Genomic DNA, 57,418 nt, shown 5'->3' with positions numbered 1-57,418 from the left:
TAAAATCGTTAACACCCAGGGGATAAAAGGAGAAGTGCGTGTTATTTCTGTAACGGATTTTGCTGACCAGCGTTATAAACCAGGCAACGTTCTGCATTTATTTCAAGATAAAAAGGCACCGATTAGCTTAACTATTCGGTCACACCGTAAGCATAAAAACTTCGACATTCTGGCATTTGAAGACCATCCGAATATCAATGACGTGGAAAAATATCGTGATGGCATCTTAAAAGTTACCGCAGATGTCTTAACCGAATTACCAGAAAATGAGTATTATTATCATCAGATTGTTGGCTTGAAAGTCATTGATGAAAATGGCCGTGAAATGGGGAAGATTAAAGAAATCTTGTCTCCAGGTGCCAATGATGTCTGGGTAGTTCAACGTCAAGGAAAAAAAGATGCCTTGATTCCTTATATTGAATCGGTTGTAAAGGTCATCGATTTAGAAAAAGGTCAAGTGAGTGTCGAAATACCTGAGGGGTTATTAGACGATGAGAATTGATGTTTTAACCTTGTTTCCGCGGATGTTTGAAGGGCCTTTAAGGGAATCGATTTTAGGCAAAGCGATCGAAAAAGAATTGTTGGCCGTTTATGTTCATAATTTTCGCGATTTTTCAGATAATAAGCATCAGCAAGTCGATGACTATCCATATGGTGGCGGTGCCGGGATGCTGCTTAAGGCTCAACCGATTCATGCGTCTTTAGAAGCGATTAGGGAATCAAGTCCTGCTACTAGTAAACGCGTGGTGTTGCTTGATCCAGCCGGCAAAAAATTTGATCAGTCTTTAGCGGAAGAATTTTCAGAAGAAGAGCACTTAATCTTTATTTGTGGTCATTATGAAGGGTATGATGAGCGAATTCGCAGTTTCGTAACAGACGAAGTTTCCCTAGGTGATTATGTCTTAACTGGCGGGGAATTAGGGGCCATGGTGATGATTGATGCCACGGTTCGCTTGTTGCCAGAGGTTTTGGGCAATGATGAATCAGCTAAAACTGATTCTCATTCGACAGGACTCTTAGAGCATCCACAATACACGCGACCTGCGGAATACTTAGGGATGGAAGTGCCAGAAGTGTTGCGCAATGGGAACCACAAATTGATTGCCGAGTGGCAACTAAAAGAGTCGCTACGTCGGACGTATTTAAGACGGCCAGAGATGCTGGAGCAGTTGGAATTAACAGATGAAATGGAAAAAATGTTACAGGAAATTAGTCAAGAAGAAGCTCGGGCAGTTGACAAAGAAAAACTTTAATTATATACTGTGAAAAACGGATCGTTACTGTTTAATCAGGCGTGACCAGTGGCCAGACTTAGGTGTGGTCACTTTGGTTGCGTTTTTTTGTTCGTCAAGCATATGAGTCGGGAGAAGTGGCAGATGAAAATTGTGAAGGTATTTAATAACAATGTATCATTAGTGTTAAACGATGATCACGTTGAAGAAATTATTATGGGAAAAGGAGTCGGTTTTAATAAATACGAAGGTGATTTAATTGATCAAGGATTAATTGAAAAACGTTTTATTTTAGAGAGCGACAAATCGCTGACCCAACTTCAAAGTTTGTTGGACCGCATTGAAATGGATGATATTGAACTGGCCAGTGATATTATTCAACGTGCTGAGCAAGCACTTGGTTTTCAGCCAAATGACAGCATTTTGCTGACATTAACGGATCATATTAGCTTTATGCTGCAACGCACTCGTCGTAATGAAACTTTTCGGACGCCTCTCGAATGGGATATTAAACAGTTGTATACGAAAGAGTATAGTTTTGCCTTGGAGGCAGTTCAACTTATTCAAGAGCGAACGGGCTATGAAATTCCCAAGCAGGAAGCAGCCTTTATTGCCTTACATTTTATCAATACTTATACCTTTAATCATGATATGGAAGAAACCATGCTTTACACTAAAATTATTCAAAATGTGGTGGATATTACCAAGTATCATTATGGGCGGGAATTTGATGAAACGTCTCTTGATTTTAACCGTTTTGTCACACATATTCGCTATTTTATCAAACGGCAATTGCAACAGGCTCAGATCAGTTCAGATTCGAGCATTGTCAAGGTGGTTGCGGCCAAATACCCGCAAGATTATCAATGTGCCTTAAAAATAACCAATTTTTTAGAACAAACTTACGATTGGCAGATTGGCAAAGATGAGTTACTCTATTTATCGATTCATCTCAATCGCTTATCGACAACTAAATAATGGATCGTTACTGGTAATGCAGGCGTGACCTAAGTATTAAACACAGTTTATTTGTGTTTATTCTTAGGTCTTTTTTGATGAAAGGAAGAGAAAAAATGAAACATTTAGAAGAAGCACAAACGATCGTAAAGAGCGTCGGTGGTGAAAAAAATATTAACGGATTGGTTCACTGTGCCACCCGTTTGCGATTTAGTTTAGCAGACGATAGTCAAGTCGACAAAAGCACCATTGAATCTTTACCAGATGTCTTGTCGGTGGTCAATAGCGGGGGGCAATTCCAAGTCGTTATTGGTAGCAAGGTGCCGGACTATTTTGCGGCGATTAAATCAATTACCAAGATAAATGGCGAGAGTACTAGCCCAAAGAAAGGCCGCTTTAGTTTTAACATGGTTTTTGAAATTATTTCAGGCGCCTTTTCGCCGTTGATCCCAGCGATGGCTGGGTCAGGAATGATCAAAGCCATCTTAACAATTCTCGTACAAGTGGGCTGGTTATCGGATGCTAGTTCTAGCTATGCCGTCATGTCAGCAGCTAGCAATGCCATCTTTTATTTCTTGCCGGTTTTCTTAGGCATTACCTTAACTAGTAAGATCGGTGGCAATATGTATGTAGGAGGGGTTATTGGCGCAGCCCTTCTGGAACCTAGTTTTACTGGGCTGATCGGTCAAGAAAATCTCGACTTCTTAGGCATCTCGCTGAAAGCCGTTGACTATGCCACCACTATTTTTCCGATTTTTGTGGCGATCTTCATCTATTATTTTGTTGATCGCTTTTTGAAAAAACTTATTTTTAAAGACATTCAACTATTCGCAGTGCCGATGTTTAGTTTGATGCTCATGGTTCCTTTAACCATTTTGATTTTTGGGCCTTTTGGTACAGTTGTGGGAGATGGTTTATCCCAAGGGGTGACCTGGCTAATTGAAAAAAGCAGTTTATTGTCAGGGATTGTCTTAGGTGGGGGCATGCCATTTATGGTAATGTTTGGTCTTCACTGGGGTTTTTCACCGATTACCATTGATAATTTGGCCAATTTAGGGGGGGACCCAATTGAAGGAATGGCTGTTGCTGCCGTCTTTGCGCAAATCGGCATAGCGATCGGCTTTTACTTGCGTTCAAAGAAACATTCAAAAATGAGAGCTTTAACGGGTCCTCTAGCTTTAACGGGTCTTTTTGCTGGCGTGACTGAACCGATTGTCTACGGTTTAATCTTGCGGTATAAACGCTTGTTGCCAATCGTGGCGATTTCAGGGGCAATTGGTGGGGCAATCTGTGGTGTGACGGGGGTTACCATGAATGCCTATGTTTTCCATAATATCTTTTCGATTCCTGTTTATACTCCTAAATTAGGTTATTTTTTAGGAGTGGGCAGTTCTCTAATCGTCGGCGCGGTTTTAAGTTATTTCTTTGGTGTCAAAAAGGAAGAAGAAAGTGAATTTTTACCAGAGACAGGCCTAGAAAGTGACTCATTTGCGAATGTGTCCCCTCTTCAAGTCAGTGATGAAACCTTGATTTTAGCTCCTGTCTCAGGACAAGTCCTCCCTTTAGCAGAGGTGGATGACCAAGTTTTTGCTAGTGGGGCAGCCGGTCAAGGGGTGGCAATTATGCCAACGGATAATCAAGTTGTAGCGCCATTTGATGGCGAAATCGTCGCCGTTTTTCCTTCAAAACACGCCATTGGCATCAAAGCGACAAATGGTTGCGAAATATTGATTCATATCGGCCTTAATACAGTGATGCTGGAAGGGGATGGCTTTGATGTTCACGTTACCCAAGGACAATTCGTGGGAGCAGGGGAGCTGTTGATTACCTTTAATAAGGCGCTAATTGAAGCAGAGGGGTATTCGCTAGTGACGCCAATTATCACGACCAATCTACCGGAAAATACGACGGTAGTGCCACTAACCATGGACAGCATCAAAAGCGGTGAGGCACTTTTCACCATTACAGCAAATTAGAAAAGAGGATAAAAGAGATGAAAGCAGATTTTTTATGGGGCGGCGCTGTTGCCGCCCATCAAGTTGAAGGTGGCTGGAATCAGGATGGAAAAGGGTTGAGCATTGCCGATGTCATGACAGCAGGTACAAAAGACCGTCCACGCCAGATAACTGACGGTGTAGTCCAAGATGCATTTTACCCTAATCATGAAGGGATTGACTTATACCACCATTATCAAGAGGATATTCAGTTGTTCGCTGAAATGGGATTTAAGTGCTTTAGAACAAGCATTGCTTGGACGCGGATTTTTCCACAAGGGAATGAGGCGGAGCCTAACGAAGCTGGCTTGCTCTTTTATGACAAGCTTTTCGATGAGTTACTGCGTTACAACATCGAACCAGTGATCACCTTGTCTCACTTTGAAATGCCTTATTACTTGGTGAAACACTATGGCGGCTGGCGCAGCCGTGAACTGATTGACTTTTTTGTGAAGTTTTCTTTAACTGTCATGGAACGTTATCGTCATAAAGTTAAGTATTGGATGACTTTTAATGAAATAAATAACCAACGGATTTTAAATAATCCGATTTATTCCTTTACTAATTCAGGGATTGTTTATGAAGAAGGAGAAAATAAAGAGGAAGTTATGTATCAAGCCGCCCATTATCAATTAGTTGCAAGTGCAAAAGTTGTAGCAGAAGGTCATAAAATAAATCCAGATTTTCAAATAGGTTGCATGTTGGCGGCCACACCTAATTATCCCTACAGCAGTCGCCCGACGGATCAGTTGTTGGCCCAGTCGGAAGATGAAAAGCAACTGTTTTTTACCGATGTTCATGTCAGAGGCCGTTATCCCCAACGTGTTTTAAATGAATGGCAAATCAAAGGCTATCAGATTGATCAGACAGAGGAAGACTTAGCGTGGCTGGCTCAAGGCAAGGTTGATTATATAGGGTTGAGTTATTATTTAAGTAATACGGTATCTTCTTCAACAGAGGGCGAACGCTTGGGAGATGAGCTCTTGGGGGATGATGTGTTAGTGGAGAATCCTCATGTTCCTTCAACTGAGTGGGGCTGGTCGATTGATCCTGTGGGTTTAAGATATTATCTTAATCTACTGGCCAATCGTTACGAACTGCCGTTATTTATCGTTGAAAATGGTTTTGGTGCAGTAGATGTTGTGACTAATGGTCAAATTAAGGATGACTATCGTATCAGTTATTTACGTGAACACATCATCGAAATGAAAAAAGCCATTGAGTTGGATGGCGTTGAGGTACTAGGCTATACTGTCTGGGGCTGTATCGATCCGATTTCATTTACGACCGGTGAGATGAAAAAACGTTATGGCTTTATCTATATCGATCGTGAAAATGATGGCAGTGGTTCTCTGGCACGTTCTAAAAAGCAATCGTTCTGGTGGTATCAAGGCGTGATTGCTTCAAATGGTGAGAACTTAGGCTAGTCAGGAATCATGTAAAGAATTTTAACTTTACATGAGTAGTCGGCTGTGTTAAACTGTTTTAGTGAGTGCAAAAGCGCTCAACTATTACGACATTCCGCTGGGCTGAAATCTTATGAATGTTTGGAATAAGGAGAAAGATAAAATGAATCCATTAATCGAAGCTATTACAAAGGAACAATTACGTAGTGACATTCCTGCTTTTCGTCCTGGGGACACTGTACGTGTTCACGCGAAAGTAGTCGAAGGTACTCGCGAACGTATCCAGTTATTTGAAGGTGTTGTTATTAAACGCCAAGGTGCTGGAATTAGCGAAACTTACACTGTACGTAAAATTTCTGGTGGTGTTGGCGTGGAGCGTACGTTCCCAGTTCACACACCGCGTGTTGCTCAAATCGAAGTTATCCGCTTTGGTAAAGTTCGTCGTGCGAAACTTTATTACATCCGCGAATTACACGGTAAAGCAGCTCGTATTAAAGAAATCCGTCGTTAATAAATCGTTATCTAACGGTACTAAACCCTTGATAAATCAGGGGTTTTTTGTTTTGGAGTTGTTTAAGAAAACTGGTGGAAATCATAGGGAAAGTTGACGACCAGAAGGACTTCTAAAATACTAAAACGAAGTCCCAATTTAAAGAAGATACCATTACCTTTCTTAAATTATAGAGAATCATCAGATTGTAAATGTGATATGACCAATAAATATAGCTTAAAATCTTCACCCAAAGAAAAAGTGAGCTTACAACAAATGGAGGAAGAATAATGAAATAATGCAGTTGTGACAATTGGCTTGTTGGTGGTGGTCCGTTTTACAGATGGGATTGGCTATAAGAGGTGCGGCAAAACTGTAAAAAAAGACCATTAAAAGATAGCAGGAAAGACGATCAGATTTAAAATGCATTTTTGCTAAATTATTAAGAGAGCTTAAGTTGAGCGTTCGTTTCTATTTAAAAAATTTGGGACTAACAACAATAAGATTATCTTCGTTTACATGTTATAATGTTATTAGAAAATTTTATCTTTTTTGCAAATTGAGTAGTTGGCAGCGCTTATTTAGTCATGTGATTTAGAGAAACTAGAGCTTTGAGAAGGAGGGGGAAAATGAAAACTAAGATGTCTGAAATTCTTTCTTTTATTTCAGAAGAGGCTGTGAGTAGAAAGATGACAAGTGAGGAAATTGCCGCTCACTTTGGTTATGATAAGCATCACTTTAGTCGGAAATTTAAAGAAATAAATGGATTTAGTGTTGTTGAATTCCTCTCGAGTTTAAAAGTTGAAAAGGCGATTATGGAACTTGATGAAGAAACAAGAGTAATCGACTTACAAGAACATTCAGGTTTTGAAAGCAGTGGCAGTTTCACGAATACATTTAAAAAATATACAGGTAGTTCTCCTAGAGAGTACAAAACGGAAATGAGTGACATTTTTTACGATATTCAACGCTTTGAAAATGAGGATAAGGGAAAATCGATAGCGTATTTTGAAGAAAAGCATCATTCTTTTTGTACAGTAAATATTGAAGTGCCTGACGTATTTGAAAAGGGCATCATATTTATTGGACTTTTTCGTACACTGATACCGAACCATATGCCAATATCTGGATTAGCGACTAAAAAATTAATAGGAAACGAATTGAAAAATATTCCGAATGGGGACTATTATTTATTATCTTGTGCTATAAGCCGTTCCAATAATATTCTCTCTTACTTTAACTTAGGCAATAGTTTAAGAGGAAAAGAAGATGAACGATTATCTTTTCCAAAATGTTCTGGCAATAGTTACACGATTAAGTTAAGAGAACCAATACCAGAAGATCCACCAATTTTAGTGAATGTGGGGAAACTGTTAATCTCCTCTTTAAAGAACACAATCTAGAATAATATTATTTGATCGTGACATGATAAAATAGTCATAAGCTGATGAAATGGAGATGGAAATAATGATTAAAACAGGAACCCCATATTTATACTTTTATGATGAGTGCAATGATGCATTAAATTATTACGTTGATATCTTTGGAGCTGAAATTGTCGAAAAAGCTACATTTGAAGATGTGGAGTATATGGAAGATGAAAGTCGTAAAAATTGTATTGCTTATGCTAGTTTTAAACTCGGTGAAAGTGTTGTTCTTGCAAATGATTTTCTCGAAAAGAAAAGCAAAGAGCATGAGGCGGCAAGCTCACAGACTAGCATTTGGCTTGAGTTGGAAAAGGGGGCTGATATAAAGCTTCTGGAAGACAAAATGTTAGCAACTGGTTCTAAGAGCCTTACAAAACTTGAAGAAACTTTTTGGGATTCTTTTTATGCTAAAGTCGAAGATAAATTTGGGATTATTTGGGAATTGAATGCTCAAAAGTAGTGAGTCCGAACATGCTGACGTGGAGTAGAATTTTGGTAAAATGAATGATCTTAAGCAACTTCATCGTTGGTGGTGAAGTTGCTTTTTTGTGTGATATTAGGAACAAGGAGGAAGCTAAGTATAAAGTGCAAAAATATAAGTGAGTATCACGCTAGCTATGATACCCGAAATTTCTATTGATAATGCTTACTATATGATTCAGTTGAGAATGAATCATAATAAATCGGCTCTTTGAGTAGGGATACTTTCCATAATTCCTCTTTAGTTCTGTCATAGGCCGCACTCAAAAATAAAGGGAAGGGAGTGCCTGCGAATGCCCAAGAAGAACTAGCTTAAACCACTAAAATTACCCAACTAATGAGTGTATTGCCATAAAAATCATATAGAGGCTAAGGGCAATTAAGAATAGGGCAAAATAACGTTTGATGTTATTGTCAGAGAGTCTAAGCATTAGTTTTACGCCGACTTTTGACATTGGGACAGATGCTATTGAGATGATTGCCACAGTAGGAAGATGAATGAACCCTAGTGAATAAGGTGGTAAGTTAGGGTAAGATAAACCACTAATAATAAAACCAACTGCTGCAAAAATAGTTAGGAATACGCCACAAAAAGCAGCTGTTCCAATGGCCTTTTTGATGTTCATTCCGGTTTTATTAAAAAAGGGGACAATTAAACCAGCGCCAGAAACACCGCCTAAAGTTGCAATTAGCCCAATGGCAATGGCAACAAGGTAAGTTTTAGTTTTGGAAAAAGTTGATCCGTCAGTGGTCTGGCTGACGTCTTGTTTACTTTGGAGGAACATTTTTGAACCAAAATAAACGAGAAATAAGGAGAAAAAAAGTTTTAGAAAGTTTTGATTGATTGAGGTGATCAGCTGGCTAGTAATGAGAACCGTTAATAAGAGAGCGGGTAAAAATGATGTCACTTGTTTAAAATCAATGTTTTGATTTCGATGTTGATTATACGCAGTTGCGGCAGTGCTGATGATCATTGTGGCAAAAGATGTCCCCATAGCCATAAACATTAGCTCTGATTGAGGGACACCGATTAATGGAAGTAGGGGAAGTAATGCTGGGACAATAATTCCGCCGCCACCAAGACCGAACATCCCAGAAATTAGCCCAACAAATAGACCCAAAATAAATACGCCAAACATATATGTTGCCATTATCGTAACCTCGTTTCTATTATTAAGTTAAGCATGATTATCAATTAAGTCAGTGGCGTGAGTTAGAAATCCTCCGATAATTTCTAATTGATCAGGCGATAGCTGATCAATGTAGTCAACTAATTGCTGGTCATACTGTTGATGGTATTCTTCATGGAGGTGATAAGCATGTTGACCAGAGTCAGTGAGAAAAAGGCGAACTCTTTTCTTGTTGTCTGCATCTGGTTCTTTTAGAATGAAGTCTCTTTTTTGCAAAATCCCAATGGTCCGATGAACAACTGCGCGAGTGATTCCCAATTTGCGAGCCAGTTCTGAACAATATATTCCAGGGAAATCCCCAATCAGTTTGATCGTGTGGATTTCTCCACGGTAAAACGTCAGCTCTGGGCTGCCAAAATCAAGAACATTCGTTTTACTATTGGCTATTTTTTCAGTCAAAGTGACAAAGGAAGTGACGATCGTTTGTTGCGGTGTTGCCATAGTGTTAACCTCCATATGGATAATAGTAGTTATGATGTCATCCTAGCATACAACTTGATTGTATGTCAAGCTGACAAAGATGGAGGTCTTACCATATTCCGTTGGAAAGCTGTGTAAAATAAGCGTCCTAGAGAGGTAATGGTTTGATCAACCCACTGTATTGATGAACATACGACAGAAGATTGGCTGTTTATTTTAGGTAAATATGATATTTGACGGATGATGTCTTTTCTTCTTATCAGTGGTTTATTTGCAAAGATGAAATTACGCTCTGAGAATGTCGCTATTTTTGATAGAAAGACTGTCTTGAAATGAAATTAACCTAAACGTTACCTTTGTCACTATCAGTTACGGTAGTTATGTCAATTAATTCGAATAAGGATTTGGAAAAAAATTCTCAAACGATTTCCCTTGATTTGGGCGTTAAGTTAAGGAGAGAAAGAGTTATTTTATATTTTACGAAGAGTGGTTAGTTGTCTTTTAAAACGGTTTAGGATTGTATGATTGAATGGTCAGATCGGTAATAAGATAATGATCATTTTTTTCTGTTTTATAATGATTGTTTAAGAAAAGTAAATTAAACCGCCTTCATTATTTTTTTTAGTTCATTACTGTTGACATCGCTATTCATCTAGGTTAATATCAAACAGTACTAGTTACTAATAGTGTTAGCAATTAATGGTATTAGGAACTAATTTTGAATAAAGGAGGAATCATATGGCTTTTGCAGAAGAGGCTGAACGTGAACTTATTCGCTTGATGGTTGAGAATCGCCACGGGGCTTTTAGCAAAATTGAAAAGAGTCATCAAGGTGAAACGATGGTCATGAAGTTTCTCGATATTCTTGAAAAACCGACCAGTCCGAAACACATCGCTGAATCACTCAATCTTTCTAGCGCCCGAATTGCTGTTTTATTAGGAAGTTTAGAGAAAAAAGGGCAGATTGTCCGAAATATGGACCCAAATGATCGCAGACGAATCAATGTTACCTTGACCGAATGTGGCAAAAAACAGGCAAATACAGAAAAGAAAAAAATGAGTGACAAAGTGATTGCAGTTTTCAATCAAATGGGTGAAGAAGATACAAAGAAGTTCGTCGAGCTGATAACAAAGTTCATAGACTACTCCCATAAATTACCCGTGAAAGAGGAAGGTGACCAATAGTGAAGATTTTTAAACATCTTGGCAAATACTGGTACGCCGTCATCGTAGTTCTTGCGCTTTTGTTCGTACAGGCACGTAGTGAGTTAAGCTTGCCAGGTTTAACATCAGATATCGTTGACGTCGGTATCCAGCAAGGAGGGCTAGAAAACGCCACTCCAGAAAAAATTAGAAAAACAACCCTTCAAGGAATTGAGATGTTCATGACCGCTGCGGAGAAAGAAATCATTGAAAATAATTATAAACTAACCACTCAAACCATTGATGGTGAAAAAGTTGAGGTTTATCAATTAGCTCTTCAAGATGGTATGACCAAAGAGAAACTGGCAGACATTTTTAATCTACCGATGATGATGCTAGCATCTTCTCAATCAAAAGAGTCTTCAAATGGCAGTCAAGCTCAAGAAATCTTAGAAAGTTATTCTGCGTTGGCTACCGATGGTGCTAAAGCCAAAGCCCTTGGGGAAGAAGCCAAGGCTTTAGGCGAACAAGCCCAAGCAGCTGGCGAAGCGGCGGCAGCTGCTACCGATCCTGCAACAGCAGGTGCTAAAGCGGCTGAAGCTCAATCATTAGCAGCTGAAGCCCAAGCTAAAGGCGAAGAAGCTCAAAAGTTAGCGGACTCTATTCAAGCAACAGTCGATGGGATGCCTGAAAAAGTGAAAGCGGCTCGTCAGGCAACGACTGAAGAATTAGGCGATTTAGGCGCTGATTCGATGAAAACAGTCGGGATTCAATTAACATTGGCTGAATACAAAGCCCTTGATATGGACACTCAAAAAATCCAAACGGATTACATGATTAAAACAGGTACTCAAATGATTTTACTGACATTGGTTGCGGCAGTCGCGGCGATTATTGTCGGGTTAATTGCTTCATTAGTGGCCGCAGCAGTTGGCCGGAATTTACGTGTTGGTCAATACGAACAAACCCTTAAATTTTCGAATACGGAGATGGAAAAATTCTCTCCAGCTTCCTTAATCACTCGTAATACTAATGACATTCAACAAATGCAAATGGCAATTGTGATGATTATGCGTATTGTGTTGTATGCCCCAATCCTTGGTATTGGTGGGATTTATGAAGTATATAAAACAGGAACCGGCATGGGCTGGATTCTTGGGGTAGCAGTTGGAGCGGTTCTATTATTAGTGGGAACGCTACTGATTGTGACGATGCCGAAATTTAAAGCTTTACAAAATTTAGTCGATAGAGTCAACTTAGTCTCACGTGAAATTATCACAGGGTTGCCAGTCATCCGCGCGTTCTCGCGAGAAAAGTTTGAAGAGAAACGCTTTGACAAAGCTAACACGGATTTAATGAAAACTCAGCTATTTGTCAACCGTTCAATGTCAATTATGATGCCAGTTATGATGTTAATGATGAATGGTATCTCCGTCCTAATCGTTTGGGTCGGTGGTCATAATATGGACATGGGACAGCTTCAAGTTGGTGATATGATGGCCTTTATTACTTACACCATGCAAATTGTTATGTCATTTATGATGTTGTCAATGGTCTCAATTATTTTACCCCGTGCGAATGTTGCGGCTGGTCGTGTGGAAGAAGTGTTGGAAACAGAACCAACCATTGAAGACCCTGCTCAGCCAAAAGATGATCATGATTTCAAGGGTGAAGTGAAATTTGAAGCCGTGAAATTCCGTTATGGAGATGCTGATGAGGACGTGCTTCATCACATTAACTTTACAGCGAAACCTGGCCAAACAACTGCCTTAATTGGTTCGACAGGATCAGGGAAGTCGACAATTGCCAACTTGATTCCACGTCTCTTTGATGTGACTGGTGGTAGGATAACGATTGACGGTGTAGATGTTCGTGAAATGAGTTTGCATAAATTACATGAAATCATTGGGTTTGTGCCGCAAAAGGGTGTGCTATTTACCGGCGATATTGCCTCAAACATTAAATTTGGTGATGCTGATATTTCTGATGAGCAAATGAAAAAGGCGGCTAAAATTGCCCAAGCAGAGGAATTTATCAATTCCAATGACAAAGGCTATAGTCGTGAAATTTCTCAAGGCGGTACCAATGTATCTGGGGGACAGAAGCAACGTCTATCAATTGCCAGAGCTTTGGCCAAGAATCCGAAGATTTTGATTTTTGATGATTCGTTTTCAGCCTTGGATAATAAAACCGATGTGGCGTTAAGGCAAGCTTTATCTGAAAACATTAAAGAAGCCACTCAAATCATTGTTGCCCAAAAAATCTCAACCATTCTCAATGCCGACAATATTATCGTCTTGGATAAGGGACGGGTTGTGGATCAGGGAACTCATGAAGAATTAATGCAATCATCGACTGTCTATCAAGAAATTGCTCAGTCGCAACTAAGCAATGCTGAATTAGGCATCGAAGAAGCCGAATAAAGGAGGAGCGAATATAATGCCAGAAAAAAAACAAAATCGCCCTCGTGGCGGCGGACCTGGACAGATTGCGCCAGTAGAAAAAGCGAAAGATTTTAAAGGAACCATCAAAAAATTAGTTTCCTACTTGGGAGCTTATAAAATTCCTTTGTTCTTCGTTATCATCTTTGCTATTGCGTCAACGATCTTTAATATTTGGGGTCCTAAAATACTGTCAAAAGCTATTACAGAGTTATTTAACGGGTTAATCAAAAAATATCAAGGAACCGGTGGTATTGATTTTGATAAAATCGGAGGCATCCTCCTATTTATGTTAGGGTTATACCTAGTTGCGTCACTCTTTGGGGTTATCCAAGGATGGATTATGTCGACGATTTCTCAAAAAATTACCTATCGCATGCGGAAAGAAATTTCTGAAAAAATTAACCGCATGCCGATGAACTATTTTGAAAGCCGGACAACCGGTGAAGTATTGTCACGGATTACCAATGATGTGGATACACTAGGACAATCGCTGAATCAGTCGATTACCCAACTGATTACATCAGTCTTTACCATCATAGGGGTCATTGTGATGATGCTGTCGATCTCCGTTAAGATGACCGGTATCGCAGTTTTGATCGTACCAATATCCTTTATTTTGATCATGATTGTGGTAAAAAATTCTCAAAAATACTTTAAGACACAACAAGAGTATTTGGGTGTGATCAATGGGAAAGTCGAAGAAACTATCGGAGGCTATAATATTGTCCGCCTGTTCAATGAAGAAGAAAATTCGTTAAAAGATTTTAAAGAACAAAACGATATTCTGTTTAAATCAGCCTGGAAATCACAATTTCTTTCTGGTTTAATGCAACCTATCATGAACTTTGTTGGAAATCTAGGCTATGTTGCGGTGGCGATTGTCGGTGGGATTATGGCTTACAATGGCTCGATCACAGTGGGAGACATTCAAGCTTTCATCCAATATGTTCGAAACTTAACCCAACCGATTGCTCAGTTGGCTCAAGTTTCAAATATGTTGCAGTCCATGGCTGCAGCGGCTGAACGTGTCTTTGAATTCCTCGGTGAGGATGAAGAAGATCAGCTAGCTGAAAACCCCGTTATGATCGACAAAGCAAAAGGCATGGTGGATTTCGAACACGTGCACTTTGGTTACACACCAGATAAAATTATCATCAATGACTTTAGTTCACATGTGGAACCAGGCCAAATGGTGGCGATTGTGGGACCAACTGGTGCTGGTAAAACAACCATGGTAAAACTGTTAATGCGGTTTTACGATGTGAATACTGGGGCAATTAAAATCGACGGTTACGATATCAAAGACTTTAACCGTGCAGATTTGCGTAAAAATATCGGGATGGTTCTTCAGGATACTTGGCTCTTCAAAGGAACGATTATGGACAATCTTCGTTATGGTCGCTTAGATGCGAGTGATGAAGAAGTCTATGAAGCTGCGAAGGCAGCCCATGTCCATCACTTTATTCAAACCTTACCTGGCGGTTATAACATGGAGTTAAACGAAGAGTCTTCTAATATTTCTCAAGGGCAAAAACAATTGCTGACGATTGCTCGCGCGATTTTAGCAGAAAAACCTATTTTGATTTTGGATGAAGCTACATCTTCTGTTGATACTCGGACTGAGAGTTTGATTCAAGAAGCGATGAACAATTTAATGGCTGGTCGAACCTCTTTCGTGATTGCCCATCGTCTTTCAACCATCAAAGATGCGGATAAGATTCTTTATATGCAAGATGGTGACATCAAAGAACAAGGGACACACGAAGAATTGCTAGCGGAAGGTGGCTACTACGCCTCTCTATACAATTCACAATTCGAAGAAGTTGAAGAATAAAAAATAGTACTAATGTAACTGATACGCGACTTTGTAAAAAGTTGTGTATCAGTTTTTTTTGAGAAAGCTAAATTTGAAATTGCCAAAATGGGTCTGAAAAGACTCGGTATTTGAGCGCAAACGAGGAATAATTGCGGTATAAGTTTAAGTTTGTAGAATATTTATTAAGGATGGCCTAAAAAAAGTTGACACGAACGTGGAATTTATTGTAAGTTAAGGACAGAAAGAAATGTGGGGGAAGTAAATGAAACTACTCATTGTTTGTCAGGGGAATATTTGCCCTTCGCCAGCGGCTCATTATTTATTAAAGAAGATGCTTGCAGAAGAGGGCAATGACACGATTCAGATAGAATCTGCTGGTCTTTTAAAAGAAAGCAGTGGTAGAAATATTCATCCTAAAATTGCGAGAGGGTTAAAATGGTTTGGGTGTGAGGCTAGCGGTCATCAGTCTGTGTTTATTGGTGATAAAAAATTAGAAGAGTACAGTTATTTATTTACCAGCGTTTCCAATACTGAAACAGCACTTAGTGTAGCCGACTCTATTTACACGAAGAAATATTGGCAAAGTGTTCACAGAATTCATCGTCTGTCTAAAGCGTGGGTGGCTTTTTTGAAGGAATAAAAGAAAGAATACTGGCGATTTATCGTCTTTTTATTAAGTAGGTGATAATTTATTAAATAACGATCGTTTGCAAGCGTGAAAAAAGTAAATTTCTGATTTTTAAGGTATAATTTGAATGGCAAATAATGTACTAATTTAAAAATGGGAAAGGAATTTTTGTCAATGGTTTGGGTTTTGTCTAAGAGGGGGAATAATATAAAAAACGGTCATTTTGGGGAGAATGAACAGTTTAGGGTTTTAGAGATAGTTAAAATGAATATGAGGGATTGAGAATGGACAATACAATTTTAGCAAAAATACCTGAAGAAACACTTTTAGAAATTTACACCGAAAAAATCACGGATCAAATTAATAGTTGTTACTTGCTTGATTTTGATGAAAAGATGTATGTGACTCAGACATTTACCAAAGAAGGAGCAAACAACGGCTTTATCATAGGTAAGATAAACGATATCACTAAAATCCGCTATGATACCCTTTATCTTGCAAGATTTGATTCCCCAGTCATTAATTATCTTAGTACTTTTGAAAAAGAGATTTACTTAGATGTCGATCGATTATTGTCTTATCACTTGGAGAAGGATCGTTTTTTAGGCTTGGAAATTGGCGAAAAGAGCAGGGTTTACGGAAGAATTCAAAGAGTGGAAAATGACTATGTTTTTTTTAATGAATATTCCAGTGATTATTTTAATAACGGTATTTCGATATTTTGTAAGCAGGAGATTAAATTAATCGAAATAGAAAGCTCCGAAATTGCATTGCTTGAAAAATTAAAGTATGAAGATTAGTTTTTTTTATAAATAGTGTCCTAAGCCGCCAGCCGCCGTCAATAATTGACAGCGGCTGGCTTATTTTTTTAGGGAGTCGGAGCGAATTTTTTGTTGTACATTTAGTCAAAAATGGCATAGGTTGTAAATGCTTGATTCCTATTAAGGGTAAAGGACTCGATATTCACACAATGATTTCCGTCAAAGCTCATTTTAACGATCCAAGGCATCATCGCTTTAATAGCGTTAAACTCGGCAAAGCCAAACTTTTGATCATAGTAATTGATAATTGTCGATAGAGCTGTGCCGTGAGTGCCAATAAGCAGAGTTTTTTCTGAGTAGTCTGTTAAAAGAGTGCTCATTACCCGGATCGATCGAGATTGGACCTCTGCCAGAGACTCGCCATGTTCAAGTTTAAATGAAAAATCCTGCCATTGACGATAAGCAAACGTCGGAAAATCAGTCAGCCATGTGTCGGAGACTTTGCGCTCTCTTAAATCATCAATAGTGGTAATAATCGTGTTTCGAGATTGTGCAAGGGGCCAGATAGTGTCATAAGCGCGCTTAAAGGGGCTACTGAACATCAGATCGATCGGGATTTGGTGAAAAAATGCGATTAGTTTTTGACAGTCTTCTTTTCCTTGGTTGCTTAAAGGGCGAGTAGCATCATCATGAACAGTAAAATCTGGTTGAGCATGTCTGACGAAATAAATGGTGGTCATGTTTATCTCCTTTGGTGTAACTCAGATTGAGTCGCGCTAGTAGTAAGGTCGTTGCCGTTAAATGGTTAAGTTGTTACTTCTCTTTATTGTATAACATGGAGAGCAATAAGTCATTCTTCGATTCTGAGTGGTATTTGCTAAAGAGGAGCGAAAGATTAGTTAAGGGGATGTAAATCAAAAAAAGAAATTAAAATTGACATATCTTTTTTTTGTAGTATACTTTAAAAAAATAGTTATAAATTTTGAATAGTTATGCATGGAAGAGAAGAGTAGGTCAAGGATGTTAAGAAAGAGAACCCGGTACGGTGAGAAAGGGGCTTAACTGATTGAGTGAAGATGAGCTCTGAGCAACCACAAGGTTCACGCCTTTTGGTCGGTAGCAACCGTTATCTTGCCGAGTTTCAACAGGAACTGACGAGATGTTATTTGTAAAGATAACATGAATAAGGGTGGTAACGCGAAATTATTTCGCCCCTTTGTATTTGCGTATAATGCGCAAGTTCAAAGGGGCTTTTTTGTGTGTTGCGCTGAAAGGAGAACAAGCTAACTAGTCATAAATGTAAAAAAAGAAAATGCAGAGGAGATAGTTATCATGGCAGAAGTAGAAAGTTTTACACTGGATCACAACAAGGTGATTGCCCCGTACGTTCGGGTGATTGCAACAGAAAAAGGACCAAAGGGAGATATTATTACGAATTATGATTTACGTTTTGCTCAACCTAACCAAGCAGAAATTCCTACAGGTGCCATTCATACGTTGGAGCACATTTTAGCGGCCTCACTACGAGATCGTTTGGCAGGTATCATTGATGTGTCGCCATTTGGTTGTCGAACAGGGTTCCACTTAATTGTTTGGGGCGAGATTTCTGCTACGGATGTGGCCATCGCATTAAAAGAAACATTAAAGGAAATCGTTGAGGAAATCGAATGGTCAGATGTTCAGGGAACAGACGCAAAAAGTTGTGGAAATTACAAAGATCATTCGCTGTTTTCGGCAAAAGAATGGGCAAAACTAGTGTTGGCTCAAGGGATTAGCGATTTACCATTTGAACGACATATCGTTTAAGGAGTGAAGAGATGGTTTTTTCTGAATTAAAGGGAAAAGTTGTTTTGATTGTTGGTGGGGCCCAAGGGATAGGCGCAGCTATTCGCCAGACCTTTGTTGGGGAAGAGGCCATCGTTTTGGATGCGGATATTCAATATCAAGCGGGCTTGACGAAAGGAGGAGATGGCGCTTATGAAACCCATGTCAATGTGGCTGAGGAAGCTTCGGTTAAAGTCTTAGTAGAGACGATCACAGCCCAGGGATTAATTCCAGATGTTTTTGTAGCTGTCGCAGGAATTTCAACGATGGATTTTTTAGTGGAAAGCCAAACTGCTGATTTTGATAAGGTCTTGCGGGTTAACACGCGAGGTGTCTACTTGTTGTGTAAATATGTCGTAAGAGAAATGAAGGCAGCTGGTAAGCAAGGCCGCGTTATATTATTAGCTTCGCAAGCAGGGAAAAATGGTTACCGTGGCATGTCGGCTTATGTGGCTTCAAAGCATGCGGTTCTTGGTCTAACTAAAACCTTGGCCATAGAAGTTGCCGTGGACGGGATTTTAGTTAATGCTGTTTGTCCAGGAATTATCGAAACCGAGATGAAATGGCGAGAGCGGGTTGAAGGCGGTCAATTACGGGGAATGACAGCTGAGGAAGTAGCGGCGGAAGATCGTTCTCAGGTCCCCTTAGGTCGAACTGGTGAACCGGCAGATGTTGCCAATGTGGTGTTGTTTTTAGCCAGTCCTTTGGCTAGTTATTTAACGGGTCAAGCAATTAATGTAACGGGTGGTATGACGATGCACTAGAAAGAGGGAAATAGTATGAAAAAGAGACTTTTCGGGATAATTGTCTTAGGGGCAGTCGTATTATTAGCTGCTTGTGGGAAACAAACTAAGGAAGACACAGCAGAAGGAGCCGCAGCGGAAAAAAAAAGTAACATTGTTATTGGTTCTGTTGGCGGTGATGCGGAAATATGGAAGTTTATTGCGGCATCCGATTTGGCGGAAGAAGCCGGTTTGGAGATTGAGGTTAAAGTGATTGATGGTGGCCCGTTGTTAAACACAGCGACTGTTGAAAAACAAGTAGATGTTAATGCCTTTCAATCGTTGGGCTATCTGGTGAGTTTTAATCATGACAGTCCAGATGAAAAATTGGTTCCGATTGCGACAACTTATATTGAGCCGATGGGAATTTATTCAGATAAGTTTAAGTCCATTGATGAGATTGAAGATGGGGCGATTGTGGCAGTTGCTGATAATCCAGCCAATACAGCTCGGGGATTGCGGTTGTTGGAAGCTTCTGGCTTAATAAAGCTCGCTGAGGATTTTGATAATGGCACAGGTACTCCGTCTGATGTGATTGAAAACCCAAAGAACTTGGAGTTTAAGTTAATCGATGACACGACTGGGCCACGCATTTTGCAGGATGTTGGTTTGGCTTTGATTAGCAATACGGTGGCTTTTGAAGGTGGTTTAAATGTTTTAGAAGATGCTATCTTTAAAGAAGAAGTAGACGATAATACTAAATCGAGTATCAATGTTCTGGTCACAAGGGAAGACCGTCAAGATGATCAAGAGTTACAGAAATTAGCTGCCTTATTTCACAGCGAGGAAGTCAAAGACTATATCAAAGAAAATTTTGGCGGTACTAAGATCGATGTTCAGGAAGACATTAGGCCTTTGTGGGAGGCAGTTCAATGAGAATAGCCATAGCCGCTGCAATGGAAGAGGAACTTTGGCCTTTTCGCACTTCTTATCAAGTGGAGACTCGCTTTCACCAAGGGAAGATCAAAATTGAAGAAGTCATTCATCAGCAAAATTATCAGCTTTTTTTAGTGGAAACAGGGATTGGCAAGGTCAATGCCGGCAGTGCAGCAGCGATCTTGTGTGAGCAGTTCGCACCAGATGTCATTGTCAATACTGGCTCTGCTGGAGGCTTTTCTGACCAACTCTCAGTTGGTGATGTGGTGGTTGGTACATCATTTCGCTATAGTGATGTGGATGCCACCGGTTTTGACTATGAATTGGGACAAGTGCCTCAAATGCCAGCCAGTTACGATGTGAGTCAGGGATGGCTAGCTCTGATTGAGCAACTCCCGCAACCAGCTTCATATAAGCGAATCAAAGGCTTGGTTGTGACAGCCGACTCTTTTATGAGTAATCAAGGACAGGTCAAACAAATCAAAGAGGCCTTTCCAAAAGCTTTAGCCTCAGATATGGAAGGGACGGCGATTGCTCAGGTGGCAAGTTTCTATCGTATTCCAGTATTAAACATTCGAGGGATATCTGATATTGCCGGGACAGATGCGCCTCAAGCCTTTGATGCTAACATTAATTTGGCAGCCAATCACGCTTTTGAACAGACTCAGTTGTTGATTCAAAAGGCAGTTGAGGAAAACGTGACTAACTAACCATCATCATTCAGGAGCCAAGTGATTGCGTAAAAGCAGTTATTTGGCTTCTTGAGTACCTAAAATACTTGTTAATTTGTCCGTCTTAATCAGGTATAATGAGGTATCAACCTGTCATTAAGTTAACTGACAGAGACTAGGGGATAAACAGCATGAACATTCAACAACTAAAATACATGGATTCCATTGTTAAATACGGTACGATCAATGAGGCGGCTAAGGCACTTTTTGTGGCGCCTTCAACCATTTCGACAGCTATTAAAGATTTGGAAGAAGAAATCGATTTGGCTATCTTTTTGCGCTCCAAGCGGGGGATGAAGCCGACGGAAGAAGGGGCCGAATTTATTGAATATGGCCGACAGGTCTTGGCTCAGTTGACATTGATCGAAGACACCTATGTCAACCGTAAATCACGAAAGAATCGTTTTTCTGTTTCCAGCCAACATTATGATTTCGCCTCTGAAGCATTTGCCAAGTTGATCAAGGAATCCACCAGTGACAGTTTTTCTTACCGCTTTTTAGAGACCGATACGAAAAAAGTTATTGAAGATGTGGCCAATAATATTAGTGAGATGGGCATTGTTTACATTAGTGAGTTTAATTCAAAAGTGTTGTATCGACTCTTTGAGCGAGAAAATTTGAGGTCCACTAGTTTGTTGGAATTTCAGCCTCATGTTTACGTGGGGAAAGCCCATCCTTTGGCAAAGGAAAAGCTGGTAACCTATCAGCAGTTAAGCAATTATCCTGCAATTACCTTTGAACAAGCGGAAGATAGCAGTCACTTTTCTGAAGAACCCCTTGAGTTACAAAATCATGCTAAAAAGGTGATTGTGAGTGATCGGACTAGCGCTATTAATATTTTGATCGGCTCTGATAGCTATTTGACTGGCTCAGGAATCATGAGCAGTTCGATTACTCGCGATGTTTTGTTTTCAATTCCAATTGATAGTATCCAGCAACATCAAATAGTTTGGATTCAAAAACAGGAAGGACACTTGTCAGCGTTAGGAAATCGTTATATCGAGTTACTCGAAAGCACACTAAACGATCGAACTGCTTAAAATAGATTAAAAGCCAATTGACAATTTTAGACTTGTCAATTGGCTTTTTATTATCCCCAAACTTCTTTGGCCACGTCTTTAACGAAGGCAATTTTTGCCCATTGTTGTGCCTCAGTGAGAATGTTGCCTTCTTCAGTTGAAGCAAATCCACATTGGGTGCTCAGGCAAAGGCGCTCAAGAGGCACATATTTGGTGGCTTCCTGTATGCGCTGGATCACGTCTGCGGCTTCTTCTAACTCTCCGACCTTCGAAGAGACCAAGCCTAAAACCACAAATTTATCATTAGAAACATGAGCCAGAGGCGAGAAATCTCCAGAACGTTCTGTATCAAATTCCAGATAGTAGGCGCTGACGTTTTCTCTGGCAAATAAGACATCTGCGATTGGCTCATACCCACCGCTTGACGCCCACGTGGAATGATAATTTCCGCGACACACATGAGTGGTCATGATTAAATCTTTTGGTAAATCCAAAAGAGCGGCGTTATTAACAGCTAAACACTGTTCTGCCATCAGATCAATTGCTTCATTTCGAATAGGAGTGACGTGTTTGCCACACGTACATTGATGAGCGTCTGCTTGCAGTCCGTTGCTCGAGTATGTTGGATCGACCATCATGCCCCAAGTGCAATCGTCTAGCTGAATATTGCGACAACCACGATCGTATAATTCACGGAATACTTGTTGATAAGCTGCGGCAATATCAGCTATCAAGTCTTCCTCGTTAGGATAAAAGGCAGTTGTAGCCGATTGATTGTCAGGTCGCTGTAACTCTTTTAAGAATTGGGCAGGCGCGGGAATTGTTTGTCGTGGAGTGATCCCAACTTCAGCAAATTGTTGCAGAAAAACAAAATGATCAACAAAGGCATGATTCTCTCCTGTGATTTTGCCAGTTAAGCGGGCACTCTCAGCTCGAGTCACCTCACCGTTAAATTCATACCCTTTTTCAATGGCGACTTTTTCAACCCCATTTAGCTCCCACATGAAATCAAGATGCCACCAGCTGCGCCGGAATTCACCGTCTGTAATAACTTGCAAGCCAGCTTCTTTTTGTTGCTGGACAAGATCGGCAATGGCCTTATCTTCCAGTTGCGTCAATCCTTGTTGATCTATTTTACCAGATGCAAAATCAGCCCGGGCTTGTTTTAAGGACTCTGGTCGTAGGTAACTGCCCACCACATCGTAGCGGAAAGGCGGTAGTGGTCGTAGGGATAGTTCTGTCGTCAATCTAATCACTCCAATTCTTGTAGTTAAAGTATTATAGCCTAAAAGAAGCCTTATTAAGTAATACAAAATAAGAATAGCTTGTTATCGGTTTTATTGATAACAAGCTATTTCTTATAATGTCAGTTGAGTGTCTTCTAAAACACTTGTCAACTTATGAATATAAAGTTCTCCCAAACGACTTAATTGTGTTTTAGCATTGGCTATCCAGCCGACTTGAATCACTTCGTCCACTTTTAAGGGAATTGCCACAATATTGGTTCCGTTTAAGGCAGTGCTCAAAATACCAGTTGAAATGGTATAGCCATTTAAGCCGATCAGTAGATTAAAAAGCGTGGCTCGGTCGCTAACGCGAATTGCTTTAGGGTGAGCAATGGTACTTAAAATTTCTTCGGAGTAATAAAAAGAATTATAGACGCCTTGATCAAAAGAAAGGTAAGGATAAGCCTCTAAATCTGCCAAGGTCACAAATTCCTGTTCCGCTAATGGATTGACACTGCTGATAAAGACGTGAGGTCTGGCTTCAAACAAAGAGTGAAAAACTAAATGATGTTCTTTCAGTAATTTTTCAATCACTTTACGATTAAAGTCGTTCTTGTAAAGAATCCCAATCTCACTCCGTTGATTTTTAACATCATCGATAATTTCATGGGTTTTAGTTTCACGCAAGGTGAATTCATATTCATCCCCACCAGCCGTTTGAATAACTTCTACAAAGGCATTAACCGCAAAAGCGTAATGTTGAGTTGAGACAGAAAAGAGGGATTTTGCTGGCTTTTTGTTTAAATAGCGTTGTTCTAGCAATTGTGTTTGTTCCACAATTTGGCGGGCATAACCGAGAAACTCAATGCCGTCAACCGTCAGGGAAATCCCCGTGTTAGTGCGGATAAAGAGATCAATCCCGATCTCATTTTCCAGCTCCTTAATCGTCGTGGAAAGGGTAGATTGAGAGATGTATAAATGCTTAGCAGCTTTATTAAAAGAGCCGGCTTGGACGACTTCAATCATATACCGCAATTGTTGAAGCTTGATATGAAAAACCTCCTTTTTGTTTAATTAGCTGAACCTCTAGGAGGAAGCCGTGTTTTGCTTATGATAGGTTAAGGCAGCTTTGATGCAGAAGGTTAATTCCGCAATGGGAAGGGGATCCTTAGGCGCTAGGATAATTCCCCGATTGCCAGTAAAAGTCAGACGGTCGCTAAATAACCCTCTAAAAGTCTCCACTAAGGTCGTTTGGCAATGAAAAAAAATGGCAATATCTTGAGTGTCTGTCAGACCTAATCTAAAGGGGCTTCCGGCTTTTTTTGAGGTGGCATAAGACGGTTGTCCCCATTTTAAACTTTCATTCAGCCCACCAATTGAGGGCTGTTCCTTGGCAATGCTAAAAATCAATTCACGAATTGCCAGTAAAGAGTGTTGACAATGAGCTGGGTATTGATTAAAGGTTGCTTGAACTTGAGGATCGGTAAAAGGTGTCATAGTGGGGCCTCCTTCGCTATTGGTTAATTATCATTATATCAAAGATGGTTCCAAGGAACAATCGGAGCAAAAGAGGGAAAACAGGGATGGAAATGAAGCATTCTGCTATCCTTGTGAGCTTGATTTAAGCTAAGATAAGGCATGTTTGATAGGATGACCCCAGTCTGAGGCGTTAGTCGATCTCTCAGATAGGGCTCAACAAGCGTGGTTATCGAAAGCGTTTTATTGTAGGATGAAAGTGTAAGTGAGGGGATTGAATAATGTTTAATCACGAAATTATTTTTTTTATTGAAGCTTTACTTGCTGACGAAGGTCAATCTGTGCGGGATATTGCGCGAAAACATAATATGTCGCGCAAGAAGTTATGGTATGAAATGAACCAATTAAATGGAGCTTTGGCAACGGTTAAGGCACCAACCTTTCAGCTTGCTGATGGGCAATTGGTCATACCTCAAACGTTTAAAGAACAGTGGCCAGACGTTAAACAGTCATTATCAAGAAGAGAGGTGTTTATCAAGGAAGAACGATTGTATGTGATGATTCTGTACGTTTTTATTCGGCGAGAGGAAGTGTCTGGTCATCATTTTCAAGATTTACTGCAATTAAGTAAGAACTCCGTGTTGGAAGAAGTGAAAAAGTTGAAAACGTATGCCAAAGATTTTCACTTGGACTTTCAATATTCGCGACAAAAAGGTTATCACTTTGTTGGTGATGAGCGTCATATCCGCCAGTTAACCGAGCATGGGATTAGTCAATTATTGCAATTAAGTACAGGTGAGTGGGCGTTGGAACTGGTCTTTAGTATGTGGCAAAAAAAATTGAATATCGAAGAAATTCACCTTGAACTTCAGCGTTTAACAAAGCCTTTTCGGGTGAATTTCGTGGAAGAACGATTATTGGAAATTCTCTACTTGCTGGCCTTTATTAAAGAGGAAGAAGTCAAAGAGACCTTAACCTATCCTCAGCAAACACTGATGGAAATAATGAATCAACCGCTGTATCAGATCGGTCAAGTAATTGCTGATGAGTTTTCAATGGTTAAAAATGTTGAAGAGGCCACCTTTATTACCATTTGTTTACTCGGTGCTTTACAGGGAAATAGTCATTTGGTTGATAACTGCGGGTTAGGTGAGATCAATAGTCAAGTAATCCAACGGGTACAAGCATTGATGGGAACTCAGTTTGTTTCCTTGAGCAGTATAGAAGAGTCCTTGTTTGAACATTTGGTGCCAGCTTATTTTCGGATAGCCTACGATATTGCTCTAGAAAGTCCTTATACAGCTCAGATAAAAAGTCAATATGAAGAGCTTTTTTATCTAGTAGCCAAAGGGTTGGAGCCCTTTGCCAACTTTTTAGGGAAACCCATTCCGGAAAATGAAGTGGCGTATTTCACGATTCACTTTGGTGGCCAGTTAGAACGGCTAAAAACAGAGCAACAACCCTTAAGAGCTCTGGCGATCTGCCCTAACGGCATCAGTTCGTCACTGATCTTAACCAGCAATTTAAAGGAAATCTTTCCGATGATCACGTTTCACCGCGTTCATCAGTTGGATTTGGTAAAAGACATTGCGGTCGAGGATTATGACATGATCTTTTCGACGACTTATTATCAAACCACTAAAAAATTGTACATTACGAAACCTATTTTAAATTATGTGGAAGTTCAGATGCTTAAGTCGAAAGTGCTAAGGGATTTTGATTTAAGCAACTACACGCGAGAGTTAAGTGTTTACGACATTTTGGAAGTTGTCGCCAAGCATGGGGTTATCACTAATGAAAAAGCGTTATTTGAGGAATTATCAGCGCGGATGTTTGGAACAAATTTGTCGCTAAACGAAGGAGGAAAAACGTTGACGGAATTATTGAGTAAAGAATTTATCACCTTAACAGATCAACACTACAACTGGAAGGAGGCCATTGCTAAAGCCACGGAGCCATTGTTGTCAAAGGGGTACGTGACACCCGATTATATTGATGCGATGATTGCTAGCACGGAAAAAACGGGCCCGTATATCGTATTGGCGCCAAAGGTAGCTGTTCCTCATGCGCGACCTGAGGAAGGGGTCAATCAGTTAGGAATTAGCTTGCTGCGCTTATCTCAACCAGTGGATTTCAATTTAAATGAACCCTATGATGAGGAACGATTGGTCCAATTGATTTTTGTTTTAGCAGCTGTTGATAATGTGAGTCATTTGACAGCTCTAAAGCAGCTATCTCAAATTTTAGAAGAAGAGTCTACGATTGAGGCCTTAATCGCCGCCACCAGTATTGAAGAACTGTATGACACTATCAACAATTATTTATAAAACAGAGAGAAGGTTATTAAAATGATTAAAGTTGTAACCGTATGTGGCAATGGAATTGGCAGTAGCTTGATGTTAAAAATGAAAATCGAAGACATCGCGAAAGAACATGGCATTGAAATAGTGGCCGAATCGATCGATTCAAATGGCGCTCTAGGCAAGGAGGCTGATTTATTTGTCACGGTCAAAGAATTTGCGGATATTTTTACAGGAGATCAGAAAGTTGTGTTTACTCGCAGCTATATGAACAAGAAAAAAATTACCGAAGATGTATTGCCGACATTACAGGAATTAGCTAATCAATAAAAAGGGAGATGATGGAGAATGTTTGTACTTGAGTTTTTTAAGGATGTTTTAAGTGAGCCGGCAATTTTGATGGGGTTAATTGCCATGGTAGGCCTGATTGCTTTAAAGTCACCAGGGCATAAAATTTTGACGGGAACGCTCGGCCCGATTTTAGGTTATTTAATGTTGTCAGCCGGGGCTAATGTCATTTCGTCTAATTTAGATCCTTTGGCGAAAATGATCGAATTCGGTTTTAATATCAAGGGAGTTGTGCCCAATAATGAGGCGGTAACCTCAGTGGCTCAAGAAGTCCTTGGGGTTGAAACGATGACCATTTTGATTTTTGGACTAATTTTTAATGTGTTAATTGCGCGCTTTACTCGTTACAAGTACGTTTTTTTAACTGGTCACCATAGTTTCTTTATGGCATGTCTACTATCAGCTGTTTTAGGTGCTATTGGTTTAAGTGGCTGGCAGTTAATTCTCGTTGGCGGTTTCTTCCTAGGCGCTTGGAGCGCTATTTCACCTGCGATTGGTCAAAAATACACCTTGGAAGTAACAGACGGTGATGAAGTCGCCATGGGACACTTTGGTAGTGTTGGTTACTATTTGTCAGCCGCGATCGGCAAAGTGGTAGGAAAAAACAGTAAAAGCACGGAAGACATTAAGGTTCCTGAAAAGTGGAGTTTCTTGCGGAACACAACCATTTCAACTGCTTTGACGATGGTCATCTTTTACCTAGTGTCTGCGATTGCAGCTGGTCCAGACTTTGTCTCAACCTTAGCTGATGGCAAGTCTCCGTATTTATATGCGATTATGTGCGGGTTGCAATTTGCTGTAGGGGTGACGGTGGTTTATGCAGGGGTTCGGATGATTTTAGCGGATCTAATACCAGCCTTCCAAGGGATTGCCACGAAAGTGATTCCTAATGCTGTGCCAGCAGTTGATTGTGCAGTGTTCTTCCCATATGCACCAACGGCAGTCATTTTAGGGTTTGTCAGTAGCTTTGTTGGTGGTTTAATCGGGATGTTTGTGCTAGGTGCAATTGGCGGAGTGCTGATCATTCCAGGCCTAGTGCCCCACTTCTTCTGTGGCGCAACAGCTGGTGTTTATGGCAATGCCACAGGTGGCCGTCGAGGTGCGGTTGTGGGAGCGTTTGTCAACGGGCTGGCTTTGGCGTTCTTGCCAGCTTTGTTGTTACCAGTTCTTGGCAATTTAGGCTTTGGTAATACCACTTTTGGTGATGTGGACTTTGCTATTATTGGGATATTGCTTGGGAAACTAGGTGAATGGTTAGGAACGGTTGGCATTTATGGCATTGTGGCCGTCGTCTTGGTCGTGTTAATTTTACCAAGCATCTTAAAGCCGGCTCCGTATGCTATTAATAATAAAACAGAAGATTAAAGGAGAATAACGATGACTGATTTAAAGATAAAAATTTATTCAGATGGGGCAGAGTTAGATAAGATGATTGCCGATTATCAAGGAGGGCGAGCTAAAGGCTTTACGACCAATCCGACATTGATGAAAAAAGCAGGTGTTAAAGATTACGTTGCTTTTGCGAAAGAGGCGTTAAATGCTATTCCTGATTTACCGATCTCTTTTGAAGTGTTTGCTGATGATTTTGAGACCATGGAAAAAGAGGCGCTTAAAATAGCCAGTTTTGGTGATAATGTTTATGTGAAGATCCCAATTGTCAATACTAAAGGGGACTCGGCGATCCCGTTGATTAAGCGTCTATCCAGTCAGGGCTTATCGCTTAATATTACGGCGATTATGACGATTGAACAAGTCACCGAGACAGTGTCAGCTTTTTCGGAAGGCACAACAAATGTTGTCTCAGTTTTTGCTGGTCGGATTGCCGATACAGGGATTGACCCGCTGCCAGTGATGACAGAAGCCGTTGCGATTTGTCACAGTAAAGCTGGAACAGAGCTTTTGTGGGCGAGTACTAGAGAATTATTAAATATTTTTCAAGCCAATCAAGTTGGCGCTGACATTATTACAAGTCCTCCAGAAATCTTAGCAAAAATGAGTATGGTTGGCATGGATTTGAACCAGCTTTCCATTGAAACAGTTAAAATGTTTAACCGTGATATTGAAGCATTAGGTTTTACTATTTTGTAGACGACTATTTATGAAAGTGAAGGAGCCCCTTAGTGGTCACCTTCACTTTTTTTCACATTTGTGACCACTACTTAACAATTGAATTAAAGACTCGTTTATGCTATATTTTGACTATTGAGAGATGGAGGAATAAGGAATGGACGAAGATAAGTTACTCGTTAGAATTGCTGAGATGTACTATCAAGAAGATAAAAATCAAAGTGAAATTGCTAAGGCTTTAAATATTCACCGCACAACCATCAGCCGATTACTGAAACGTTCTAGGGAAGAAGGCATTGTTAACATCAGCATCAATTATGATTTGGCAGGGACTTACTCACTGGAAAAGAATTTAGAAACACTTTTTTCTTTAAAAAAGGCCATTATCGTGCCAGTTGGGAATGATGTGAGTCGGGAAAATAAAGAGAAGTTAATTGGCAAAGCCGCTGCTGATTATCTAGGAAGTGTTGTGACGAATTCGATGAACATTGGCTTTTCTTGGGGACAATCGATGGCAGCGATGGTTGAAGAACTGAAGCCCATGCACACTGACAACATCACTTGTCTGCCAATGATTGGCGGACCTTCTGGCAAGTTATCAAGTGAATACCATGTGAATACCATCGCCTATGTAGCGGCTAAAAAGATTGAAGGCCGTGCGTTAATGATCGATGCGCCAGCCATCCCTGAGACGATTGAGTTGAAAGAAGCGCTGATGGAGAATGGCTTTAATCAGGAATTATTGGCTTTGTGGAATAAATTAGACATTGCCATCTATGGGATTGGCAGTCCGCATCTCAGCAAACGAGAGATCTGGCAAGCTTTTTATGGGAAAAATTTTTTAGACGAACTGGCCGAAAAAGAAGTCGCAGGGTATGTGGTGTCTCGTTTTTATGACAATCAAGGCCAACCTGTTAGCAGTCAATTAGATCAAAAAATAATCGGCATTGAGTTAGCTCAATTGAAAAATGCTAAAATTCGTATTGGCATAGCGGAGTCCACTGAAAAAGCCCGAGGGATTTTAGGCGCTTTAAATGGCGGCTATTTGACAACACTCGTTACGACAGAAGAAACCGCTAAAGCTATTCTGGCGTTGCTTAATTAATAAAGAGAAATCGTTAACGTGATAAGTTAACGATTTTTTTTCGCACAAATGTGATTTATTTTTAAAAAACGTGAAAAAGGATTGACATTAAATAGAAACCAGTATATTATACAGTTATCACAAATGTTAAGTAGAAATCACAAAAGTTAAGGAGTGGTCAAGATGGAATGGTTAAATTTAAAAGGTAAAATCGCAATTGTCACAGGTGGGTCATCAGGAATCGGTCAAGCGGTTGTCAAGGAATTGTGTCAATTGGGTGTGAAAGTGGTGAATGCAGACTTAAGTGAAGGGAGTTTTATCGATGAGAATCTTATTTTCTTAGAAACTAATGTAGCAGATCGTCAATCTGTTGAGCAGACGGTCAATGAGGTCATTAAACGATACGGTAAATTGGATTGTTTGGTTAATAACGCAGGCATTAATATTCCAGCACTTTTAACGGACAAGCAAGGCAATAGTGATTACGAATTGAATGATCGAATTTTTGACAAAATGATCGATGTGAATCAAAAAGGGGTTTTCCTGATGAGCCAATTATGTGGACGGGTCATGGTGTCGCAAGGAACAGGTGTGATCATCAATATGTCATCTGAAAGTGGCTTGGAGGGATCTGAGGGTCAAAGTTGTTATGCGGCAACTAAAGCCGCTGTCAATAGCTTCACTCGATCTTGGTCAAAAGAGCTAGGCAAACAAGGGGTTAGAGTGGTCGGAATCGCACCAGGAATTATGGAAGAAACAGGGTTAAGAACGATCGAGTATGAAACGGCTTTAGCCTATACCCGCGATAAAACAGTAGAGGAATTACGCCAAGGTTACAGCCAGACAGGGACAATTCCTTTGGGAAGAAGTGGCAAGTTAGTAGAAGTCGCAGATGTGGTGGCCTATTTTATGTCTGATCGAGCTAGTTATGTAAGCGGCGTCACTTTAAATGTGGCAGGCGGTAAGACAAGAGGGTAGGCAAGTCACGTTGCCTATCAGGGTCACAATTGAATGGGCTGATCTAAAGATTTATTGAGAAAGGAGGAAAAGAGATGACTCATATGATTTTAGTTGCTCACGGAAAATTAGCCATTGAAACAAAAGCCTCTGGTGAAATGATCTATGGTCAACTGCCAATGGTATCAGCTGTTGCGTTTTCTAAAGAAGACGGACTGGATAGTTTATCACTTAAAATAAAGGAGATATGCGATCAGCAAGAAGGTCAGTTGTTGATCTTAACAGATTTATTTTGTGGAACGCCATATAATGCTGGCTGTAAAGTGGCCATGGAAGAACCTGAGCGACAGATCGAAGTCTTATCTGGGATGTCTTTGCCGATGCTGTTAGAAGGCGTCAGCCGTAATGCTACGACAGCTGCTGACTTGGCTTCCATTATGAAGCTGGCGTCCAGTGAGGCTTGTCGGTCATTTAGAGAACAACAAATTGAGCTTGAGGAGGAGTTTTAAGATGAAAATTAAGTTAGCTAGAATCGACGACCGGTTGATTCACGGACAAGTGTCAACCGTTTGGGCGAAAGAAGCGGGAGCAGAACGGATCATCGTGGTGAGCGAGGAAGTCTGCCAAGATGATATCCGAAAAACATTAGTCAAACAGGCAGCGCCCCCGGGGATTAAAGTCAATGTTGTTAATGTCGAAAAGGCGATCAAAGTATTTCATAACCCTAAGTATCAAGCTGAAACCGTCTTTTATTTGTTTACCAATCCTTCAGAAGTGTTGGCATTGGTCAAAGGAGGCGTTCCGCTAACTACGATTAACATCGGGGGGATGCAGTTTAAGACTGGTAGGACGCAAATCACCAAGGCAGTTTCGGTCAGTCAAGTTGACATAGCGGCCTTCAGAGAATTGAAAGCGCTGAAAGTTGAATTAGATTACCGAGTGGTTGCCAGTGATCCAAAAGTGGATTTTGAAGCGAAGCTAAAAGAAGCGCAGTCATCGTAATTAAAGAGGAGGGATTATCATGGATGTATCAACGGTTCAAATAGTACTCATTTTTCTGTTTTCATGTATTGCTGGGATGGGCAGTGTTTTGGATGAGTTTCAAACCCATCGTCCACTGATCGCCTGTACAGTTGTTGGCTTGATATTGGGAGACATCACGACGGGGATTATTTTAGGTGGAACACTGGAATTAATTGCCTTAGGTTGGATGAACATTGGGGCGGCCCAATCACCTGATTCGGCTTTAGCCAGTATTATTGCCACAATTTTAGTCGTAGTAGGCAAGCAGGATATTCAAGCGGGGATTGCAATTGCCTTACCTGTCGCGGCAGCTGGGCAAGTGCTAACTGTGATTGCTCGAACAATCACAGTTGCATTTCAACATGCGGCAGATAAAGAAGCAGAACAAGCAAATTTTAATAAAATCATTGCGCTGCACTTTAGTGCTCTGCTTGTTCAAGCCATGAGAGTGGCCATTCCATCAACGGTTGTTGCCATGTTTGTCAATGCAGAAATGGTTAATAAAATGTTGGATATGATTCCAGATGTGGTAACTGGCGGGTTAGCTGTCGCAGGCGGATTTATTGTCGTTGTCGGTTATGCCATGGTCTTGAACATGATGAGTGTTAAATACTTAATGCCATTTTTCTTCCTAGGTTTTATTCTTGGTGGCTATTTAGATTTCAGTTTATTGTCCTTTGGTGTTGTGGGGTTAATTATTGCCTTGATTTACGTACAATTAAATCCCAATTTTAACCACAAGGAAGCGAATCAACGAACACAAAGTTCATCCGGTGCAATCGTTGCTGTGGCAGATGACGAGTTAGAAGACTAGGAGGAAATACGATGAGTGAACAGGTTATAAATGAACAAAGAGTGACAAGCTTGACTCGTAAAGACTTAGTGACAACCTTTCTATTTTCCAATTTTCAACAAGCTTCCTTTAATTATGAACGGATCCATGCCTTGGCCTTTTGTGTGGACATGATTCCAACGATTAAACGAGTGTATCACACCAAAGAAGAACAAGCAGAGGCCCTAAAGCGTCACCTAACTTTTTTTAATACTACACCGGCCGTTGTTGGGCCAGTAATTGGGGTGACGATTGCCATGGAAGAAGCCAAAGCCAATGGAGCTGATATTGATGACGGGACGATCAATAGTTTAAAAGTTGGTTTGATGGGACCGCTGGCTGGTGTTGGTGATCCGTTAGTCTGGGGGACTTTGAGACCGATTGCCGCTGCTATTGGTGCCTCTCTGGCCTTAAATGGAAGTGTGTTGGGACCACTTGTGTTTTTCTTTGTTTTTAATGCAGCGCGTCTGGCGATGAAATGGTTTGGCTTGACCTATGGGTTGAAAAAAGGGCTGGACATTGTCAAAGATCTCTCTGGAAATTTGCTACAAAAATTAACAGAAGGAGCAAGTATTCTAGGTTTATTTATTATGGGTGTCTTAGTGACAAAGTGGACCACCATTACGGTTCCAATTGTGGTGTCGGAAACACCAGGGGCTGATGGTCAAACAGTTGTGACGACTGTGCAAAATATATTGGATGATTTAGTTCCAGGCTTGTTAGCATTGGGTTTAACCCTGTTAATGATGCGTTTGCTTAAAAAGAAGGTCAGTCCGATTGTTCTAATATTTATCTTGTTTGCAGTGGGAATTATCGGATATGGTTTGGGAATTCTGATATAGAAAATAGAGATTGAGGGAGACGATGGTATGTTAACAAAAGCGGTACGATTATATGGTGAAAAGGATTTACGCTTAGAAGAGTTTGAATTGCCGCCAATTAAAGAAAATGAGATCTTAGCATCAGTAGTCACAGATAGTCTGTGCATGTCTACCTGGAAACTAGCGAATCAAGGGGCAAACCATAAAAAAGCACCAGCAGACTTAGCCGAGAATCCTGTTATAGTTGGTCATGAATTTTGTGGTGAACTACTTGAAGTTGGCAGTCAGTGGCAAGGTAAGTATCAAAAGGGACAGAAGTATGTCGTACAAGCGAACTTACAATTAGCTGATCGACCTGATTGTCCAGGGTACTCCTACCCTTATACAGGAGGAGATGCTACTTACATCATTTTGTCAGAAGATGTCATGAATCAGGATTGTCTCTTAGCTTATAATGGCGACACTTATTTTGAAGGGTCGCTAATCGAACCACTTTCCTGCGTCATTGGTGCCTTTGAGGCAAATTACCATCTGATAGAAGGATCTTACGATCATCAGATGGGAATTAAGTCAGGTGGGGATTTGTTGATTATGGGAGGAACGGGTCCCATGGGGTTACTGGCAATCGACTACGCCCTAAATGGTCCAATCACGCCGAAACGGATTGTGGTGACAGATCGTAATGAGGAAAAAATTGCTCGAGCAGCAGCTTTATATAGCAGTAAAAATGGAATTGAAGTCATTTATGTAAATGTTGACGATACGAAGGACCAAGTAGCCGCTTTAAAAGAAATCGTCCCAGGATTTGATGATATCTTTGTTTTTGTGCCAGTAGCCGAGGTCGTGTCAGATGCCTCCAAGTTACTTAATGCGGACGGTTGCTTAAACTTTTTTGCTGGACCTCAAGATAAACAGTTTTCAGCGGAAGTCAATTTTTATGATATTCACTATGCTTTTACCCACTATGTTGGCACATCTGGTGGCAATACAGCTGATATGCGGAAAGCGGTTGAATTGATCGAATCTGGTAAAGTCAGCGTAGCAAACGTTGTGACGCATATTTTAGGGTTGAACGATGTGGCTGATACAACCTTACACCAGCCAGAAATCGGCGGCGGGAAAAAGTTGGTTTACACTCATAAGTCATTTCCATTGACTCAGCTGGCGTCAGCCAGTTTGCTTTCGAATGAGTTAGGCGTGATTTTGGAGAAGACGGATGGGATTTGGAGCAAAGAAGCCGAAGTGTATCTACTAGCGACGATGCCTGAGATCTAAAAAAAACAGCCATGAGATTTTTTCTCACGGCTGTTTATTTTCGTTCAGATATAAGCAAGCCAATAATCGCCAGGATGATCCCAATTACCATTTGCCAAGTTAAAGGTTCATGTAAGATTAAAACGGAAAACGTCACGGTTACCACTGGTACCAAGTAAATATAGACGCTGGTTTTAACGGCTCCAACAACTTTAACAGCATAATTCCAAGAAACAAAACAAAAAGCGGAAGCTCCGATGCCTAGAAAGAGCAAGTTAGACCAGACGACAGGGTGAGCATATTGGGTCAATACCGGATTGAAGCCTAAGAAAGGCATTGCAACTACCATAAAGAGAATGCCATAGGTAAAAATTCGTCGAGTTGTTAAGATATTGGCGTAACCTAAGTTACTGATTTTTTTTGTTAGAATAGAATAAAAGCCCCAGCAAACAGAAGCCAAAATGGCCAAAATATCTCCCAATGAACTAAAGCTGATATCTCCACTGCCAAAACTCAGGATGCAAATGCCAACTAAAGAGATCAGGAAACCGATAAAATAACTTAAACGTAAGGTTTCTTCCTTTAAGAATATGGAAGCCAGTAAGGCGGTAAAGAAAGGGGATATTGCTACAATTACCCCAACATTTGAGGCCAAGGTATAGGTTAAGGCAATATTTTCCAATAGGAAGTATAAGGTTACCCCAGATAGACCAGCCCCAACAAAGAGGAGTTCTTCTTTCCAGTTGGCCGTTTTAAGAAGTTTTGGTGCCATAATCAGTAGGACTAACCAGCCGAGGATAAAACGAAAAACTAAAATTTCCAAGGGACTGATGTATTCAAGTAAAAATTTGGTAGAGATAAAGGTAGTCCCCCAGAGAAATATGGTGATAAGGGCAGCAACATGGCCCAGTGTGGTGTTGTTTTTAGTCGATTCTTTCATAGAATACTACTCCTTTCAACGTTAAGTGTGATAATCATGGGTTTTTTGATAGGTTTTAGGTGTCAAGCCAGTAATCTTTTTAAAGGAATTGGTAAAGTGACTTTGGTCAACATAACCTAAATGAAAGCTGATATCTAAGAGATTGTTTTGTTTTTTTAGTAGTTCTTTGGCTTTTGTGACTCGAATGGTCTCAAGGTATTGATAAGGAGTTAAGCCAGTTGCTTTAAGAAAGTGGCGAATAAGTGTGAATTTGTTTTGAGTTGTTTCTTTGGCTAAATCGTCAAGCGTTATCTTGTTCTGGTAATGGCTGTTGATATAACTGGAAGCCCTTTGGACCGTCTTTTTTTGGGCATGGGACAAAGGCAATGTTTCTCGAAGAGCCATTGTCGGGAGTTCATTGAGAAGTAAATAGACTAATTCTTCTTTGATTGATTTGTTTTCTTGATTTAAAATAGCGTCACACAATAAAGTTAAATACTTTTTAGCCTCTAGGGATTGAACCACATTCTCAGTGAAGATGATGTCAGTTCCAGTTAGTGCTTTCATGCGTTCTTTAGAAATATGGAGGCACTGATAATCTAATGGGATCGGGCCAATCTGAGCGCAGGCATGTGGATCGTAAGGGTTTAAGACAAACAAATCACCTGGCACCAACTCGGATACCTGTTGGTGGCAAGTCAGTTGGCGTTTTCCCTTAATAATCATCCCTAGGACATAATAATCATGACAATGACTGGGAAATGATTGTGGGAGATTGATAAACTTGCAATGCTCTATTTCTAATTCATTATCTACGTATAAATGACGTTCTACTAACATAAATCTCCTCCTAGAAATACACCGTGATTGTGATAGGATATCATAAAAACGAATGGATTAATTGTAAAATATTGACAGTTGACCTAAGGGGCTGGCCTTACTATCAGTATAGCAAAAAGTTCAGTCATTCGGCGCAATAGTTTGCTAGTCAAGGGAGTTAAATTGAAGAATGAATTTTGAGAGGGTGTTTGATCTAAAGGCAATAATATTAAGTTGGAAGAGTAAGCCATAAAAAAGTCATACTTTATTCGCCTTTTGTTGTTTGATTCTTAGGGGAAAGACCGTTACAATTAAAGTACTGAATGTAAAGTAGGGGATCGTATGGGAAACAGTCAACAAAAATGGCAATTGAAATTAATGCAATTTATGCGCGGGCGTTATGGTCGATTTGATACCTTAAGCAAGCACTTGTTATATGTCGCCTTTGCTTTAATGGTGGTCAATCTCTTTTTTAGAAGTACCATTATTAGCACCGTGGTTTTGATCGGTATGGTCATTGCTTATTACCGCTTATTATCCAAAAAAATCTATGTTCGGAGTAACGAAAACCAAAAATATGTGGCTTGGTGGACGAAAACTAAAAAACCATTGACGCTTCGTCTCAACCAGTTTAAGCATCGCAAAGAGTATCGTTATTTCAGTTGTACCAATTGTAAGCAACACATCAGAGTTCCACGCAATCGAGGTAAAATTATGATAACTTGCCCAAGTTGTCACAGTAAATTTGAGAAGAAAACATAAAAAGTGGCTCTGGAATGTTATTCCAGAGCCTTTTTATGTTGTTAATGGCTAGTAAAATTGAGCCTAATTGGTTATTTTGTGTAAAAAGTGATCGATTGTTTGAAAATAGACAGCAGGATCGAACAGAACAGCGGAAAAATGAGGCGCATCCTTTACGATGAGGAGCTCTTTCTCACCTTGAGTGGCACTCATATTTTTCTGAGACATGGAGAGGGGCACGAAGGTATCAGCTTCACCGTGAATAAATAAAATCGGTAAGAAATTGTGTTTTAATTGTTCATAAGCTGACGCCTCGTAAATGCTGAATCCTAATTTTCTTTTGACAATGACATTAAAAAAAGGCAAAATCGGTATCCATGATGGTACCTTAAAGGCAGAGGTTAACAAATAGTGAAAAAGATCGGGAAGTGAGCTATACCCACAATCGGCGATAATACCGTGAACGACGTCGGGAACTGATTCACCGCTGGCCATCAACACAGTGGCGGCACCCATTGAGTCGCCAAACCAAATGATGTCTTCCGGAGCTTTTTGAGTGACTAAGAAGTCAGTCCAGCTCAAGACATCATGTCGTTCCAACCAACCCATCGTCAAATAACGACCTTGACTATTACCATGAGCACGTTGGTCGACAATTAGGCAATGATAGCCTTGAGTTGTTAGGTGACTAGCAATATAACCATTATCAGTTTTGCCATTTGTCCGGTAACCATGAAAGCAGATTACCCATTTATCAGTTGGTTTTTGAGCTTTAATCAGTCGCCCCTCAAGTTTTAATCCATCAAAGGAAGTGATGTGAACTTTTTCTCCTTGATGCCAGTAACTTTCGCCAATCGCTAATAGAGTTGCTTCACGCTCTTGTAGTTCAGTTCCGTGATCAGCATCAAGATCGCTGTTAACTTGGCCGTGAGCGACATCCTTAAACCAGTTGTTTTCTCGGTCTAAGACACCCTTAAATAAGAAGTTGGCAATAAAGAATAGGATTCCACTAATAATGAAGGCAACTAGCACTAAAATAACAAGGATTAATTTCATCTAAGACCTCCAATCGTGATATAAATGTTTGCTTTTATTATAACATATCTCAATATTTTCGGTGGCTTTCTATACAGATAAACAAGTCTTGTGTTACTATTAATATAGAAGGAATCAGAGAAAGGAGAGTTGACATGGCAGAGTCAAAAAAGAAAAATTGGACAAGGGCCATCTTGCTAATTTGTCTGGCTGCTGTATTAAACAGTTTCAGTCAGGTGTTGTGGAAAATTGGGGATATGCAAAGTCTCAAAGGTTTCTTAATTTTATTGTTAGGATTGTTGATCTCAGGGGCAGGGATGGTTTTTATGATGCTTTCCTTTCGTTTTGGTGAAGTCTCGATTTTGCAACCAATGATGAGCGTGGGGTTTGCTTTGTCCATGGTTTTTGGCGCTCTTTTTTTTGCCGAAACCATCACCTTGAATAAACTTATCGGCACAGCATTGATTATCGTTGGCGCCGCTTTGCTTAATACGGAAGGAAAGAAAGGTGAGAGGGAATGAACTGGTTTGTTGGCTTTATCTTATTATTGATGACTACCTTAACGGGGAGTGTTGGCGCACTTTATTTGAAGAAGGCGATGAATCAGATCACCGATCTAAGTGCCGCCAATGTCTTGCGTTCAGGCACTGCTTATTTAGGCCTCTTTTTCTATGTGTTAAGTGCAGTGACGAATATTATGTTATTAACTTTTTTTGAATACTCTGTTGTTTTCCCCATGACCTCACTGTCTTACGTCTGGACAGCGATGATTTCGGTTTTTGTCTTTCGCGAACACTTAACGCGTAACAAGCTCATCGCTATTATGCTAATTATTATCGGTGTTTTTGTTCTAAGTCAGTAAGGCAGAGATCGATGAGGAGTTAAACGCTGGGGACAGGGGTGTTTATCCTCTTGCAACCTATCACTTGGTGAGCACGGAGTATCATTCGGAAAAAGAGTTTATCTGATTTGGGTTGAATGGAGGGCAAAAAGATGAATCAAGAAAAGTTTTGGGCAATTATTAAACACACAATCGAAAATTACGACCGTACGATGGCATCTTATTTGGAGGAACTTGCCTTTCAATTAGAGATGTTGCCCTTGGAAGAAGTGGCGATTTGGGAGAATTACTTTGATGCCTACATGGATCTGGCAAATAAAGAAAAGTTGTGGGCTGGAGCGTTTATTTTGAATAAGGGTGAGTGCAGCGATGACTCGTTCGATACCTTTCGTGCTTGGCTGATTTCGATGGGAGAAGAGTACTATTTTGAAATATTGGAACATGTGGATAATTTAGCTGATCTAGTGGTATCTCATCCAGAGCATTATCTTGCTAAATTTGAAGAAATCATGTATGTCGGGCAAGACGTGCTAATGGCAAAGGTTACCCGGAATGATAGTCAAGTAGCTGCCGAAGATGCTTATTTTAATTATTTAGAGGAGTATTCCTTGTCTCAGGTAGAACAAAATGTCTTATATCATGAAATCACTTATGATCGTAACATGGACGCTGAATGGGATGAGCATTCATTAAAGCACTTGAAACCTGAGTTGCCAAAATTATTTGCTAAATATTGGAAGTACCTGGATAAAAAAGCAAGTAAATGGGAGTTATCGACCCACAGTGATGATTTTTTTGGTAATGATTTTTAGTAGTAATGACGAATTAAGGGAAAGAAAATGAGAGCAATGCATCTAAACATGAAAAAATTTTGCTAAAAATCAGACTTTGGTCTGTTTTTTTTAGTTTGAACTCAAGGTATACTTGTCACAATAAGAAAACTAATTGTAACGAAAATGAAATATATAGTTATATTTGTTACAGTTAAACCTTAGCGAAAACAAGGAGGAAATGGAAATGAAATCGAAAAAAACAACAGGGATATTAGTTGCAGTCTTACTGATTGCAGGTGTGATTTTTGCTAGCGTCGTATCTTATAACGGTATTGTTAGCAAAGAAGCTGAAGTTGAAACACAATGGGCAAATGTGGCGTCTAAATTACAACGCCGTTATGATTTGGTACCCAATTTAGTAAATGCCGTCAAAGGTAGTATGGCTCATGAAGAAAAGGTATTAACGGCGATTACCGATGCTCGAACAAAAATGGCTGGTGCAAAATCTGTGAAAGACGTTTCTACAGCAAATTCTGAGATGGAAGGTGCTTTGTCACAATTACTAGTCGTCATGGAAAATTACCCAGATTTGAAATCAAATGAAAATGTGAAGACATTGATGACGCAATTAGAAGGCACTGAAAATCGCATTTCAGTCGAGCGTGACCGTTATAACACGGCGGTTAAAGAATACAATGTCACCATAAAAAAATTTCCCAAATCAATCTTTGCCAACGTGGCCGGGTTCGATAAAAAAGAGTTCTTTGAAGCTGACAAAAGAGCAGAAAGTGTGCCAGTTGTTGACTTAGAAGATTAAGCCATTGAGTTAAATGGGAGGATCAGGAAAAGGAGATGAGCGCAATGAAAAAGTTAACTAGCATTATCCAGTGGCTTGTGGTCTTGTTTGGCTTATCACTGGTAATTAGTTCCACTGCTTATGGGCAAGAAACAATCTTTGTAGAAGATCACGCTGGAATTCTCACAGCTGATGATAAACGTTACATTCATGAGTTAAATGAAACCACCTTTAAGCAATTAGAGGGGCAACCCCAATATATGCTTGTGATTCTTAATAACTTAGCAGGGAACAGCATTGAAGATTATGCTGAGAAAAAGTTTCAAGAACTGGGTGTTGGAAATAAAGATATGGATAATGGTTTCTTGTTTGTTTTTTCACTTGAAGATCGTAAATTTCGCTTAGAAACAGGCTATGGAGTCGAAGCGGTCATTACAGATAGTATGAAAGATGATGTGGTGACAGAGGAAATCAAAGATTATCTTGCTGATGAAAACTATCGCCAAGCAGCCATGGGAGTCACTCGTAATATTGAACAAATAGTTAAGGAACGCTATGGTAATTATGCCGCTTCGGTGGCGGCGATCGAAAATCGAAAAATCCGAAATCAACAGATCGTGAAAATGGTTTTATTAGGTTTCGCCAGTTTGGGATTTGTGATTATTTTGGCAATCTTAATCTATCTGTTCCGTAAAAAACAGCTGCGACGTCGCTTTGAACAATATGTTAGCCCACACTTACAAGTGTATGTTTACCAAGGTGGAAACAACGGCTCAAATTCAGGGATGAGTTCTAACCGAAAAGGATTTAAGGAGTATAAATTGTCGAAAATCGCTGCGACCAAAACAATTCATCAACCGAAAGGTGGCGGGGTGTCAAAAGATGACAACTATTTGAAAAAAATTGTGGCGACCTATTTAATAGAAGATCTCATCATTGCCTATTGGTGCAACAATAGAAAAGTGATCAAGTATGATGTAGCTGTTTATCTTGAGGAAGGCCAGATTCGCCAATTGGTCAGTAAATATAGTAATCAGCTTTTTAGCAAACAACCACTGACTAAAAATCCATTATCCAGCCATGAAGGCTATCAGCTAATTGAACCATATATGACTCAATTAACAGCGCAACATAAGCGTTCTCTCGAGATTATCAAACGTAATAAAGGGCTCGTGAGGGTAGCCGTAACGGCTTACTTGCAAGAAACAAGGGCAACGTTTAAAGATGGTGTCGATGAGCACTTGATGATCTCTTTAATGACTTATTTTCTTTTAGAAGGGAAAAATTTGGCTGAGGAAGATTTAGTTGATAAAGAGCTGCTAAGCCAGTCTTCAATGATGAAAGTCAAAGCTAAAGCCAAGAAAAAACGTCGCAGTATCGAATCAGGCTATCGCCAGCAAGCGATCTCTGATTTGGATCAAATGATGATTGGCAGTTACTATATGCAACAAGCCGTGGTTTGGTCAAGCTACTCTTCTAGCAGTTCCAGCGATGGTGGAGCATCATTTGGTGGAGGTTCCAGCGGAGGCGGAGGCTTCTCTGGCGGTTGGTAATCATAAGAAGCGACGTAGAATCTTTGTCTACGTCGCTTTTTCAATCACTCTACTACGAGTCTAGCTTTGACTAGCGCATTTCGGATAAATAATCCTACGAATGAGGCCGCAATTGCTTTAATGATTCCTGGAATAATAAAAGTTGTAAAACCACTGTTAATCGCAATCAGCCAGCTCATATCAGCTGCTATCTTGAGCCAGAGTGTCCCGAATAATAGGGTCACCAAAGCCCCAGCAATATTTGCCATTATGGCCCATGGTAAGGTGTAGCGGGTTTTTTGCAGAATAAAACCGGTGACTAATGTATTGAAGATAAACCCGATTAAATAACCACCAGTTGGCCCAAATAAGATGCTGATGCCAGAGCTAAATCCAGCAAAGACTGGCAAGCCAATAATTCCCATTAATAAGTAAACTAAAACTGCAATGGTACTGTTAATGGGAGAGAGGATCGTTGCTACAATACCGATAGCAAAAGTTTGGCCCGTTAGCGGCACAAGCCCCAAGGGGATCGTAAATTGCGCGATAATGCTGATAATGACTGCAAATTGTGCGTTAATAATTAATTGTTTTAACTGTTTGTTTCGAATGTTAACCACTCACTTTCTATTGTTAACCTTATTTTTATATAGGTTAACATTCTTTTAGAAGCTTTGCAAGAAAAAAAGAAGAAAATCAGAGATTTCCTTCTTTAGGTTAATTAACGGTAGTTGGTATACTGCAATTCGATCGGTAGTTGGAGATCTTTCAATAACGCCATAACTGCTTGCAAGTCATCACGACTTTTACCTGAAACTCGTACTTTATCTTCTTGAATCGTTGCTTTCACTTTTAAATTCGAGTTTTTAATAGCCGTGGTAATTTTTTTAGTATTGTCACGATCAATTCCACTAATAAGCTCACCATATTGACGGGCATTACCACCTAGAGCTTTTTCACTTTTAGTAAATTGAATATTTTTAATGGGAACTCCGTGTTTCACTAGCTTAGCAAATAGAACATCTTTTACCTGCTCTACTTTATAATCATCTTCTGCCACGATCAGTAGTTTTTCTTTTTCCAATTTAATGTCTGCAATAGAGCCCTTAAAATCAAAACGATTTTTGATTTCCTTGAGGGCAACAGCCATGCCATTTTTCACATCTTCAATATTAATTTCAGAGACAATATCAAAACTCGCTTCTTTTGCCAAATAAAATTCCTCCTCGTATGATTTAAGTCGATTTTTTTCAATGGATGCAAAGCAATCGCTATAAAAATGTTGTCTATCTGACTGTATTGTCAGTTGAATCCAGTTTCACGGCTCCTTTAGCTTTTGTTAAGTGACTAAAGTAGCGAGACTCACGGACCTCCTTATCTTTACTGAAAACGAGCAACTGTTGACAGCGTTCTTTTCAATAATAGTATCATGAAATGGCAAAACTGTGAAGGAAAGACTATAGAGGAAAATGAGATTTTACTGTGAAGAAAGCTGTCGTTTTTTTTAGTGAAAGCAGTGATAACAAGGGGAGCGATAATCTTAAAAAGATTTTTATTTAAATTGAATCAAAAGACTTTTAATCATCCCAACAACCTGATATTCTTAGCTAGGATCTATTTGAGGAGGGGTGACATGAGACGAGGTTATTCATGGTTAATGGAAAATGAGTTAATGACGAAAATAGCAGTAATTCTTTTGACAGGGGTGCTGTCAGCTATTTCTTTAAATATGTTTCTAATTCCAGCCAATGTCTTTTCAGCAGGCATGAATGGGGTATCTCAGCTAGTTTCAGGAGCATTTGAGATGTATTTAGACATTAAAGTCGATACAGGGGTGCTAATTTTTATTTTAAATATTCCGATTTTTATCGTTAGTTGGCTAAAGCTAGGGCGCTCAGCTACGATTTATAGTTTCTTAACAGTATCTTCGATTTCAGTTATTACATTGTTAGTACCACAAGTGATTGTGACCGATAATGCATTGATGAACGCCATCGTTGGTGGTGTCCTGGTGGGAATTGGCGCAGGACTTTGTTTGAAATTTGGCTTTACCACCGGTGGGCTGGATGTCATCGCTTTAGTAATTGGGAAAACAACCGGAAAATCGGTTGGAAGTTTGATGTTTGCCATGAACCTGTTAATTATTTTTATTGCCGGTATGATGTACAATTGGGAAAGTGCGCTTTTTACCATTATTTCAATTTACTGTTTGACTCAAGTTATCGATGTGATTCACACAGGCAGTCAAAAAGTAACAGCCATGATTGTCTCTCATCAATCAGAGTTGGTGGTCAACGAATTAAAGGCAAATATCACCAGAGGAATGACATTATTACCCGCTCGTGGTGGTTATACAAATAAAGAAAGTACGATGATTATTATGGTAGTCAGTCGTTATGAGCTTTTTGAGCTTGAAAAATCGGTTTACACAATCGATCCTAATGCCTTTATCAATATTATGCCGACACAAAATGTCATGGGAATGTATTGGAATGAAGATCAGCAAAAGGCGTTTATGCAGAGTCAAAAAGAACAATTACCTAAATAATGATCAACAAGCAAGGTGATAAAAAGTCATCTTGCTTGTTTTTTAGGGGTGTGCAAACAAAACGAATTATGCTATGATTTATAAATCAAACGATGTAAGGAAGTTGATAAGATGGAACTATTCGGGACGAGTAAAATCAATCAAAAAAATCATTTAGAGATTGGCGGTTGTGACACAGTTGAGCTAGCTAATCAATATGGCACACCGCTGTTTGTCTATGATGTGGCACTAATAAAAGCAAAAGCACGAGGGTTTAAAAAAACCTTTGAGGATCTAGACATGAAACACCGCGTAGTTTATGCTAGCAAAGCGTTCACGTCACTAGCTCTATATAAGTTACTGGCGGCTGAAGGTTTAGCATTTGATGTGGTATCTGGTGGTGAATTGCACGCGGCGCTAAAAGCTGGTGTTTCACCAGAGATGATTGAATTTCATGGTAACAATAAATCTGCAGAAGAATTAGCAATGGCAGTTAATGTTGGAATTGGAACCATTGTGGTTGATAATTTTTACGAAATAGAGTTATTAAAGTCCATTTTAAAGGAAACAGGTAAACAACAAAAGATCTTACTTAGAGTGTCTCCAGGCGTGGATGCTCATACTCATAGCTATATTTTGACAGGGCAAGAAGACTCGAAATTTGGCTTTGATGTCAAAAGTGGTCAGGCAGAACAAGCGTTGCAATTAGTCTTAGCTGACCAAGGCTTCGATGTGATCGGCATTCATTGTCATATTGGGTCGCAAATTTTTGGTACAGAAGGTTTTGAGGCTGCAACTGAGAAAATGATGGCCATTTTATTGGATTGGCAAAGTCGTTTTAATTTTGTCGCTTCAGTTCTAAACTTAGGAGGCGGTTTTGGCGTCAAATATTCAGATGAGGACACGCCACTTGAAGCACCTGAGTACGTCAAACAAATCGCCACGATGGTCAAAGTCAGTTCGCAAGCTGCCGCTTATCCTTTACCAGAAGTATGGATCGAACCCGGTCGTTCAATTGTAGCGGAGGCAGGTACGACTTTGTACACAGTCGGCTCACGTAAATCCGTCCCGAATGTTAGAAACTTTGTTTCCGTCGACGGTGGTATGGGAGATAACATTCGCCCAGCCCTCTATGACGCAACCTATTCGGCGGTTGTCGCTAACCGCATGACGGCTCCAGCAGAAGAAGTCGTGACGGTGACTGGGAAATACTGTGAGTCAGGTGACAAATTGATTACCGATATTCAACTGCCGATTTTAGCAGCTACTGATATACTGGCAATTGTAACAACCGGCGCTTATGGGTATTCGATGGCCAGCGTTTACAACAAGAACCCTCGGCCTGCCGTTGTTTTTGTTGAAAATGGCGAGAGTCAGTTGGTCCTTAGACGTGAAACTTATGACGATTTAATCAATCTGGATGTAATTAATTAAAAAAAGGCGTTTTGACATCTTTCGGAGTCAAAACGCTTTTTTTTTAACTAAAGAATGTGAGCAATGACTCTGCTAAAAGGTCATTGTCAATGATATAACTGCCGTGGTCGTGGCCTTCAACTATTAGAAGACTGGCATTAGGAATGGTTGTGGCAATTAGTGGAAATAGCTCCGGTTTGTAGATATCATTTTCTGCTCCAATGACCAGCGTTGGTACGGCGATCTCTTTTAATTTTTCAACCGATATTGCGGGTTGCTCCATCATCAGTTGAAAGAGTGGATTCCCCGTTTCAGCGAATTCTTGTCGAACGTAGGCCATTGACTCCTCGGTAAAATCGTCAGGGCTAAGATTAGGGCCGAGAACGGCCATTTTTTTAAGGCGGGGGTGCTGAGCAATCCCTAAAAGCAAGCCGATGATGCCGCCGTCACTAAAGCCAACCAAATGGACATCTTCTAAATCTAAGGCATCCATAAATTGGCTGATATCATCACTCATGGTTTCATAGGAGTAATCTTTTGTGGCGGTGCTTTTTCCGTGATTTCGGCTGTCGATAGCGTAGACCGTATAGTGTTTAGCTAGGGTTAAAGTTAAGGCATTAAAAATTAAATGGTCTTCCCCATTTCCATGGAGTAAAACCAAGGGAGCGCCAGAGCCCGTTTTTTTATAATACAAGTCAATCTGATTAACGGTTTGCTTCATTTTATCATCCTCATTTCATTTATCTTTCATTATAGAACAAACGTTCTGATGACACAAGTTGAATTAAGGGAGCAAACCGTAAATAGTTCAAAGAATGCCGTGCTTATGTTACAATTATTAGTATGACAAACTATTCAGGAGGCAAGACATGATTGAAATATATGACCGTGTAATTGATGGCATTCCTTTGTTAGAAGTAGTGGACAGTGCTTTGAAAGAGGAACAACTACCAACCGTTGTGTTTTATCACGGCTGGACTAATGTAAAAGAAAGTGTCTTGGTTCATGGGTTCGAAATTGCTAAAAAAGGCTTTCGAACGTTATTACCTGAGGCGTTGTATCACGGAGCACGTAGCGATGGCCAAGCCATCACAGATGACCGCTTATTGGATTTTTGGGAGATTATTCAGCAAAGCATTGATGAGTACCCTGTTTTAATGGATTATTATGTTAAAGCTGGTCTTACCGACCCAGATCGTTTAGGCGTTACTGGCTTATCGATGGGAGGGATTACGACCTGCGCCTTGCTAGCGACTTATCCTGAGATTAAAGCGGGAGATTGTTTAATGGGATCTCCAGATGCCATTGGATTTACTGAGGAAGTTTTAGCTGAAGCCGAAAAACAAGGCATGACATTACCAGTTGACATTCAAGCACAACTTCAAAAATTATCGGCTCTCTCGTTAGCTGAAAATCCAGCTAAGATTGCGGGGCGTCCCGTTCATTTTTGGCATGGAACAAAGGACGAAACAGTACCTTATGGTCCTACCTTTGCGTTTTATCAACAAATTCGAGAAAAGGACTTCGCTAAACAAGTTAGTTTTTCAACAACGGAGGATGGACACAAAGTGCCCTACGGGATTTCTCAAGAGACTGCTTGTTTTTTCAGAGAGAACTTGTAAACTGACTATTTGATAAACTTTCTCATTTACAAACAGAGACTTTACGGGTATTATATGGAAGAGGACGCCTTCTTTCCAGCATGGACTAGAAGCGTAAGTCACCATCAATTAGATAAAAAGGAGGCATTTAGATGAGTGAGCAATGGACTGACGAAGAAATGGAAGCCATTAAGGAACGTATTGTAACAGCACTGGAAACGGTCATTGACCCTGAATTAGGGATTGATATTGTTAATTTGGGCTTAATTTATGAAGTTGAATTCGCAAGTGACGGCTTTTGTACAATTAAAATGACGTTAACGACGATGGGCTGCCCTTTAGCCGATGTCTTAACTGAGAATATCCATGAAGCATTAAAAGAAGTTCCGGAAGTAACCGATTCAGAAGTGAAATTGGTTTGGTACCCAGCCTGGACAACTGATAAGATGAGTCGTTATGCGCGGATTGCCTTGGGGATACGTTAAGGGAGAACGTTGACATACCAACGTTTTTGAGCGGTGAAAGTCGGATTTCAGACTAAACGAGGCTTCTGTGCTCTGGTATCCAAGCTGATTTTTAAGGTTCTGGACAACTGACTAACTGAGTATTTTTTGATACGGATAACATACGTAGATGACAAAATTAACTAGAACTCCTTCATTAGCCACTAGGCTGCTGAAGGAGTTTTTTTGAGGTGAAACCCAAAGATGTTAGGGATATTCAAGGACTGTGATAACTAAATCAACTGTGGAGGATTAGGAGTGACTGCCAAATACAATGAAATCCGACAGTAGTCGTAGGTTAGCTCTTAAAAAGTGGGCATTTTTATGTCTGCTGTTCTAGCATCTTAATTTTTTGCTAAGAATAATAAAATAGCCATAAATTAATTCTTAAAGATTGACCACAAGATGACGAACCTATTACTTATTGGTATAATGAAGGTAGCTTAGCATGAGCTTAAGCGTGAATGGAGACTTAATCTTATGAAGAAATTACCTAAAATAATAACTACGTTGGTGTTGTTTACGAGTTTAGCAAGTTCGACCGCCTTTGCAGATGAGAAAGCCAAAGATGAAGGCTGGGATGTACCGAATATTGCCTTAGGAAATGGGCTGACAGCAGCCGAAAAAGAAGACACCAAAACGATCTTAATGAAAGATTTAAATAAAGTGGATGTCATGAAGGGCGTCGAGGTCTCAAAATACAATGAGTTTATTGTGGATGGCACTGATTTGGTTAAATATGTCACAGATGTTCCAGAATTCACTGAGTCGTCTAAGGCTTTTTCCAGTGCTTTTATTGCTCGAACAAAGGAAGGTTCTGGGGTGACAGTGGAAATTATGACACCGAAAAATATCACCGCACGGACAGAAGCGATGTATCGTTCGGCGGCCATTACCAGTGGTGTTTTCGATGCCTATATTCGAATTGCCAGTGTTCGAACTATGGATGGCAGTGGCGCTTTAGCTGGAATATACAAGATTTATGATGAAGTTGATCCTGCTGCGACAGAGGCAGAACAGGCGGATCGTAATGAACAGCGTGAGGTTGCTCAAGAACAAATGCAAGTGGTCTCGGCAATTGATGCAGCGAATCAAACTAATGAAAATTATTCATCTGAAAATATTTTGGTGATGTTAGCTGATATTCAATTAGAACTCCAAAAAATCAATGATAAGCTTGATGGCATGTCCCAAGCTAATGCTAAAAAAGAAGTTGAGCAAGTGGTTGATGCGCAAATAGAAAAACATGGTTTAGAAGAGGCAATCACACCAGAGCTACGGACTCAGGTTGTCACAAATATGGTCAATTTCTCAAGTACAAATGGTATTAATGATACGGAGATGGGCAAACAATTATCCAATTTTAAAAATGATATTATCAAAAATGGAGCGGAGTTTAAAGAGAATTTACTGTCTGATGAAAACATTGCGAAGGCTAAGAGTGGTTTAGCAGGTGTTTGGCAGGGCGTCAAAGATTTTTTCTCTAATCTATTTAGTTAATCAACAGCGTGAAGAGGCTAGGACAGCCTAATGTCCTAGTCTCTTTTATGTGTGACCAAGTATTAACTAAGGTGTGCTGGTTTTGTTTTTTTTAACGTCAACAGTTGCTGATATCGATCGGATGATCAGGGGTAATTCAATCTTCTAAGAGATAATGATGTTTTTCACTAAAACTAAAGTTGTTAAATCAGATTTTTTACTATTCTTTAATGATAATTGTAATACATTTTAATTAAAAAATGATTAATAACGAAATTTTATCTATATGCAGTAAAAAAATAAAAATACAAGCATTCGTTAATTAAATGTAACCCTTTTCTGGGGGAGTTTTCCTTTTTTTTGAGTTGAAACCTATTTTTTTAGGAATAGGAAAGAGGACATTATCGTGTAATAATATTTCTTGTGAGACGCGAAACTCTTTGAAATAATCTTCCATCCGATAAGAGTTATCCTGACTAGTGAAACAGTGAGCGTGTTTTATTAATGGAACGAAGATCTTGGGGTGGAGCGGTCGTCGGTGTCCAAAAAGATGTTAACTTAAAATTAAATATATACATCCTGTTAAATAATCAAACATATAGTTCCATTGGATAATGCGCATAATCATTCGCTAAGAGTGGTACTTTCAGCTTTTTTCTGGCTGAAAGTTTAACGGTAAAGGATGATTATTTAATGGGAACTATATAACTTAAAAGGAGCAAATGCAAATGATTAACAAAAGACGATTGGTAGAAAGATTTATTGAGATGGTTAAGATTGAGTCAGTTTCAGGGAATGAATCTCAAATTCAAAATTATTTAATTGACGCATTTCAGCAATTAGGATTGACTGTTTATCAGGACAACAGTCAATTAAAAACAAATTTGGGGGCCAACAACATTGTGGCTAAACTTAAAGGCAATGAGAATTATTGCCCAATCTTTTTTTCATGTCATGTTGACACTGTGTCACCAGGTGTGGGAATTGAGGTTGTTCAAAAGGAGGGCGTGCTATTCTCAGTGGGTGAAACTATTCTGGCAGCCGACAATAAAGCTGGAATTGCGGTAATGTTGGAGATGATCGAGATAATCAATGAGCAGCAAATCGAGACGGGGAATTTGGAATTTGTCCTTTCGGTGGGAGAGGAAATTGGGTTGATTGGCGTTGAAGCGATGGACATGTCTCTCGTAGAAGCTGAGATTGGTTTTGTTTTAGATAACGCAGGACCGGTTGGTAGTGCAATCGTGGCTAGCCCGAGCTTATACATGTTTGATATTGAACTAACAGGAAAGGCCGCTCATGCTGGCTTAGAACCTGAAAAAGGCGTTTCGGCTTTGGAAATTGCGGTAAAGGCTATGAATCAGTTGGATTTTGGTCGCATTGATCATGAAACGACAGCTAATATTGGTGTGATACAGGGGGGCGATGCGAGCAATATTGTGATGGATCACTTGACACTAAAAGGCGAGGTTCGCTCAATTTCACCCCAAAAAGCTGCCTATTTAGTCGAAGCAATCAAAGTGGCATTTGAAGACAGCAGTCAGAAACTGGGAGGGAAGTGCCAGTTTAACGCTGATTTAAAGGCCACAGGATTTCGTTTAGAAAAAGCATCAGCGGTTCTCAATCTTGCTAGGCAAGCCATGAAAGACATTGGTTTAACCCTAAAGTATGAGACAAGTGGTGGCGGTAGTGATGCAAATGTTTTTAATGCCAAAGGGAAAGAAGTTACCAATCTGGCCATTGGCTACGAGAAAATTCATACAGTGGATGAGTATATCCCAATTGCAGAAATGGAAAAATGTGTGGCTTTAAGTTTAGCCCTAGCCAATCGAGCGAAACACAATTAAGGGAATAAGGGAGAAATAGATGAAAAAAAGAATTTTCCATTTAGTAAAAATCATGGTAGCAGTGCAGTTGTTAGCCATTAGTATTAACTTGTTTTTAGGGCCTCACAATATAGCGGCAGGTGGGGTAAGTGGTATCGGGATTTTGGCTGAAGCTGCTTTTGGTATTGATCGCTCAATCATTGTGTTAGGGCTCAATCTGTTGATGTTGATTTTAACGGCTATCTTCTTAGGCCGAGAGGTGTTGATTAACACGGCAGTAGGCAGTTTACTCTTTCCTTTAGCCTTAGCATTCACACCAGAAGTGATGGTGACAGATAATACGCTGTTATCGGTGATTTTTGGCAGTGCTATTTTTGGAACTGGGGTTGCGATTCTGTATAAAATCAGAGCATCTAGCGGTGGAACCACGATTCCGCCACTGATTTTTAAGAAATACTACAATCTTAGCCCGACAATTGGACTGCTGGTGACGGATGCGGCGATTGTCACCTTGACTCTTTTAGTTTTTGGTTTCGAGGAGTTTCTTCTAGCGATTCTGTCTTTAATCATTACATCAATTGTGATGAATTATATTGAGACAGGTTTAAAGCGTCGTAAAGCGATCTTAATTATTAGCCAAAATAACTATCAAGCCATGCGTGATCAACTGATCGAAGAGGTTCCTCGAGGGATGACTCTCTTCGATGTTGTCGGCGGGAAAACAGGTAACAGTGCTCAGATGATTATGATGATCAGTTCGAATCAGGATTTTCCGGCTATTATGGCGGTCATCGATCAGGTAGATCCAGGGTCATTTGTCATTGTTTATAATGTATCGGAAGTTCACGGTCTTGGTTTTTCATATCAAGCCATTGTTTAACTAAACAGGATAAAATAGGAGGAGTTTTATGAATTCAGTTTTAGCGTTTACGATTGTGATGTTAGTGTGGACAGTGAGTGATTTTATTTCAAAGAAAACAAAATCATTGTTATCAAGTTTGTTTGTCGCTTCAGTCATCTTTTTAATCGGGTTTAAGAGCAATATATTTCCCAAAGATTTATTGCCGAGCTCATCATTACTTAGTCTGGGAACTACGATTGTCGGCTTTATCTTAGTGCATTTGGGAACGACCATCAGTTTAAAAGAGTTTAAGCAACAGTGGAAAACCTTTTTGGTGGGATTTGCCGCTACGATTGGTATTGTAGCAAGTCTATTCCTTGTCAGTCCACTATTTGAGAGCCGAAATTATGCTATAGCAGCGATAGGTGCTATTTCCGGTGGGACGATTTCGATTATTATGATTCAAGAGGCAGCGATGACAGCCGGTTTAGTATCGGTTGCTGTTCTGCCAGTTCTTATTTCAGCGTTCCAAGGATTGATTGGGTTTCCTTTGACGTCAATCATCTTGAGAAAAGAAGCCAATCGTTTACATGGTGAGGTGAAGAAGGGGAATATACAGGCGGCACCTACGAAGTCAGAAGGCACTGAAGAACGGAGCAGTCGTTTACCAGCTGTATTTCAAACCACTGCGGGTACCTTATTTATTACTGGATCGGCCGTTTTAGTGGCAACGTTTGTGAGTGATTTGACGAATGGTACTTTAAACACTTTTGTCTTATGTCTCATCATTGGCATTATTATGCGTGAATTAGGTGTTTTTAAGCCAAATCTTTTGAATGGAATCGATGCATATGGTTTAATGATGTTAGCCCTTTTAATTATCATCTTTGGTCCACTGGCATCTATTTCGGTTCATGATTTAATCGATTTGATTATACCTATCACACTATCTTTCTTAGTTGGTGTTTCAGGTAATATGATCTTTGCGATCGCTTCAGGGAAATTACTAGGTTATAGCGTCCCTATGTCGATAGCGATTGGGTTGACTTCTCTTTACGGGTTTCCAGGCACGATGATCTTAAGCCAAGAGGCTGCTAAGAGTGTTGACGGAACAGTCGAGGAGCAACAATTGATTGAAGGTCAAATTTTACCTAAGATGGTGGTAGCGGGCTTTTCAACGGTGACGATTACATCAGTGATAATTACCGGAATATTAGTGGGGTTAATTGGCTAACCATGTGACGTTGCGAGCAAACAATTTTAATTTGGAGGAGAAAAAGAGTGAACATATTTTTAGATTCCTTTCATGCTAGAAAAATAAAAGTGGTTCAGTTACTTCAATCTGAAGACCGTTTCTTCACCATTTTAGAGCTGTCAGAAACATTAAATGTCACGGCTTCTACGATTGAAAAAGCCGTGGAGTCCCTTGTGGAAGATTTCACGTCAGGGCCTTATCGCTGTCAAATTCAAAAGAATTATCAGAAGAATAAAAAAATCAAAATCAAAGCCTCTCGTCTCTTTTCGATCGAGGAATTAAAGCGATGCTACATGACCAGTAATTTCCTTTATCAAAGTTTTTATGAGATTTTTACACGGGAATTTGAAGATGTCAAAACTTATGCCGAGAAAAACTTTACCAGCTTGACCATGGCTTATAAAAAGTTTAGTAATATGGAACCGATCTTGCAAAGCTTTGGACTGAAATTCAATTTCAGTTCAGACTTTGAACTGGTGGGAACGGAAACGCAAATCCGCTATTTTTACCTCAGTCTCTTTTGGTCCGTCTACGATGGTAATTACTGGCCGTTTGATGTTGAGCCGGCGACGCTAACACCTGTTATTGATGAAATTGAAAAACTTCAAGGTCGCCGCTTACCTTTGGCGAGAAGGGACTTTTATTACCATTGGTTAGGTGTGATTGTGACACGCTTAAATCAAGGCTACTATGTGGAAGATTTAAAGATAGATGCTGATCAGTTTATTCAGTACGATATTGATGCAGTACAGCCTTTCTATGATTTTTTAATTGAATCGCTAGAAGTGGAAATTCCCCCAGAACATGTCTATAATGAAGTGGCTTTTCTAAGCTTGATTACTTACGCATTTGAACATCAACTTCATTTTCAGGAGAAGATGAACTTTCATCGCTTGCGCTTGATGAATGCGATGCCTAACAACATTATTTTTGATTCTGTCAATTATTTTATGAAAGCATTTGAAGAAAATAGCAGTATTCGTCTTGGCGATCGGGAATACAATGACTTGTATTTAAATCTGGTTAATCTGCATACTCGCGTGCTATTTTTTGAAGGTGAATACAAAGATTTTCAAGGTGTTAACACAAAGTTTTTAAGTAAACGTCTTGAAGGTTTTTTCTCGGAGTATTTCGATGAAATGTTAAGTGAATTGGCAAAGGATTCCCGTTTTACCCCTATTTTTTCTAAGAAAAAGGAGTTATCAAAAATCTACACGATGTTATTGAGTAACACGTTGAAAGTCGGTGAGCACATTCCTCCCATTCGGGTCTCGATTATCTCAGTTTATGGGGATAAACGAATTAATTATTACCGACGAGTGATTCAGTTTTCCTGGTTTGAGGAGATTGATATTACGGCTGAGGTGGACGGTGAAGTTGACTTGATAATCACGGATCGAAATTATCATCAATTAGCTGCCCAAAAGGATCGGGTGTTTGTTTGGAGCGAACATCCTACAGCGAAAGATATCGCCCATCTAAATGTGCGGTTGGACAATATTTTAATCCAAAAAGCCAAAGAAAGTTTTTGGTTTAATAATCAACAATAAGGGTGTGGCAGGCAACTACTTTGGAAAATGGGAGAAAAAGAATGAAAAATAAATTAAGTCAGATTAAATTGGTCTTAGTGATCTTGTTAGTAAGTTTGTTGGCAGTGGCAATTGTCATGCCACGATTATTTGTTTATTTGTTAGTTATTTCGGAGACTATCGGTGTTTTGATCAGCTTGGAGTTATTGCTCTTTGATAAGCGGGGGACAACTTCAAAAATTGCTTGGATCCTGACGATTCACTTGATTCCCTATGGGGGGATCGCTCTTTTCCTTTTTTTGGGCCGCAATCCGGCAAGACGTCGTTTGGGAGTCAATCAGTTGCAGGAACAAACTAAAATAAAAGCCGTCGTTAATGAGTTAATGGTTGCCTCGGATGCTTGGCAAACAGAAGTGCCAGCCTTTGCTCATTATAATCAGGTGTTAAGTGGTCAAGGGGTGATTAGTGGCAATCAGATTAACGTGTTGACCAATGGCCAAGCAACTTATGATTCAATTTTATCAGCCATCAATCGAGCGGAACATCACGTTCACATGTTTTTCTTTATTTTCAAGGAGGAAGAAATTGGTCGGAAAATCATCGACTTATTAATTCGCAAAGCCACCGAAGGAGTAGAGGTGCGTTTTGCGGCTGACAGTTTGGGAACATTGAAGTTTTCTTTTGAAACGGTAAAACGGATGGAAGCAGCTGGAATAGAAGTTTTGGCATATGACCCCGTCAATACAATCTTTACTGCCAGTCATTTAAATTGGCGAAATCACCGTAAAACGGTTGTCATCGATGGGAAGATCGGCTTCACTGGAGGGATCAATGTAGGGGATGAGTACCTCAGTATTTCAGATCGTTTTGACTTTTGGCGAGACACTCATTTGAAAATCGAAGGGCCCTTAGTAAATTATTTACAAGAGTCGTTTTTATATGATTGGATGTATATGAAGAATCAAGCAGAAGCCAGTGCGCCTTTCATTTCAGAGGGCGGACGACACGTTTATTTTGCAGCTGAGGCGGTAGGGGATGCCGCTGGTCAAATTATTTACGGTGGTCCTTATGACCGCGAACGAGTTGTTAGGGAAAGTTTTTTAAACTTTATAAGTGGGGCTAAAGAAAGTGTGCGAATTGCCATGCCATATTTTGTACCAGATGAAGAATCACTCGCAGTTTTAAGACGAATGGCGCTAAATGGGATTAAGGTTCAAGTCTTGATGCCAGGCAAAGGGGATCGGGGAATTTCCTTTAATGGTAGCAACCACTTTATTAAGACCATGGTAGAGGCTGGTGCTGAAGTCTATCACTACCAAGAAGACGCATTTTTGCATTGTAAAATCATGATTGTCGACGATTGTTATGCCACTATTGGAACGACCAATTTTGATGTCCGGAGTTTTAGATTGAATCATGAATTATCGGTATTTTTAACGAAGGCGGATCAAGCTGTGGCGCACCTCGTGAATGATTTTGAGGCTGACTTAGTGGTCTCGAAACCGGTTACCTTAGCCAGTTTGGCTGAACGACCTTTAATCACCAAAATTAGGGAGCAGCTGAGCTCATTGTTTGCCCCAATTCTCTAAAAAAGGCAATATAAAAAGGCATCAAGTGAACTATGAGGTTTCACATGATGCCTATTTTGAGTTCGAACAATTATCGTCCATGTAATTACTCAATCTCCTTAGCTAATTTTTTTTAAAGCAGCTACTGCTTGCTCAATTGTTACACCATAGCCGACTTTTGCTGCATCTGCTTGGTCGTATGCCATAAACATTTGAGTGGTTGTATCAAGTGCGATACGGTATTGCATTGTTGTGTTACCGAATGTCATTGTAGTCATAATAATTTCTCCTCTCTCAAACTAAACTGAAAGGCTATTTCTATAAGACAATCCCATAACGAAATTCCATCTATAATATTACAGGAAATGTTCGAAAATAGCAAGCAATTAAGCATGTAAAATCATTAAGATTA

General features: G+C 39.9%; 58 protein-coding genes (1 of these 58 only partly in view). 45 read left to right on the top strand and 13 right to left on the bottom strand.

The features are described 5' to 3' along the window. The 8 genes from rimM to I6N95_RS06805 all read left to right on the top strand — a co-directional run. On the top strand, nt 1-502 hold the 3' portion of the coding sequence (rimM, locus tag I6N95_RS06840; protein ID WP_209526003.1) for a ribosome maturation factor RimM. It extends 23 nt beyond the left edge of the window; 502 of the gene's 525 nt are visible here — the last part of the coding sequence; the start codon falls outside the window, past its left edge; the stop codon is at nt 500-502. Further along, nucleotides 492-1,253 (top strand): tRNA (guanosine(37)-N1)-methyltransferase TrmD, encoded by a 762-nt coding sequence (trmD, locus tag I6N95_RS06835; protein ID WP_209526000.1) that lies wholly within the window; start codon nt 492-494, stop codon nt 1,251-1,253. Before rimM ends, trmD begins: the two co-directional genes overlap by 11 nt. A 123-nt stretch (nt 1,254-1,376) precedes the next feature. Next, nucleotides 1,377-2,210, top strand: a complete 834-nt coding sequence (gene licT, locus I6N95_RS06830; protein ID WP_209525998.1) for a BglG family transcription antiterminator LicT — start codon at nt 1,377-1,379, stop codon at nt 2,208-2,210. Between the two features lie 95 nt (nt 2,211-2,305). Further along, the gene (locus I6N95_RS06825; protein WP_209525996.1) at nt 2,306-4,165 is read left to right on the top strand and encodes a glucose PTS transporter subunit IIA; all 1,860 of its coding nucleotides are present in this window, start codon (nt 2,306-2,308) and stop codon (nt 4,163-4,165) included. A gap of 17 nt (nt 4,166-4,182) precedes the next feature. Then, nucleotides 4,183-5,610: a 6-phospho-beta-glucosidase gene (locus I6N95_RS06820; protein WP_209525994.1), complete on the top strand. Its 1,428-nt coding sequence runs from the start codon at nt 4,183-4,185 to the stop codon at nt 5,608-5,610. 142 nt (nt 5,611-5,752) lie between these two features. Beyond that, a complete protein-coding gene (gene rplS, locus I6N95_RS06815; protein ID WP_209525992.1) occupies nt 5,753-6,100 on the top strand; it encodes a 50S ribosomal protein L19 in 348 nt (115 codons plus the stop codon). 608 nt (nt 6,101-6,708) lie between these two features. Beyond that, complete coding sequence (locus I6N95_RS06810) at nt 6,709-7,482, top strand: helix-turn-helix domain-containing protein (RefSeq protein ID WP_209525990.1); 774 nt, start codon at nt 6,709-6,711, stop codon at nt 7,480-7,482. Nucleotides 7,483-7,546: 64 nt separating this feature from the next. Continuing rightward, nucleotides 7,547-7,966 carry a VOC family protein gene (locus I6N95_RS06805; RefSeq protein WP_209525988.1) on the top strand — a complete coding sequence of 140 codons (420 nt, stop codon included), beginning with the start codon at nt 7,547-7,549 and terminating at the stop codon, nt 7,964-7,966. Nucleotides 7,967-8,312: 346 nt separating this feature from the next. Here the strand turns inward: I6N95_RS06805 and I6N95_RS06800 are convergent, their stop codons facing one another. Together I6N95_RS06800 and I6N95_RS06795 are read right to left on the bottom strand one after the other, a co-directional pair. Continuing rightward, nucleotides 8,313-9,137: a sulfite exporter TauE/SafE family protein gene (locus tag I6N95_RS06800; RefSeq protein ID WP_209525986.1), complete on the bottom strand. Its 825-nt coding sequence runs from the start codon at nt 9,135-9,137 to the stop codon at nt 8,313-8,315. Between the two features lie 27 nt (nt 9,138-9,164). Beyond that, nucleotides 9,165-9,617: a MarR family winged helix-turn-helix transcriptional regulator gene (locus tag I6N95_RS06795; RefSeq protein ID WP_245249282.1), complete on the bottom strand. Its 453-nt coding sequence runs from the start codon at nt 9,615-9,617 to the stop codon at nt 9,165-9,167. 717 nt (nt 9,618-10,334) lie between these two features. Here I6N95_RS06795 and I6N95_RS06790 point away from each other — a divergent pair. The 5 genes from I6N95_RS06790 (at nt 10,335) to I6N95_RS06770 (ending at nt 16,427) form a co-directional block, all read left to right on the top strand. Next, nucleotides 10,335-10,781, top strand: coding sequence for a MarR family winged helix-turn-helix transcriptional regulator (locus I6N95_RS06790; RefSeq protein WP_209525982.1), 447 nt, complete (start codon nt 10,335-10,337; stop codon nt 10,779-10,781). Next, nucleotides 10,781-13,162 carry an ABC transporter ATP-binding protein gene (locus I6N95_RS06785; protein WP_209525980.1) on the top strand — a complete coding sequence of 794 codons (2,382 nt, stop codon included), beginning with the start codon at nt 10,781-10,783 and terminating at the stop codon, nt 13,160-13,162. The genes I6N95_RS06790 and I6N95_RS06785 overlap by 1 nt, the downstream gene beginning before the upstream one ends. Nucleotides 13,163-13,178: 16 nt before the next feature. Then, a complete protein-coding gene (locus I6N95_RS06780) occupies nt 13,179-15,017 on the top strand; it encodes an ABC transporter ATP-binding protein (RefSeq protein ID WP_209525978.1) in 1,839 nt (612 codons plus the stop codon). 244 nt (nt 15,018-15,261) lie between these two features. After that, a complete protein-coding gene (locus I6N95_RS06775; protein WP_209525976.1) occupies nt 15,262-15,639 on the top strand; it encodes an arsenate reductase/protein-tyrosine-phosphatase family protein in 378 nt (125 codons plus the stop codon). A gap of 272 nt (nt 15,640-15,911) precedes the next feature. Continuing rightward, on the top strand, nt 15,912-16,427 hold the full coding sequence (locus I6N95_RS06770) for a hypothetical protein (protein WP_209525974.1): 516 nt from the start codon (nt 15,912-15,914) through the stop codon (nt 16,425-16,427). A 101-nt stretch (nt 16,428-16,528) separates the two neighbouring features. Here the strand turns inward: I6N95_RS06770 and I6N95_RS06765 are convergent, their stop codons facing one another. Next, nucleotides 16,529-17,128 (bottom strand): histidine phosphatase family protein, encoded by a 600-nt coding sequence (locus tag I6N95_RS06765; RefSeq protein WP_209525972.1) that lies wholly within the window; start codon nt 17,126-17,128, stop codon nt 16,529-16,531. A 592-nt stretch (nt 17,129-17,720) separates the two neighbouring features. Here I6N95_RS06765 and I6N95_RS06760 point away from each other — a divergent pair. The 5 genes from I6N95_RS06760 to I6N95_RS06740 all read left to right on the top strand — a co-directional run bounded on the left by I6N95_RS06760 (nt 17,721) and on the right by I6N95_RS06740 (nt 21,641). Continuing rightward, nucleotides 17,721-18,194 (top strand): S-ribosylhomocysteine lyase, encoded by a 474-nt coding sequence (locus I6N95_RS06760; RefSeq protein ID WP_209525969.1) that lies wholly within the window; start codon nt 17,721-17,723, stop codon nt 18,192-18,194. Between the two features lie 11 nt (nt 18,195-18,205). Then, entirely contained in the window at nt 18,206-18,976 is a 771-nt protein-coding gene (locus I6N95_RS06755; protein ID WP_209525966.1) for an SDR family oxidoreductase, read from the top strand. 15 nt (nt 18,977-18,991) lie between these two features. Beyond that, nucleotides 18,992-19,870, top strand: a complete 879-nt coding sequence (locus tag I6N95_RS06750) for a MetQ/NlpA family ABC transporter substrate-binding protein (protein ID WP_209525964.1) — start codon at nt 18,992-18,994, stop codon at nt 19,868-19,870. After that, nucleotides 19,867-20,580, top strand: coding sequence for a 5'-methylthioadenosine/adenosylhomocysteine nucleosidase (locus tag I6N95_RS06745; protein ID WP_209525962.1), 714 nt, complete (start codon nt 19,867-19,869; stop codon nt 20,578-20,580). Before I6N95_RS06750 ends, I6N95_RS06745 begins: the two co-directional genes overlap by 4 nt. A 152-nt stretch (nt 20,581-20,732) precedes the next feature. Then, the gene (locus I6N95_RS06740; RefSeq protein ID WP_209525960.1) at nt 20,733-21,641 is read left to right on the top strand and encodes a LysR family transcriptional regulator; all 909 of its coding nucleotides are present in this window, start codon (nt 20,733-20,735) and stop codon (nt 21,639-21,641) included. Nucleotides 21,642-21,691: 50 nt separating this feature from the next. Here the strand turns inward: I6N95_RS06740 and I6N95_RS06735 are convergent, their stop codons facing one another. The 3 genes from I6N95_RS06735 to I6N95_RS06725 form a co-directional block, all read right to left on the bottom strand. Then, nucleotides 21,692-22,867, bottom strand: a complete 1,176-nt coding sequence (locus tag I6N95_RS06735) for a 5-methyltetrahydropteroyltriglutamate--homocysteine S-methyltransferase (protein WP_209525958.1) — start codon at nt 22,865-22,867, stop codon at nt 21,692-21,694. A gap of 111 nt (nt 22,868-22,978) precedes the next feature. Further along, nucleotides 22,979-23,896 carry a LysR family transcriptional regulator gene (locus I6N95_RS06730; RefSeq protein WP_209526122.1) on the bottom strand — a complete coding sequence of 306 codons (918 nt, stop codon included), beginning with the start codon at nt 23,894-23,896 and terminating at the stop codon, nt 22,979-22,981. A 36-nt stretch (nt 23,897-23,932) separates the two neighbouring features. Then, nucleotides 23,933-24,343 (bottom strand): DUF1801 domain-containing protein, encoded by a 411-nt coding sequence (locus tag I6N95_RS06725; protein WP_209525956.1) that lies wholly within the window; start codon nt 24,341-24,343, stop codon nt 23,933-23,935. 260 nt (nt 24,344-24,603) lie between these two features. Between I6N95_RS06725 and I6N95_RS06720 the strand changes: the two genes are divergently transcribed. The 11 genes from I6N95_RS06720 (at nt 24,604) to I6N95_RS06670 (ending at nt 35,029) form a co-directional block, all read left to right on the top strand. Continuing rightward, entirely contained in the window at nt 24,604-26,649 is a 2,046-nt protein-coding gene (locus tag I6N95_RS06720; protein WP_209525954.1) for a BglG family transcription antiterminator, read from the top strand. Between the two features lie 21 nt (nt 26,650-26,670). Further along, nucleotides 26,671-26,952, top strand: coding sequence for a PTS sugar transporter subunit IIB (locus I6N95_RS06715; RefSeq protein ID WP_209525952.1), 282 nt, complete (start codon nt 26,671-26,673; stop codon nt 26,950-26,952). 18 nt (nt 26,953-26,970) lie between these two features. Then, complete coding sequence (gene ulaA, locus I6N95_RS06710; protein WP_209525941.1) at nt 26,971-28,335, top strand: PTS ascorbate transporter subunit IIC; 1,365 nt, start codon at nt 26,971-26,973, stop codon at nt 28,333-28,335. Nucleotides 28,336-28,347: 12 nt separating this feature from the next. Continuing rightward, nucleotides 28,348-29,058, top strand: coding sequence for a transaldolase (locus tag I6N95_RS06705; protein WP_209525939.1), 711 nt, complete (start codon nt 28,348-28,350; stop codon nt 29,056-29,058). Nucleotides 29,059-29,194: 136 nt separating this feature from the next. Further along, complete coding sequence (locus I6N95_RS06700; RefSeq protein ID WP_245249280.1) at nt 29,195-30,142, top strand: sugar-binding transcriptional regulator; 948 nt, start codon at nt 29,195-29,197, stop codon at nt 30,140-30,142. Nucleotides 30,143-30,304: 162 nt separating this feature from the next. Continuing rightward, nucleotides 30,305-31,099 carry an SDR family oxidoreductase gene (locus tag I6N95_RS06695; protein WP_209525936.1) on the top strand — a complete coding sequence of 265 codons (795 nt, stop codon included), beginning with the start codon at nt 30,305-30,307 and terminating at the stop codon, nt 31,097-31,099. A gap of 74 nt (nt 31,100-31,173) precedes the next feature. Continuing rightward, entirely contained in the window at nt 31,174-31,587 is a 414-nt protein-coding gene (locus I6N95_RS06690; RefSeq protein WP_209525934.1) for a PTS sugar transporter subunit IIA, read from the top strand. A gap of 1 nt (nt 31,588) precedes the next feature. Continuing rightward, nucleotides 31,589-32,080 carry a PTS sugar transporter subunit IIB gene (locus tag I6N95_RS06685; protein WP_209525932.1) on the top strand — a complete coding sequence of 164 codons (492 nt, stop codon included), beginning with the start codon at nt 31,589-31,591 and terminating at the stop codon, nt 32,078-32,080. Between the two features lie 19 nt (nt 32,081-32,099). Further along, nucleotides 32,100-32,915, top strand: coding sequence for a PTS mannose/fructose/sorbose transporter subunit IIC (locus I6N95_RS06680; protein WP_209525930.1), 816 nt, complete (start codon nt 32,100-32,102; stop codon nt 32,913-32,915). Between the two features lie 11 nt (nt 32,916-32,926). Next, entirely contained in the window at nt 32,927-33,775 is an 849-nt protein-coding gene (locus I6N95_RS06675) for a PTS system mannose/fructose/sorbose family transporter subunit IID (protein WP_209525928.1), read from the top strand. A gap of 27 nt (nt 33,776-33,802) precedes the next feature. Next, complete coding sequence (locus I6N95_RS06670) at nt 33,803-35,029, top strand: zinc-binding dehydrogenase (protein WP_209525926.1); 1,227 nt, start codon at nt 33,803-33,805, stop codon at nt 35,027-35,029. A gap of 34 nt (nt 35,030-35,063) precedes the next feature. Here I6N95_RS06670 and I6N95_RS06665 read toward each other — a convergent pair whose 3' ends face one another. Both I6N95_RS06665 and I6N95_RS06660 read right to left on the bottom strand, forming a co-directional pair. Next, entirely contained in the window at nt 35,064-35,948 is an 885-nt protein-coding gene (locus tag I6N95_RS06665; protein ID WP_209525924.1) for a DMT family transporter, read from the bottom strand. Nucleotides 35,949-35,969: 21 nt separating this feature from the next. Further along, nucleotides 35,970-36,767, bottom strand: a complete 798-nt coding sequence (locus tag I6N95_RS06660; protein WP_209525922.1) for an AraC family transcriptional regulator — start codon at nt 36,765-36,767, stop codon at nt 35,970-35,972. Nucleotides 36,768-37,088: 321 nt separating this feature from the next. Between I6N95_RS06660 and I6N95_RS06655 the strand changes: the two genes are divergently transcribed. Next, nucleotides 37,089-37,508 carry a hypothetical protein gene (locus tag I6N95_RS06655; protein ID WP_209525919.1) on the top strand — a complete coding sequence of 140 codons (420 nt, stop codon included), beginning with the start codon at nt 37,089-37,091 and terminating at the stop codon, nt 37,506-37,508. Between the two features lie 63 nt (nt 37,509-37,571). On the opposite strand, the gene I6N95_RS06650 is transcribed toward I6N95_RS06655, so the two are convergent. Then, nucleotides 37,572-38,543: an alpha/beta hydrolase gene (locus I6N95_RS06650; protein ID WP_209525917.1), complete on the bottom strand. Its 972-nt coding sequence runs from the start codon at nt 38,541-38,543 to the stop codon at nt 37,572-37,574. 134 nt (nt 38,544-38,677) lie between these two features. Here I6N95_RS06650 and I6N95_RS06645 point away from each other — a divergent pair, with 134 nt between their 5' ends. The 5 genes from I6N95_RS06645 (at nt 38,678) to I6N95_RS06625 (ending at nt 42,485) form a co-directional block, all read left to right on the top strand. Further along, entirely contained in the window at nt 38,678-39,043 is a 366-nt protein-coding gene (locus tag I6N95_RS06645) for an EamA family transporter (protein ID WP_209525915.1), read from the top strand. Next, nucleotides 39,040-39,384 carry an EamA family transporter gene (locus tag I6N95_RS06640; RefSeq protein ID WP_209525912.1) on the top strand — a complete coding sequence of 115 codons (345 nt, stop codon included), beginning with the start codon at nt 39,040-39,042 and terminating at the stop codon, nt 39,382-39,384. The genes I6N95_RS06645 and I6N95_RS06640 overlap by 4 nt, the downstream gene beginning before the upstream one ends. Before the next feature lie 131 nt (nt 39,385-39,515). Beyond that, on the top strand, nt 39,516-40,175 hold the full coding sequence (locus I6N95_RS06635) for a DUF4240 domain-containing protein (protein ID WP_209525910.1): 660 nt from the start codon (nt 39,516-39,518) through the stop codon (nt 40,173-40,175). Nucleotides 40,176-40,380: 205 nt separating this feature from the next. After that, nucleotides 40,381-40,953: a LemA family protein gene (locus I6N95_RS06630; RefSeq protein WP_209525908.1), complete on the top strand. Its 573-nt coding sequence runs from the start codon at nt 40,381-40,383 to the stop codon at nt 40,951-40,953. Between the two features lie 44 nt (nt 40,954-40,997). After that, a complete protein-coding gene (locus I6N95_RS06625; protein ID WP_209525906.1) occupies nt 40,998-42,485 on the top strand; it encodes a TPM domain-containing protein in 1,488 nt (495 codons plus the stop codon). A gap of 44 nt (nt 42,486-42,529) precedes the next feature. Here I6N95_RS06625 and I6N95_RS06620 read toward each other — a convergent pair whose 3' ends face one another. Then, a complete protein-coding gene (locus I6N95_RS06620; protein WP_209526117.1) occupies nt 42,530-43,075 on the bottom strand; it encodes a biotin transporter BioY in 546 nt (181 codons plus the stop codon). Nucleotides 43,076-43,185: 110 nt separating this feature from the next. Next, nucleotides 43,186-43,677, bottom strand: a complete 492-nt coding sequence (locus I6N95_RS06615) for a YajQ family cyclic di-GMP-binding protein (RefSeq protein WP_209525903.1) — start codon at nt 43,675-43,677, stop codon at nt 43,186-43,188. A gap of 420 nt (nt 43,678-44,097) precedes the next feature. On the opposite strand from I6N95_RS06615, the gene I6N95_RS06610 reads away from it, so the two are divergent. Beyond that, complete coding sequence (locus I6N95_RS06610) at nt 44,098-45,012, top strand: YitT family protein (protein ID WP_209525901.1); 915 nt, start codon at nt 44,098-44,100, stop codon at nt 45,010-45,012. A gap of 111 nt (nt 45,013-45,123) precedes the next feature. Continuing rightward, on the top strand, nt 45,124-46,425 hold the full coding sequence (gene lysA, locus I6N95_RS06605) for a diaminopimelate decarboxylase (protein ID WP_209525899.1): 1,302 nt from the start codon (nt 45,124-45,126) through the stop codon (nt 46,423-46,425). Nucleotides 46,426-46,468: 43 nt separating this feature from the next. Here lysA and I6N95_RS06600 read toward each other — a convergent pair whose 3' ends face one another. After that, nucleotides 46,469-47,125, bottom strand: coding sequence for an alpha/beta fold hydrolase (locus I6N95_RS06600; RefSeq protein ID WP_209525897.1), 657 nt, complete (start codon nt 47,123-47,125; stop codon nt 46,469-46,471). Between the two features lie 148 nt (nt 47,126-47,273). On the opposite strand from I6N95_RS06600, the gene I6N95_RS06595 reads away from it, so the two are divergent. The 8 genes from I6N95_RS06595 (at nt 47,274) to cls (ending at nt 57,027) form a co-directional block, all read left to right on the top strand. Then, a complete protein-coding gene (locus tag I6N95_RS06595) occupies nt 47,274-48,026 on the top strand; it encodes a prolyl oligopeptidase family serine peptidase (protein ID WP_209525895.1) in 753 nt (250 codons plus the stop codon). Nucleotides 48,027-48,157: 131 nt separating this feature from the next. Next, nucleotides 48,158-48,490 (top strand): metal-sulfur cluster assembly factor, encoded by a 333-nt coding sequence (locus I6N95_RS06590; protein ID WP_209525886.1) that lies wholly within the window; start codon nt 48,158-48,160, stop codon nt 48,488-48,490. A gap of 498 nt (nt 48,491-48,988) precedes the next feature. Beyond that, nucleotides 48,989-50,008 (top strand): DUF1002 domain-containing protein, encoded by a 1,020-nt coding sequence (locus I6N95_RS06585; RefSeq protein ID WP_209525884.1) that lies wholly within the window; start codon nt 48,989-48,991, stop codon nt 50,006-50,008. Between the two features lie 707 nt (nt 50,009-50,715). Continuing rightward, nucleotides 50,716-51,834 carry a M20/M25/M40 family metallo-hydrolase gene (locus I6N95_RS06580; protein WP_245249279.1) on the top strand — a complete coding sequence of 373 codons (1,119 nt, stop codon included), beginning with the start codon at nt 50,716-50,718 and terminating at the stop codon, nt 51,832-51,834. Nucleotides 51,835-51,853: 19 nt separating this feature from the next. Further along, nucleotides 51,854-52,693: a YitT family protein gene (locus I6N95_RS06575; RefSeq protein ID WP_209525881.1), complete on the top strand. Its 840-nt coding sequence runs from the start codon at nt 51,854-51,856 to the stop codon at nt 52,691-52,693. 28 nt (nt 52,694-52,721) lie between these two features. After that, the gene (locus I6N95_RS06570; RefSeq protein WP_209525879.1) at nt 52,722-53,888 is read left to right on the top strand and encodes a hypothetical protein; all 1,167 of its coding nucleotides are present in this window, start codon (nt 52,722-52,724) and stop codon (nt 53,886-53,888) included. Between the two features lie 47 nt (nt 53,889-53,935). Beyond that, nucleotides 53,936-55,459, top strand: coding sequence for an AcpB/EbpR/MafR family transcriptional regulator (locus I6N95_RS06565; protein ID WP_209525877.1), 1,524 nt, complete (start codon nt 53,936-53,938; stop codon nt 55,457-55,459). 41 nt (nt 55,460-55,500) lie between these two features. Then, nucleotides 55,501-57,027 carry a cardiolipin synthase gene (gene cls, locus I6N95_RS06560; protein WP_209525875.1) on the top strand — a complete coding sequence of 509 codons (1,527 nt, stop codon included), beginning with the start codon at nt 55,501-55,503 and terminating at the stop codon, nt 57,025-57,027. 98 nt (nt 57,028-57,125) lie between these two features. Here the strand turns inward: cls and I6N95_RS06555 are convergent, their stop codons facing one another. After that, nucleotides 57,126-57,284 carry a hypothetical protein gene (locus tag I6N95_RS06555; RefSeq protein ID WP_209526124.1) on the bottom strand — a complete coding sequence of 53 codons (159 nt, stop codon included), beginning with the start codon at nt 57,282-57,284 and terminating at the stop codon, nt 57,126-57,128. Nucleotides 57,285-57,418 lie beyond the last annotated feature (134 nt).

The sequence above is a fragment of the Vagococcus allomyrinae genome, from assembly GCF_017829975.1.
GTDB lineage: Bacteria > Bacillota > Bacilli > Lactobacillales > Vagococcaceae > Vagococcus_D > Vagococcus_D allomyrinae.
The sequence above is the reverse complement of the archived record's forward strand: the minus strand, read 5'-3'. Positions and strand labels throughout refer to the sequence as shown.

What these genes read in the sequence shown, in the direction of transcription:
- trmD (WP_209526000.1), top strand. Translation starts at nt 492, where the DNA reads ATGAGAATTGATGTTTTAACCTTGTTTCCGCGGATGTTTGAAGGGCCT.
- licT (WP_209525998.1), top strand. Translation starts at nt 1,377, where the DNA reads ATGAAAATTGTGAAGGTATTTAATAACAATGTATCATTAGTGTTAAAC.
- I6N95_RS06825 (WP_209525996.1), top strand. Translation starts at nt 2,306, where the DNA reads ATGAAACATTTAGAAGAAGCACAAACGATCGTAAAGAGCGTCGGTGGT.
- I6N95_RS06820 (WP_209525994.1), top strand. Translation starts at nt 4,183, where the DNA reads ATGAAAGCAGATTTTTTATGGGGCGGCGCTGTTGCCGCCCATCAAGTT.
- rplS (WP_209525992.1), top strand. Translation starts at nt 5,753, where the DNA reads ATGAATCCATTAATCGAAGCTATTACAAAGGAACAATTACGTAGTGAC.
- I6N95_RS06810 (WP_209525990.1), top strand. Translation starts at nt 6,709, where the DNA reads ATGAAAACTAAGATGTCTGAAATTCTTTCTTTTATTTCAGAAGAGGCT.
- I6N95_RS06805 (WP_209525988.1), top strand. Translation starts at nt 7,547, where the DNA reads ATGATTAAAACAGGAACCCCATATTTATACTTTTATGATGAGTGCAAT.
- I6N95_RS06800 (WP_209525986.1), bottom strand. Translation starts at nt 9,137, where the DNA reads ATGGCAACATATATGTTTGGCGTATTTATTTTGGGTCTATTTGTTGGG.
- I6N95_RS06795 (WP_245249282.1), bottom strand. Translation starts at nt 9,617, where the DNA reads ATGGCAACACCGCAACAAACGATCGTCACTTCCTTTGTCACTTTGACT.
- I6N95_RS06790 (WP_209525982.1), top strand. Translation starts at nt 10,335, where the DNA reads ATGGCTTTTGCAGAAGAGGCTGAACGTGAACTTATTCGCTTGATGGTT.
- I6N95_RS06780 (WP_209525978.1), top strand. Translation starts at nt 13,179, where the DNA reads ATGCCAGAAAAAAAACAAAATCGCCCTCGTGGCGGCGGACCTGGACAG.
- I6N95_RS06775 (WP_209525976.1), top strand. Translation starts at nt 15,262, where the DNA reads ATGAAACTACTCATTGTTTGTCAGGGGAATATTTGCCCTTCGCCAGCG.
- I6N95_RS06770 (WP_209525974.1), top strand. Translation starts at nt 15,912, where the DNA reads ATGGACAATACAATTTTAGCAAAAATACCTGAAGAAACACTTTTAGAA.
- I6N95_RS06765 (WP_209525972.1), bottom strand. Translation starts at nt 17,128, where the DNA reads ATGACCACCATTTATTTCGTCAGACATGCTCAACCAGATTTTACTGTT.
- I6N95_RS06760 (WP_209525969.1), top strand. Translation starts at nt 17,721, where the DNA reads ATGGCAGAAGTAGAAAGTTTTACACTGGATCACAACAAGGTGATTGCC.
- I6N95_RS06755 (WP_209525966.1), top strand. Translation starts at nt 18,206, where the DNA reads ATGGTTTTTTCTGAATTAAAGGGAAAAGTTGTTTTGATTGTTGGTGGG.
- I6N95_RS06750 (WP_209525964.1), top strand. Translation starts at nt 18,992, where the DNA reads ATGAAAAAGAGACTTTTCGGGATAATTGTCTTAGGGGCAGTCGTATTA.
- I6N95_RS06745 (WP_209525962.1), top strand. Translation starts at nt 19,867, where the DNA reads ATGAGAATAGCCATAGCCGCTGCAATGGAAGAGGAACTTTGGCCTTTT.
- I6N95_RS06740 (WP_209525960.1), top strand. Translation starts at nt 20,733, where the DNA reads ATGAACATTCAACAACTAAAATACATGGATTCCATTGTTAAATACGGT.
- I6N95_RS06725 (WP_209525956.1), bottom strand. Translation starts at nt 24,343, where the DNA reads ATGACACCTTTTACCGATCCTCAAGTTCAAGCAACCTTTAATCAATAC.
- I6N95_RS06720 (WP_209525954.1), top strand. Translation starts at nt 24,604, where the DNA reads ATGTTTAATCACGAAATTATTTTTTTTATTGAAGCTTTACTTGCTGAC.
- I6N95_RS06715 (WP_209525952.1), top strand. Translation starts at nt 26,671, where the DNA reads ATGATTAAAGTTGTAACCGTATGTGGCAATGGAATTGGCAGTAGCTTG.
- ulaA (WP_209525941.1), top strand. Translation starts at nt 26,971, where the DNA reads ATGTTTGTACTTGAGTTTTTTAAGGATGTTTTAAGTGAGCCGGCAATT.
- I6N95_RS06705 (WP_209525939.1), top strand. Translation starts at nt 28,348, where the DNA reads ATGACTGATTTAAAGATAAAAATTTATTCAGATGGGGCAGAGTTAGAT.
- I6N95_RS06700 (WP_245249280.1), top strand. Translation starts at nt 29,195, where the DNA reads ATGGACGAAGATAAGTTACTCGTTAGAATTGCTGAGATGTACTATCAA.
- I6N95_RS06695 (WP_209525936.1), top strand. Translation starts at nt 30,305, where the DNA reads ATGGAATGGTTAAATTTAAAAGGTAAAATCGCAATTGTCACAGGTGGG.
- I6N95_RS06690 (WP_209525934.1), top strand. Translation starts at nt 31,174, where the DNA reads ATGACTCATATGATTTTAGTTGCTCACGGAAAATTAGCCATTGAAACA.
- I6N95_RS06685 (WP_209525932.1), top strand. Translation starts at nt 31,589, where the DNA reads ATGAAAATTAAGTTAGCTAGAATCGACGACCGGTTGATTCACGGACAA.
- I6N95_RS06680 (WP_209525930.1), top strand. Translation starts at nt 32,100, where the DNA reads ATGGATGTATCAACGGTTCAAATAGTACTCATTTTTCTGTTTTCATGT.
- I6N95_RS06675 (WP_209525928.1), top strand. Translation starts at nt 32,927, where the DNA reads ATGAGTGAACAGGTTATAAATGAACAAAGAGTGACAAGCTTGACTCGT.
- I6N95_RS06670 (WP_209525926.1), top strand. Translation starts at nt 33,803, where the DNA reads ATGTTAACAAAAGCGGTACGATTATATGGTGAAAAGGATTTACGCTTA.
- I6N95_RS06665 (WP_209525924.1), bottom strand. Translation starts at nt 35,948, where the DNA reads ATGAAAGAATCGACTAAAAACAACACCACACTGGGCCATGTTGCTGCC.
- I6N95_RS06660 (WP_209525922.1), bottom strand. Translation starts at nt 36,767, where the DNA reads ATGTTAGTAGAACGTCATTTATACGTAGATAATGAATTAGAAATAGAG.
- I6N95_RS06655 (WP_209525919.1), top strand. Translation starts at nt 37,089, where the DNA reads ATGGGAAACAGTCAACAAAAATGGCAATTGAAATTAATGCAATTTATG.
- I6N95_RS06650 (WP_209525917.1), bottom strand. Translation starts at nt 38,543, where the DNA reads ATGAAATTAATCCTTGTTATTTTAGTGCTAGTTGCCTTCATTATTAGT.
- I6N95_RS06645 (WP_209525915.1), top strand. Translation starts at nt 38,678, where the DNA reads ATGGCAGAGTCAAAAAAGAAAAATTGGACAAGGGCCATCTTGCTAATT.
- I6N95_RS06640 (WP_209525912.1), top strand. Translation starts at nt 39,040, where the DNA reads ATGAACTGGTTTGTTGGCTTTATCTTATTATTGATGACTACCTTAACG.
- I6N95_RS06635 (WP_209525910.1), top strand. Translation starts at nt 39,516, where the DNA reads ATGAATCAAGAAAAGTTTTGGGCAATTATTAAACACACAATCGAAAAT.
- I6N95_RS06630 (WP_209525908.1), top strand. Translation starts at nt 40,381, where the DNA reads ATGAAATCGAAAAAAACAACAGGGATATTAGTTGCAGTCTTACTGATT.
- I6N95_RS06625 (WP_209525906.1), top strand. Translation starts at nt 40,998, where the DNA reads ATGAAAAAGTTAACTAGCATTATCCAGTGGCTTGTGGTCTTGTTTGGC.
- I6N95_RS06610 (WP_209525901.1), top strand. Translation starts at nt 44,098, where the DNA reads ATGAGACGAGGTTATTCATGGTTAATGGAAAATGAGTTAATGACGAAA.
- lysA (WP_209525899.1), top strand. Translation starts at nt 45,124, where the DNA reads ATGGAACTATTCGGGACGAGTAAAATCAATCAAAAAAATCATTTAGAG.
- I6N95_RS06600 (WP_209525897.1), bottom strand. Translation starts at nt 47,125, where the DNA reads ATGAAGCAAACCGTTAATCAGATTGACTTGTATTATAAAAAAACGGGC.
- I6N95_RS06595 (WP_209525895.1), top strand. Translation starts at nt 47,274, where the DNA reads ATGATTGAAATATATGACCGTGTAATTGATGGCATTCCTTTGTTAGAA.
- I6N95_RS06590 (WP_209525886.1), top strand. Translation starts at nt 48,158, where the DNA reads ATGAGTGAGCAATGGACTGACGAAGAAATGGAAGCCATTAAGGAACGT.
- I6N95_RS06585 (WP_209525884.1), top strand. Translation starts at nt 48,989, where the DNA reads ATGAAGAAATTACCTAAAATAATAACTACGTTGGTGTTGTTTACGAGT.
- I6N95_RS06580 (WP_245249279.1), top strand. Translation starts at nt 50,716, where the DNA reads ATGATTAACAAAAGACGATTGGTAGAAAGATTTATTGAGATGGTTAAG.
- I6N95_RS06575 (WP_209525881.1), top strand. Translation starts at nt 51,854, where the DNA reads ATGAAAAAAAGAATTTTCCATTTAGTAAAAATCATGGTAGCAGTGCAG.
- I6N95_RS06570 (WP_209525879.1), top strand. Translation starts at nt 52,722, where the DNA reads ATGAATTCAGTTTTAGCGTTTACGATTGTGATGTTAGTGTGGACAGTG.
- cls (WP_209525875.1), top strand. Translation starts at nt 55,501, where the DNA reads ATGAAAAATAAATTAAGTCAGATTAAATTGGTCTTAGTGATCTTGTTA.
- I6N95_RS06555 (WP_209526124.1), bottom strand. Translation starts at nt 57,284, where the DNA reads ATGACTACAATGACATTCGGTAACACAACAATGCAATACCGTATCGCA.